The sequence below is a fragment of the Cyclobacterium xiamenense genome (genome assembly GCF_009467825.1).
Taxonomy (GTDB): domain Bacteria; phylum Bacteroidota; class Bacteroidia; order Cytophagales; family Cyclobacteriaceae; genus Cyclobacterium; species Cyclobacterium xiamenense.
This window is the reverse complement of the sequence record NZ_WIOK01000011.1, coordinates 115344-173014: the sequence shown is the minus strand read 5'-3', so window position 1 is coordinate 173014 and position 57671 is coordinate 115344. Positions and strand designations below refer to the sequence as shown.

At 49.4% G+C, this 57671-nt stretch carries 45 protein-coding genes (2 of these 45 cut by a window edge); 28 read left to right on the top strand and 17 right to left on the bottom strand.

Going from position 1 to position 57671, the window contains the following annotated elements; genetic code table 11:
• The 7 genes from GCU44_RS10795 to GCU44_RS10765 all read left to right on the top strand — a co-directional run.
• Positions 1-4011, top strand: the 3' portion of a protein-coding gene (locus GCU44_RS10795) for a hypothetical protein (protein ID WP_154856406.1). 1389 nt of this gene lie to the left of the window's left edge; the window shows 4011 of its 5400 coding nt (coding positions 1390-5400); its start codon lies beyond the left edge, outside the window; the stop codon is at positions 4009-4011.
• A 12-nt stretch (positions 4012-4023) separates the two neighbouring features.
• Entirely contained in the window at positions 4024-8334 is a 4311-nt protein-coding gene (locus GCU44_RS10790; protein ID WP_154856405.1) for a hypothetical protein, read from the top strand.
• Between the two features lie 236 nt (positions 8335-8570).
• Positions 8571-9056, top strand: coding sequence for a hypothetical protein (locus GCU44_RS10785; RefSeq protein WP_154856404.1), 486 nt, complete (start codon positions 8571-8573; stop codon positions 9054-9056).
• Positions 9057-9481: 425 nt separating this feature from the next.
• Positions 9482-10951 (top strand): efflux transporter outer membrane subunit, encoded by a 1470-nt coding sequence (locus GCU44_RS10780; protein ID WP_154856403.1) that lies wholly within the window; start codon positions 9482-9484, stop codon positions 10949-10951.
• Positions 10948-12111: an efflux RND transporter periplasmic adaptor subunit gene (locus GCU44_RS10775; RefSeq protein ID WP_154856402.1), complete on the top strand. Its 1164-nt coding sequence runs from the start codon at positions 10948-10950 to the stop codon at positions 12109-12111. The genes GCU44_RS10780 and GCU44_RS10775 overlap by 4 nt, the downstream gene beginning before the upstream one ends.
• Before the next feature lie 11 nt (positions 12112-12122).
• Positions 12123-15242: an efflux RND transporter permease subunit gene (locus GCU44_RS10770; RefSeq protein ID WP_154856401.1), complete on the top strand. Its 3120-nt coding sequence runs from the start codon at positions 12123-12125 to the stop codon at positions 15240-15242.
• Positions 15243-15385: 143 nt separating this feature from the next.
• The gene (locus GCU44_RS10765; protein ID WP_161993921.1) at positions 15386-15814 is read left to right on the top strand and encodes a DsrE family protein; all 429 of its coding nucleotides are present in this window, start codon (positions 15386-15388) and stop codon (positions 15812-15814) included.
• Positions 15815-15819: 5 nt separating this feature from the next.
• On the opposite strand, the gene GCU44_RS10760 is transcribed toward GCU44_RS10765, so the two are convergent.
• A complete protein-coding gene (locus GCU44_RS10760) occupies positions 15820-16275 on the bottom strand; it encodes a hypothetical protein (protein WP_154856399.1) in 456 nt (151 codons plus the stop codon).
• A gap of 86 nt (positions 16276-16361) precedes the next feature.
• Between GCU44_RS10760 and GCU44_RS10755 the strand changes: the two genes are divergently transcribed.
• A complete protein-coding gene (locus GCU44_RS10755; protein ID WP_154856398.1) occupies positions 16362-17552 on the top strand; it encodes an alpha/beta hydrolase in 1191 nt (396 codons plus the stop codon).
• Positions 17553-17564: 12 nt separating this feature from the next.
• Positions 17565-18704, top strand: a complete 1140-nt coding sequence (locus GCU44_RS10750) for an endo-1,4-beta-xylanase (RefSeq protein ID WP_154856397.1) — start codon at positions 17565-17567, stop codon at positions 18702-18704.
• 166 nt (positions 18705-18870) lie between these two features.
• On the opposite strand, the gene GCU44_RS10745 is transcribed toward GCU44_RS10750, so the two are convergent.
• On the bottom strand, positions 18871-20841 hold the full coding sequence (locus GCU44_RS10745; RefSeq protein WP_154856396.1) for a right-handed parallel beta-helix repeat-containing protein: 1971 nt from the start codon (positions 20839-20841) through the stop codon (positions 18871-18873).
• Positions 20842-21075: 234 nt separating this feature from the next.
• On the opposite strand from GCU44_RS10745, the gene GCU44_RS10740 reads away from it, so the two are divergent.
• The 3 genes from GCU44_RS10740 (at position 21076) to GCU44_RS10730 (ending at position 22891) form a co-directional block, all read left to right on the top strand.
• On the top strand, positions 21076-21681 hold the full coding sequence (locus GCU44_RS10740; protein ID WP_154856395.1) for an SOUL family heme-binding protein: 606 nt from the start codon (positions 21076-21078) through the stop codon (positions 21679-21681).
• A 194-nt stretch (positions 21682-21875) separates the two neighbouring features.
• Complete coding sequence (locus GCU44_RS10735) at positions 21876-22226, top strand: LolA family protein (RefSeq protein WP_154856394.1); 351 nt, start codon at positions 21876-21878, stop codon at positions 22224-22226.
• Positions 22227-22579: 353 nt separating this feature from the next.
• Entirely contained in the window at positions 22580-22891 is a 312-nt protein-coding gene (locus tag GCU44_RS10730; protein WP_241684906.1) for an endonuclease domain-containing protein, read from the top strand.
• 70 nt (positions 22892-22961) lie between these two features.
• On the opposite strand, the gene GCU44_RS10725 is transcribed toward GCU44_RS10730, so the two are convergent.
• Positions 22962-23513 (bottom strand): DUF2911 domain-containing protein, encoded by a 552-nt coding sequence (locus tag GCU44_RS10725; RefSeq protein ID WP_154856393.1) that lies wholly within the window; start codon positions 23511-23513, stop codon positions 22962-22964.
• A 359-nt stretch (positions 23514-23872) separates the two neighbouring features.
• Here GCU44_RS10725 and GCU44_RS10720 point away from each other — a divergent pair, with 359 nt between their 5' ends.
• The 14 genes from GCU44_RS10720 to GCU44_RS10650 all read left to right on the top strand — a co-directional run bounded on the left by GCU44_RS10720 (position 23873) and on the right by GCU44_RS10650 (position 38569).
• A complete protein-coding gene (locus GCU44_RS10720; protein ID WP_154856392.1) occupies positions 23873-24781 on the top strand; it encodes a ceramidase domain-containing protein in 909 nt (302 codons plus the stop codon).
• A 300-nt stretch (positions 24782-25081) separates the two neighbouring features.
• Positions 25082-25657: a Crp/Fnr family transcriptional regulator gene (locus tag GCU44_RS10715; RefSeq protein ID WP_154856391.1), complete on the top strand. Its 576-nt coding sequence runs from the start codon at positions 25082-25084 to the stop codon at positions 25655-25657.
• A gap of 71 nt (positions 25658-25728) precedes the next feature.
• On the top strand, positions 25729-27030 hold the full coding sequence (locus GCU44_RS10710) for a parallel beta-helix domain-containing protein (protein ID WP_154856390.1): 1302 nt from the start codon (positions 25729-25731) through the stop codon (positions 27028-27030).
• A gap of 3 nt (positions 27031-27033) precedes the next feature.
• Positions 27034-28176 carry an SO2930 family diheme c-type cytochrome gene (locus GCU44_RS10705; RefSeq protein WP_154856389.1) on the top strand — a complete coding sequence of 381 codons (1143 nt, stop codon included), beginning with the start codon at positions 27034-27036 and terminating at the stop codon, positions 28174-28176.
• A gap of 191 nt (positions 28177-28367) precedes the next feature.
• On the top strand, positions 28368-29339 hold the full coding sequence (locus tag GCU44_RS10700) for a phosphotransferase (protein ID WP_154856388.1): 972 nt from the start codon (positions 28368-28370) through the stop codon (positions 29337-29339).
• The gene (locus tag GCU44_RS10695) at positions 29340-30212 is read left to right on the top strand and encodes a 3'(2'),5'-bisphosphate nucleotidase CysQ family protein (RefSeq protein ID WP_154856387.1); all 873 of its coding nucleotides are present in this window, start codon (positions 29340-29342) and stop codon (positions 30210-30212) included.
• Positions 30213-30268: 56 nt separating this feature from the next.
• Positions 30269-31504 carry an alpha/beta hydrolase family protein gene (locus GCU44_RS10690; RefSeq protein ID WP_154856386.1) on the top strand — a complete coding sequence of 412 codons (1236 nt, stop codon included), beginning with the start codon at positions 30269-30271 and terminating at the stop codon, positions 31502-31504.
• A gap of 73 nt (positions 31505-31577) precedes the next feature.
• Positions 31578-32123 carry an antitoxin Xre/MbcA/ParS toxin-binding domain-containing protein gene (locus GCU44_RS10685; RefSeq protein ID WP_154856385.1) on the top strand — a complete coding sequence of 182 codons (546 nt, stop codon included), beginning with the start codon at positions 31578-31580 and terminating at the stop codon, positions 32121-32123.
• Positions 32124-32146: 23 nt separating this feature from the next.
• Positions 32147-32593 carry an RES family NAD+ phosphorylase gene (locus tag GCU44_RS10680; RefSeq protein WP_154856384.1) on the top strand — a complete coding sequence of 149 codons (447 nt, stop codon included), beginning with the start codon at positions 32147-32149 and terminating at the stop codon, positions 32591-32593.
• 422 nt (positions 32594-33015) lie between these two features.
• Complete coding sequence (locus tag GCU44_RS10670) at positions 33016-33288, top strand: hypothetical protein (protein WP_154856383.1); 273 nt, start codon at positions 33016-33018, stop codon at positions 33286-33288.
• A gap of 302 nt (positions 33289-33590) precedes the next feature.
• Positions 33591-34916: a purple acid phosphatase family protein gene (locus GCU44_RS10665; RefSeq protein WP_154856382.1), complete on the top strand. Its 1326-nt coding sequence runs from the start codon at positions 33591-33593 to the stop codon at positions 34914-34916.
• A 433-nt stretch (positions 34917-35349) separates the two neighbouring features.
• Entirely contained in the window at positions 35350-36756 is a 1407-nt protein-coding gene (locus GCU44_RS10660; protein WP_154856381.1) for a sensor histidine kinase, read from the top strand.
• A gap of 6 nt (positions 36757-36762) precedes the next feature.
• The gene (locus GCU44_RS10655) at positions 36763-37908 is read left to right on the top strand and encodes a 6-bladed beta-propeller (protein ID WP_154856380.1); all 1146 of its coding nucleotides are present in this window, start codon (positions 36763-36765) and stop codon (positions 37906-37908) included.
• A gap of 1 nt (position 37909) precedes the next feature.
• Positions 37910-38569, top strand: coding sequence for a LytR/AlgR family response regulator transcription factor (locus tag GCU44_RS10650; RefSeq protein ID WP_154856379.1), 660 nt, complete (start codon positions 37910-37912; stop codon positions 38567-38569).
• 175 nt (positions 38570-38744) lie between these two features.
• Here GCU44_RS10650 and GCU44_RS10645 read toward each other — a convergent pair whose 3' ends face one another.
• Positions 38745-41966 carry a PVC-type heme-binding CxxCH protein gene (locus GCU44_RS10645; protein ID WP_154856378.1) on the bottom strand — a complete coding sequence of 1074 codons (3222 nt, stop codon included), beginning with the start codon at positions 41964-41966 and terminating at the stop codon, positions 38745-38747.
• 228 nt (positions 41967-42194) lie between these two features.
• Between GCU44_RS10645 and GCU44_RS10640 the strand changes: the two genes are divergently transcribed.
• Complete coding sequence (locus GCU44_RS10640; protein WP_154856377.1) at positions 42195-43655, top strand: SLC13 family permease; 1461 nt, start codon at positions 42195-42197, stop codon at positions 43653-43655.
• A 247-nt stretch (positions 43656-43902) separates the two neighbouring features.
• On the opposite strand, the gene GCU44_RS10635 is transcribed toward GCU44_RS10640, so the two are convergent.
• The 7 genes from GCU44_RS10635 to GCU44_RS10605 all read right to left on the bottom strand — a co-directional run bounded on the left by GCU44_RS10635 (position 43903) and on the right by GCU44_RS10605 (position 52595).
• Positions 43903-45114 carry a tetratricopeptide repeat protein gene (locus GCU44_RS10635; RefSeq protein ID WP_154856376.1) on the bottom strand — a complete coding sequence of 404 codons (1212 nt, stop codon included), beginning with the start codon at positions 45112-45114 and terminating at the stop codon, positions 43903-43905.
• Between the two features lie 31 nt (positions 45115-45145).
• Entirely contained in the window at positions 45146-47662 is a 2517-nt protein-coding gene (gyrA, locus tag GCU44_RS10630; protein ID WP_154856375.1) for a DNA gyrase subunit A, read from the bottom strand.
• A 176-nt stretch (positions 47663-47838) separates the two neighbouring features.
• Positions 47839-48828, bottom strand: coding sequence for a hypothetical protein (locus GCU44_RS10625; RefSeq protein WP_241684905.1), 990 nt, complete (start codon positions 48826-48828; stop codon positions 47839-47841).
• Between the two features lie 95 nt (positions 48829-48923).
• Entirely contained in the window at positions 48924-49439 is a 516-nt protein-coding gene (locus tag GCU44_RS10620) for a hypothetical protein (RefSeq protein ID WP_154856374.1), read from the bottom strand.
• Positions 49440-49559: 120 nt separating this feature from the next.
• Positions 49560-50213, bottom strand: a complete 654-nt coding sequence (gene rpe / locus GCU44_RS10615; RefSeq protein WP_154856373.1) for a ribulose-phosphate 3-epimerase — start codon at positions 50211-50213, stop codon at positions 49560-49562.
• Between the two features lie 80 nt (positions 50214-50293).
• Positions 50294-51919 (bottom strand): S8 family peptidase, encoded by a 1626-nt coding sequence (locus GCU44_RS10610; protein ID WP_154856372.1) that lies wholly within the window; start codon positions 51917-51919, stop codon positions 50294-50296.
• A complete protein-coding gene (locus GCU44_RS10605; protein ID WP_154856371.1) occupies positions 51906-52595 on the bottom strand; it encodes a hypothetical protein in 690 nt (229 codons plus the stop codon). Before GCU44_RS10605 ends, GCU44_RS10610 begins: the two co-directional genes overlap by 14 nt.
• A gap of 51 nt (positions 52596-52646) precedes the next feature.
• Here GCU44_RS10605 and trpF point away from each other — a divergent pair, with 51 nt between their 5' ends.
• Positions 52647-53276: a phosphoribosylanthranilate isomerase gene (gene trpF, locus GCU44_RS10600; protein ID WP_092169604.1), complete on the top strand. Its 630-nt coding sequence runs from the start codon at positions 52647-52649 to the stop codon at positions 53274-53276.
• Here trpF and trmB read toward each other — a convergent pair.
• The 6 genes in view from trmB to GCU44_RS10570 are tightly spaced (at most 9 nt apart) and all read right to left on the bottom strand, a layout consistent with a single transcriptional unit that may run on beyond the window.
• A complete protein-coding gene (gene trmB / locus GCU44_RS10595) occupies positions 53273-53938 on the bottom strand; it encodes a tRNA (guanosine(46)-N7)-methyltransferase TrmB (protein ID WP_154856370.1) in 666 nt (221 codons plus the stop codon). The genes trpF and trmB overlap by 4 nt on opposite strands.
• A gap of 4 nt (positions 53939-53942) precedes the next feature.
• Entirely contained in the window at positions 53943-55244 is a 1302-nt protein-coding gene (locus GCU44_RS10590) for a bifunctional folylpolyglutamate synthase/dihydrofolate synthase (protein WP_154856369.1), read from the bottom strand.
• Positions 55245-55253: 9 nt separating this feature from the next.
• On the bottom strand, positions 55254-56213 hold the full coding sequence (locus GCU44_RS10585) for an energy transducer TonB (protein ID WP_092169612.1): 960 nt from the start codon (positions 56211-56213) through the stop codon (positions 55254-55256).
• 3 nt (positions 56214-56216) lie between these two features.
• Positions 56217-56609 (bottom strand): ExbD/TolR family protein, encoded by a 393-nt coding sequence (locus GCU44_RS10580; RefSeq protein WP_154856368.1) that lies wholly within the window; start codon positions 56607-56609, stop codon positions 56217-56219.
• A gap of 1 nt (position 56610) precedes the next feature.
• Positions 56611-57312 carry a MotA/TolQ/ExbB proton channel family protein gene (locus GCU44_RS10575; protein WP_092169617.1) on the bottom strand — a complete coding sequence of 234 codons (702 nt, stop codon included), beginning with the start codon at positions 57310-57312 and terminating at the stop codon, positions 56611-56613.
• Position 57313: 1 nt separating this feature from the next.
• Positions 57314-57671, bottom strand: partial view of an SPOR domain-containing protein gene (locus tag GCU44_RS10570; protein ID WP_154856367.1) — the 3' portion only. 332 nt of this gene lie beyond the right edge of the window; 358 of the gene's 690 nt are visible here — the last part of the coding sequence; its start codon lies beyond the right edge, outside the window; it ends in the stop codon at positions 57314-57316.

The following is a 57671-nucleotide window of genomic DNA, read 5'->3' as shown; positions in this document are numbered from 1 at the left end:
GTGGACCGCCCGGTAAAAGTAGACGGCAGTCCTCCATCGGTTCAATCCAAACATTCCCTGCTGATCCTGTCGGCTACTTCCGCTGACCGGCTCGCTTACCTATACGACGATAACCTGATTGCCGACACAGGGGAAATCACCAATCAGGACCCCTACCGGCCGGAACAAATGGCCCTGGCCATGAGCAACGCGCTGTTTAAGGTCACCCAACCCAATGGCTGCCTGTTATTTGGTAAGGTCACCGAAGACTTTTCCAAGGTCTACGAGGGATCCCTGTTTCTTTCCTTCGGCCTGTTGGCCTATATTCCCACCTTACCCGATCCCTATGCTGCCAATCTGGGCCTGATTCGAAATCAATTTCGTCCGGATAGTGCCGGCCTTCCCGGCGCGGCAGGGGCCTCCATGCAAGGCTGGCTCCTGGGGAAAACAAGCTGGTCCGCAGCAACGGAAGGCGATGAGGTAGAGGTGACGTTTCACTTTTCTCCGTTAGCACAACTTTTCGGAGGGATTTCCCTGGAGAGTACATCCGATTCCGCAACACCTGCACCGGACACAAGCAGCCCGGGGAATTTTTCGGGAACGGTCCTCAATGCCACTAATTCCTTTGCCATGCAGGCAGATTTGGAGAATCCTGCAAACCGGCTTTCCGCCATGAGCTTCTCCAATTCCCTGGATCAGGTGGAGCCACAGGCCATGGCCAAGTTCGCATCCGCTGCCACCCCGGCCGCAAGTCCCGTCAGGAAACCCTTACCGGACTACGGGAACCGATGGGAAAAAGAGACCAACCGGTACCGAAGAGATGTATTCGCCCTGCTGGATGTCAGCACCAATGCAGATCTTTTCGGCATCAGCTTTGATTTATTTGACCGCCGGCAGTTCCGTATAGACACCGAAAGGGATCCCATTACGGGTGAGATTTCCTACAGCTTTTTTTCGCTGCAGGTACAAGGATTGGATGTGGTGAGCAACGGAGAAAATGTGCGGGCCTTTACCGTGCCCCAGATATCCTGGGAGCCCGTGATCAACCTTTCTCCTCCGGCCCCTCCGCCAGATGGGCCCATTCCCGGCGATCCGGCCGGCGGCTTTAACTACTATCCCAACGACGGAGGCCCTACCCGTATCGCTAATAACAGCAAGGAAAAAGTCGTACTCGCGCCACTCCCGCTGACCGATTTTCTGTTAGAAAAGCGTTTAACGGACACTGCGTTTCAAGCTTTTTCCTTTTTTACCCTGCCTTTTGGCATGAAGGCTGCCGCCTTGCTTACCGAAAACTACCGGTTTAATAACGTGGATCGGGAAGGTGGCAACCTGCGGGAAACCAAAATTAATTTTGATAATGCCATGCAATCCGGCCTGCAGCTTCGCATTGATGCCGGAACACCCCTACGAGAGGGCGATAGTGACATGTTTATGGGCACCACGGTACAGCTGAACAACGTGCTGGACTTTTTGGGAAATGCCACCGGCAACAGTACCCTGGGAGGTAGTGTGACCGATATCTTTAACCGGGAATTTTTCTACGACAGCAATTATCCCTTTGAGCTATTCAAGCAACGCGGGGTGCCGGTCACGCGCATGGACCTAAGCGGGTACGGTGCCAGCATGTTTAGCAATTGGCTGAATACCAAAGCGGCGGTTGCGGAAACCAGTCAGGCAAAATTTGATGTGATGCTGGGGCGCTGCTCCCACGAGATCATTCAGGTCAAAAGCATTCTTTACCCCTGGGCCATCAAGGTGGTGCGAACAATCACCCTGTTCCGGGTTAGTTCGGGTTACGTTTACCGGTTTGACAGTGGCTGGCGTGCAGAAAGCGACGGAAAGTTTGATTTCAGGTATTATGTGTACGAAACAAATCCAGCTTTTCCGGGAGGCCCGCCAGAAAACCCCGAACCCCAGCTGATTGCCGTTGAAAAAATGGCGGAGTTTGCCATTCACCCTGGCCTTGTTAAGGGGCTATACAACGTCTCCAATATCGTTGAAACGGCGGAAGTCGCTCCCTTTGAAGAAAACGTGCTATTCGCAGAATCGGTAGACCAGCTGGGTATGGAGGTAAACACCCCCCAAAATTTTGATGTCAAGTTGCAGCCGGTGTATTTTGACGCCGACGTAGAGATCGAAGGCGCTACGGCTGGCATGCAAACCAAAACTACTGCGGAGGGGGAGAAGGAACTGGTGCCCTCCAGCCGCATCCTGGGCTTCGTGCAGCTGGGTCCCAAAGGTTTTCCGCTTAATAATGCCGCCTTGAGGCAACTGGTCCAACGGCAAGGAACAATTGGTGGAGCGATTGATTGCGAAGTTGAATTGGTCGGTAGTGCGCAGAAAATGCGTTTCAGCCACTTTGATTTCAACAATTCGTTTGCACAAAACGGCTCCGACCCGGTTTTTTGCCTGGCAGGCAGGGGCAATGTATTGCTCCCAAAAGACGGCAGCTGGTCGATGGTCCGACACGAACGTGCCAACGGCGAGGTGAGCCCGGTTCCTCCCAATTTTGGGATTCCGGTAATCCGGCCCGGAAAAATCATCAAAGACGGGGAATCGGTAAAAATCGATACGCCGGTCAATGCCGTACTTACCCGAATAGCCGAACCGCTGGAATTATTCCGGCAACCGATAAACGGTACCGTGAATTACGGATTTCTACAAAGTACGGATACGCAGAAGGCACTGCTGTTGACCCCCTCTTTTCAAAATGGGCTGAAAAAGCTGCTTAGCAAAACACCGCCGTTATTCGTGGATGCCTTTCGCATAGTCAATACCAAAGGCATCTTCCCCAATATCGGGGCCGGGGATGATTTCTCGCTGCAAACACTGGGAGAGGCCATTCTCATGAAGAAAAACGGTTCCATCCCCTTTGATTTGAATGCGCTTCAGGATTTGGGCCAGGATGTTTTCGAACTGATGGACGTGCAGGATACGCTCAATAATGTCAAGGAGCAGGGACTTCAGCTCCTGCACAATCCGGAGGAATTGTTTGACCTACCCACGGAGTTTGAATTGATCGATGTGGGTGAGGGCAATTTCCGGATTTACATCGAGTATGCAAAGAAGGATAAAAATGGCACCATAGAAGAACCCGGTTCGCTGGATTTTGACATCAACTCGGTCACCGAAAGCTGGAAAAGCAAAATGAACAATATCGGGCTGGTGATCGACCTGGCAGGCATCAAGCGGCTCATGACCATCCGCGGAAATTGGGATTCCGAAAAGGGAAAGGAAGCCACCTATCCCAAACCCGATTTGGAGTTTGCTCCGGAGTTGGATCCTCTGGTAGACCTACTGGAGATCCTGCAAAGCCTGCAGGAAGGCAATTACGGAGAAGCGGTGCAAAATGGGCTGCAGTTGGCCATGAGCAACAAAGCAGGCAGCTGGGAATACAAATTTGAGGCCTCCAAGGAAATTCCAGTCATTCGCTTCCCGGTACCCGATGCGGTTTACAACGATCCGAATACCCCCTTTAAACTAGAGGCCGGCCTAAAAATCGGAGCTTATTTCAATGCCGCCCTGAAAGTCACCACCAATGCCAACGAATTGCTGCCCTCGGCCGGTGGGGTGTTGGGATTCTATGGGCGGCTTTCCGTGATGTGTGTGTCCGTTTCTGCAGCGACCATCTACGCCATCGGACAGGCTGAGGTGGACATCGCTGCGGATACCCAACTGGGGCCTTCCCTTCGGATGAAATTTGGATTCGGCGCACAAATCGTGGTAGGGCTACCGGTTGCCGGAAATGTCAGCGTCCTGTTCGTCGTCGGAGCGGAAATCTTTATTGCCGAGGGAATTGTGGAAGTCTCCGCTTTTCTGCTTTTCGAGGGGCATGCGGAAATACTGGGCGGTATCGTGTCCATTACCATTCGCATTGAAGCCAAAGGTACGTATGCCAAAAAGGCACTGCCCGGGGGTGATTCCCGTACCGATATGCAATGCCAGGTCACCTTTGGCCTGGATATAAGCATCGCCTTTATCATCAATATCAATTTCACCGAATCCTGGCAGGAGCAACGCCGGATTGCCTAATTCATTTTTACCATGAATCCGAATCAACGACTCTCCATCATGACCTTTCCGCAGTATTTTGACGGAAACGAATTGCAGGTAAACATCGTGGTGCTCCCCCGGGACCATAACCCGCTCAGCCCGATCATCACCGGGCAGCAGCCGGCAATTCCCGATGCCACGGTCGCGTTTGCGGATGCGAATTTCTCCTTTGGAGCTCAGGTGATACAAGGATTTGGGGCCAACCCATTGCCGCAGCCCCAAGCCCTTACCGATGCCATTCCGGTAAGCACCCAATCTCCGGCAAACCCCAGGGAGATTTTCGAAGCCATGGCCAATCACCTTCAGATAGCGGACCAAAACATGGTTAATACCAATGCCAGCCTGGCAGCCATACCCCAGTCCCGGCAATTTCAGGCTCCCCGGCCCCGGAACGTATCTGTCTACAAGCACCTACCCAAGACGTTTCTAAAAGCAACCGGATTAAAGGCCATCAACAACAAAAATGCCTTTACCGACGATACCTACCACTGTGCCGTGAAGGGTGCCAAATTCCATCAGGGATTTCAGCAAAGCGGTCCATCCGTCAGCTGGGGAAAGGTATTCGCGCATATCCTGCGTCAGCCTCTGCTTGCGAGGGCGGCCGGCTTTATCTATTCCTTCAGCCTGCCTATTGCCGCCGATACGTTTCCGGACGGGGGCTTCCTGTACCTGGACCTGGCCGAAGGAAGCAGCTTTAGCCCTCCGTTTGCCGCAGAGGACGGTTTTATCAAACGGTATGCGGCCCGCATTCCTATCTTGCGGCCCGGTGAGCCACGCCAGGTTTTTGCACCGCAGCTGTACCCGGTGCTTTCCATTCACGATGGCAACTACGACAATTTGTTTATAGAAACGGCCATTTACGACGACGGCTTTGCCAAAACCGTGCATTGCCACCAGGCGCCACACCGCGATCCCCTGATCGAAGAACCGGATGGTTCATACCCCCTTACCGATGCGGGCATTCAACTCGGCTGGGACGATTTGCAGTTGCTCAACTGGTACCTTCGGCAACTTTCCGAAGACCCTAGCGTAAGCGGTCCGGTTAAACGGCTGGACGCGCCCATCGGGGTACATGGGTTCGTCATCGACGTTCGCCAACAAGCCGGGGAAGGAGGGACGCCGGGTTCTTGGGAATCGCTGAATCAGGTGAGCAACCGAAATGCCTTTGCCCTCAGCCGGGATCCGGATACCCCCAATGATGCCATTGTGCTGGGTGATTTTTCCGGAGAATTGCCCTACCAGGTTTACCCCATGCAGCTTGATGGAACCGAGCAGGTGCTGGGGCAGCCGCAGCCCTATTGGCTGCCCATGTATTTTGCAAACTGGACCGGACACAGCATGGTGCTACCCGATGCCGACGCCGCCGCGGTTTACCAGACGACCCACCCCAATGTGGACGCCGATCCGGACGGGCAGCCGGCAACCGACAAAGCCGGTAATCCAGTGACCACTGGAACCGGAGTAACCGGAGCTGCGCAAAACCGGCTCAATGAAATCTACCAGGCGGGAAACCTGACGGCGCAGTTGCGGTACGGCGAAGCTTACGAATTCCGGGTGCGCTTACAGGATATCAGCGGGGGTAGCCCGGCCATAGAGCGGCAACCCATCAACGAAACCCCCTCGGATATCGGATTTTGCCGATTCAAAAGGTACATAGCCCCAATCCAACCCCGAATTTTAGAAATTGAGTCCAACCCACAGGCGGCCCCAGGAGAGGTGCATCCGGTCACGGGGATAGACGGGCCCAACGACCTGGAAATACTGACCATCCGACGTCCCAAACTAAGCTATCCCGCCGTGGTCTATACCGGCAAATATGAAGACCCGATTGGGCGATTATCCGCGCAGTCCAATCTGGGACTGAGTACCGCGGCGGCCGATGCCGAGCACCGGGTGGGGCTGGGTATTGCCGATCCGGACGTGGACCGGGTGGAAATTGTCGTGGAGATCGCCAGCCTTAAACTTGATAAATTAGACAGTGTCTCGGACAAAGACGATTACGTGCACCTGTACACCACCTACCGCTATTTTCCTGCCATTGGGAACGACGAAACGCAGTACGAGGCCAGCCTACCCATTCCCATTGTATACCGGGATATACAGGGAACCGATAAGGTACTCGGCACCGGAGCTACCCAAAACCTGGTACAGGACCTGGGACTGACGGCAGATATCGACGACCTCACCGAATTGGTACTGCCCACCTCCAGAACGGCCCGGCTGACCATTCGGGCAGTTTGTGAGGACAAAGAAACCGAAGCACAGACGGAGGCCTACTACGGTGTTTTGGATGAGGCCAACCCCGAAATGGACGTGCGGTATGGCGCCTCTTTTACCGTACTGTTGTACCAGCCCTCTCAGGACGAGACCGGATTGCTGGTACAAACGGCCGGTATTCCCGCGTTGCAGGGCATCTACATGCGATCGGATGCGCGTACCGTATTTGATGGAACCTGGAACAGTCTGTTGCTCGGCAAATCGCGCGACGAACGGACCAGTAATATTCAGCACCTGGCAGACCGTTTGCAACTGCAGAGCAACGGCCTGACCCTTCATGCCCCCAAAGGAAAGCGAGTAGTTTTTGGTTGCAGTAGCCGTATCCGCCATAGCCTGGCACCGGACGGCTCTTCCATCACCTTTGCGTCAAAGGGCGATTTATTCAACCATTGGTTGGTTTGTATGAATTACGAACTGGACCGGGATTGGATGTGGGATGCCCTGGAAACCGAGGCATTCCAGCTGAGACGGTCCAAGAGATTTACCCACGATACCGAAGAGGGGGAGGTCGATGCACTTGCCGGAACGCTCAAACTGATACGTACGGCTTCCTTCGAGTCCCTGGATGGCCCGCAGCGTACCAGTACACGACTGGTATTTTTTGATGCGGTGGAACCCAAACGCGATGAACCCGGCACTTTTCCGGATACCATCAGCCTGAGCTACCGACTGGAGCCGCGGTTCAAACCAGACCATGGCACGGTAAACGATCCCCTGGAACCGGTGGAAATGATCCTGCCGATTACGAGCCCGCCCGCACAGGTACCCAAAATTGTTTCGGCCGGCTATGCGCTTTCCCCCTACGTACGGGATGAGAAATACGAAAATAGCGAATCCCGAAAGCGCTTTTTGTGGATTGAATTTGACAAACCCGTCGAAGATCCCCAGGATTGCTATTTTGCGCGGGTATTGGCGCAAGCTCCGGACCAGTTGCTTAGCAACAATCATCCTTCCTTATTACAAGCTCCCGAGGAGCCCCGTTTGCCCCTGGACCCGGAACCGATCCGCATCGTCTCGCCGGATTCCTCCAAAGACCTTGCCGGCTTGAATGCCATGCAGCCCATGCTGAAAAGCAAAGACAGCGATGTTCATTACATCCTGCCGCTGCCTCCCGGTATGCACGCCAATAGCGATGAGATGTTTGGCTTTTTTACCTATGAGTTTCGAGTCGGGCACTTTGAGCGGACGGGACCCACGGATGCAGATCCACCGGAAAAGGTTTGGACCACCGCACAGGGTCGGTTTGGTCGGCGTTTGAAAATGCAGGGGATTCAGCATCCGGCCCCCATTTTATCCTGCATGCCAAACCGGGACAAAGACAAAATCTGGGTAACGGCACCCTATGCGGTGGCTGTTCACAAAGGTAAAAATGTAACCGCAGACCCGCCCCGCACCGAGCTTTGGGCGCTATTGTATGCGCAGGTGAAGCGGGTAGATAATCGGGATTACCGAAACATTTTATTGGATGACCGTCCGTTGGATTGGCGGGTACAAGTAACGAACGAGCTGCCAGAAAGTCTCCTGGAAAACTACAGCAAGCAAGAAATGCAATTGCTACAACAGATCGCCTGGAAAACCGTCAAAGGGCAGGGAGTGACGGGAAATGCAGGCAAGTTCTTAAAACTAAAAGCGCTGACTTCCAGGAATAAACATGCCACCAAATACGGCACCACCATTTGGACGAATGCCGAAGTACACCAATTGCTCCGATTGTACGGGTTGCCAGTGACGGCCTCCTTGAGCGTGGTAGTCGTGGAAGTATTGCCCCGGATTACCAACGTTTTTGACCATGTTTCCGGATTGGAGGATGCACTGGTGGCCCAATCAACAGCGAATTTCATGAACTCGAGTCAGCAGGAGTCCTTTACCCAAAGCTACCAACAGCGCTACGCAGCGAATGCCTCCGGTTCAGCTGCTCCCGTACAAACGAACAGCCCGGTAAACGAGGAACTGGGGCATCACCGTATCTTGCGAAGCTCACGATTAACCAAAGTACCGGATATTTGTTGTACAGATTGCGACTAGCATACTTATTTAAAGTAAAATGCGTATAAAAACACTTAAATAATTTTCTATCAACTATTTATAACTATAATGTAATCATAAAGCGAGGTACTTTGACCTACCGGCGGTAAGGGGGTATGCGGGCTTGCCTGTTATTTGACGGTTCCAATAATAGATAGGCATGTCGCTTCGTATTTTTAGAAAAGAATGTACTTTTACGAGCTAAGCTATGTTCACCAAATTAGGGAAACCATACCATGCAATTACCCAGTTTAAGCAGTTTAAAGAAAGAGCTTCAACAAAAGGAACCGAAGGAACTGGTCGAATTGATACTGCAGCTAAGCAAACTCAGCCGGGACAATAAGACCTTTCTCTATTTCAAGCTGTTTGATAGCGAGGATGCCACCCTTTTTGTGGCTACGGTAAAAGAAGACCTGGAAACCGCCTTTTTCTCCGCAAACACCCGGAACTATTATGCTGCCAAAAAATCCGCTCAAAGCGTGCGGCGCATCCTCAACAAAAACCTAAAACTGACCAAAGACCCCGTCGCAAAAATTGAACTGATTGCTTTCTTTTGCCAGAAAATCGAGGAATTGGGATACCTGGATTACCGCTATCCGGTCATCGACAACCTGTATGCCCTTCAGGTCGGGAAAATTGAAAAGCTGCTTGCCAATTTGCACGAAGATCTGCAATTTGACTACGAAGAACTTTTGGAGAAGCTAAAAGAACCCATCCGATAAACCAGCACCGCCGCTCCGAAGAAAGCGTTATAAAGCCAATACCATGATCTGTATGGAAGATTTACAGGTTAGCCCTGGCATCGGGAATCGCTTCATGAAGGTGGCTTTATGAGAAATCTGTTGAAACTACTGTGTCAAACAAAAGAATATAACGGAACCCAACCGATTTACCGATTGTATTATTCCCTGGAATTCAATCTATTACCTCTATTTTCGGAAGTTGCATTTAACGGAGTACTTCCGTTATTCAGATTTCCTTCAAATTGTTCCGCTACATTTCGATTTACCCCGGTGAGTACCTATCTGTAGTGGGAACGTGCCGTGCAGTTTTGGCGTCATTACGGCCAATACCCCTGCCGAAAGTGGATGAGCGGTTAGGAATTACCGGGATATCATGTGTAACTTCGATAAAAACCAACTGTCTTTTGCCCAATAACCCTAGCTTTTATACCCACTATGTTCCTTTGGTCCGGCATTTTCGGACGTTGGCTAGCCACCTTGTCTGGCCGATAGTTCTAATCGCTGTTGCCACGGGATGCGGAAATCGAGTAACCACCGCTGATATTCCGGTGACCGTCCCCGAAGACTTTTCCTTACCCACAGGAGAATCCGAAATGCAGGCAGACTGGTGGGTCAATTTTGGCGACGCAGAGCTGAATTTGTTGATTGACAGCGCACTCAGGCAAAACCTTGACCTGAAGAGTTCCTGGTTTCAGGTAGCCCAAAATGCAAGCGATGTGGCCATTATTGCTTCGGAACGGGTACCGCAGGTGTTCTTGGAACTGCAAGGTGGAGCCAGTAGACCTGTTCCGGATTTCGTGGGTGGTGAAAATACCCAGTTATCTCTTCGTAGCAGTTACGAGGTAGACCTTTGGGGAAGGGTTAAACAAAGCAAGTTGGCTGCGGAAGATCGCCTGAAAGCCAGTTTTTTGGACTATCAGACACTGGCCATTAGCGTGGCGGGAGAAGTAGCCTTGACCTGGTTTTCCTTGCAGGCCTTTCAGCAACAACTGGCCCTTATCCGAGAGCAAACCGAATACAACGAGCAGGTTTTGGCCTTAATTCGGGCGCGATTCGCCAGCGGTCAGGTGCGGGGGGTGGACATTCTTCGACAGCAACAATTGATACAAAATACCGAAGAAGAAGCGACTGCCATTGAAATGGAGGTTAGAACGCTCCGCAATCGACTGGCCGTTCTACTGGGAACCGCACCGGGAACTCTTTCCGGGGAGCAGACAGGAACGCTTCCCGAGTTGAGTCCTTTACCGGATGCGGGGTTACCCATGGAGTTGATCAATCGCCGACCGGACGTACAAAGCAGTTTTTACCGCATGATGGCTGCTGACCGGGAAGTGGCGGTGGCAATTAGCAACACCTATCCGCGACTGACATTCAATCTGACAGGAGCCCTTCGTTCCAATACGCTCACAAACCTGGTGGAATCCCAGGCTGCATCTCTGACAAGCAGTTTACTGATGCCGCTTTTCTATGGAGGGCGCCTGAACGCCGAAAAGGATCGGGCGGAAGCATTCCGGGAGCAGCAAGTTCAGGTCTACGGTCAGACGGTCTTGCAAGCCCTTCAAGAAGTAGAAGATGCGCTGGTGCGGGAAAGCCTGCAAAAAAAGCGGATCGGGTACCTGGAAAACCAATTGAATCTAGCTGAGCGTGCGTTTGGACAATTGCGTGTGGAATACCTAAACGGCTCCATTGCTTACCTGGACGTACTGGTCAGTCTGGACCAGATGCAGCAGCTGAAGCGGGATTTGGTAGGTGCTCGGCTGGATCAGCTACTGTTTCGGTTGGCGCTATACCGGGCGCTGGCTGGCGGATTTGAAACGCCCGCGGAAAACGATGGAGAAATTACTCGAAATGACAACCCAATCCCCTCAAAATGACGAAAAAGAAAACCGTATGGATTAGCCTGGGACTACTTGCCGGCAGCATGCTGGCGGCCATGATCTTTTTCTGGACCGCCCCTGAAGCAGAAATGGAGGGTGCCTCCAAAACCACCGCCATGTTGGTCGATGTGGTCGAGGCCGAACAGGGAGATTTTACGCCCACCGTGGTGGCCACGGGTATTGTCCAACCGGCAACGGATATTTCGCTCAGCAATCAGGTAGGAGGGGAGATCACCCAAATTGCTTCCCGGTTTGTTCCCGGGGCTTATGTGAAAAAGGGAGAGCTGCTGGTTCAGATTAATCCAGCCGATTTTGAGAATACACTCATGCTTCGGAAAAGCGATTTGGCGCTTGCCCAATCGGATTACGAGGTGGAGCTGGGTCGACAGGACGTGGCGCAAAAGGATTACGAGTTAATTGGCGACGAACTCTCTCCGGAGAACCGAAACCTGGTATTGCGCAAACCCCAGCTGGAGGCGGCCAGGGCAAATGTGGCGGCGGCCGAAGCTGCCGTCAACCAGGCATCGTTGGATTTGGAACGCGCCAGTATACGGGCTCCATTCGACGCGCACATTCTTTCCCGAAACGTCAACCTGGGCTCGCAAATCGCTCCCGGATCAGATCTGGGAAGACTGGTTGGCATCGACGAGTACTGGGTGATGGCCAACGTACCCCTTTCCAAAGTTAACTGGCTGGATATCGACGAAAATACGGCCGGAAGTGGTGCCCCCGTAAAAATCGTGCATCCCGCTGCCTGGGAGCCCGGACAGTACAGAGAAGGCCGGGTGTCGCGCCTCGTAGGCTCGCTGGACGGCCAAACCCGGCTGGCAAGGGTGATCATCCGGGTGGACGACCCCCTGATGCGGCGAACACCGGATCCAAGCAAACCGCCCCTGATCATCGGGACTTTTGTAGAAGTACAGATACAGGCACGGCAACTGAAGAATGTAACGCGCCTGGAACGGCAATACATCCGTCCAGGCAATACCGTTTGGGTGATGCAGAAAGGGGAACTCGCTATTAAGAACGTAAACATCCGTTTTGAGGATCAGGAGTTTGCCTACATCGACAGCGGTCTGGAAGCAAATGCCCGGGTAGTGGCGACCGATTTGGCCACCGTGGTGAATGGATCACCGCTTCGTCTGGACGAAGATTAACAAGCAAACGCATGAAGGAACACGAAAACCTTGAAACCGAAAAAGGCCCCATTGCCTTTATGGCCAGGCGGCCCATCATCACTAACTTGCTGATGATCATCTTTTTGGCCGGTGGCATCTATACGATGTATTCCATCCAAAAGGAGGTTTTTCCCCAATTTCAATTGGATATCGTGGAAGTCTCGGTGGTCTATCCGGGAGCGGCGCCAGAGGAGGTGGAACAAGGCATTGTACTTCCGGTGGAAGAAAAGGTGAGGGAAGTACAGGGCATCAAAGAGATCATTTCTACTGCTAACGAAGGCTCTGGTACGGTAGAAATTTGGCTGATTCCGGGAACGGACCGGATGAAGGCCTTGCAGGATATCAACCAGGCAGTAAGTCGGGTCCAAACGTTTCCCGATGACATCGAGCGTCCCCAGATCATCCTGCAAAACCAACAAATGGACGTCATGCAGGTAGGGATTTACGGAGATGTAGACGTGTGGACCCTGCGGATTCTGGCAGAAAGGCTGCGCACACGTTTGCTCAGCAACGATCAAATCACGCAGGTAGAGATCGGCAATGTCCCCGACTTTGTCACCCATGTGGAGATCCCCCGAAACACCCTGCTCAAATACAACCTTACACTGGGGCAGGTAGCCGACCTGATCGAAAACTCCAGCCGGGATATTCCGGCTGGTTCCATCGAGACCCTTTCCGGAGAAATTTTGCTCCGCATGGAGGAGCGAAAACTGGTAGCAGAAGAATTTGCCAAAATCGACATTATCTCCTCCGAATCCGGGTCTACCGTTACCCTGGGAGACATCGCCAGTATCCGGGATGGCTTCGAGGAGGTAGGATTTCACGGGCAATTTGAGCAACAAAATACCGTGGACCTGGAGGTCTTTCGCATTGGAAAGCAATCCCCGCTGGAAATCGAGGCCACAGTCAAGGCCATCCTGAAAGAGTTTGAATCCAGTCTGCCACCGGGAGTTCAGGTTCGGATCGAAAGCAACCGGGCGGAAGATTTCCGCGAACGCCTGTCCCTGCTTACAGAAAACGGCCTGATGGCGATTTTGATCGTTCTGGTAATTCTGGGGTTGTTTTTGGAATACCGGCTTGCGTTCTGGGTAATGATGGGGATGACCATCTCCTTTGTCGGGGCCATGTTGTTCTTTCCCGCAGTAGGAATCAGCATTAACATGATTTCCATGTTTGGTTTTCTGATCGTGCTGGGAATCGTCGTGGATGACGCCATTGTGGTAGGTGAGAACATCTACGAATACCGCCAAAAGGGCTATTCCTACATGGATGCTGCCATACTCGGAGCCAGGGATGTCTCCAAACCGGTGATTATTAGCATCCTGACTACGGTCATTGCATTTGTTCCGCTGCTGTTTATTCCGGGTGAAACCGGGAAATACTGGTGGCCACTCCCCGTCGTGGTCATCGTCGTGCTTTTTGTATCCCTCTTCGAAGCGTTGTTTATACTTCCTTCCCACGTGACCCAGGCGCCCAAAACAAGAAAACACCGCTGGATTTTAACGCTGGAGACCTGGCAGGGTACCATTGCTGCTGGTTTTAATCGCTTCGTCAACCGTACCTACAAACCATTTCTCAACCTTTGTCTACGGAACCGCTACCTGACCTTTTCGGCGGCTATTTCCTTGCTGATCCTGGTCGGCGGTTTTGGCTACAGCGACCACATGGGCATGGTATTGATGCCGGAAGTAGCTGCCGATGAGATTGAAGCCGCCGTTCGCCTTCCGGTGGGCACCACCAACGATCAGGCGGCGAAAATTGCAGAGGAAATCACCACCAATACCCGAAAGATGTTTGAAACGCACAACCTGTACGAGGTGGCCTATGGGGTAAAAACAAATGTCCGGGGAAAGGATTTTATTGACGTGGAAATCGTCATGAAACCACCGGACGAACGGGAGATGGGCCCGAAAGAACTGATCGAACTCTGGCGAGACAATATTGGGGATATCAAAGGCGTGGACCAAATCAACTTTGAAGCCGAGCGGGGTCCGGGAGGAGCCAGGCAGGATATCAGCGTGGATTTAAGCCATCCCGATATCAACGTACTGGAGCGGGCCAGTGCAGAATTTTTGCAACGGGTGCAGGACTTTTCCGAGACCCGGGATGTCAGCGACAACTATAATAAGGGAAAGCTGCAACTGGGATTCGAATTGCTACCGGAAGGCCGGAATCTGGGACTTACCCCGAATATCGTGGGCCAACAAATCCGGGATGCCTTTTTCGGGGCATTGGCCATGCGGCAGCTGCGAGGGATCAACGAATTTGAAGTACGGGTAAAACTGCCATTGGAAGAACGAAAAGACATGGATTACCTGGAAGACTTTATTATTCAGGCGCCCAATGGCGTGGCTGTTCCGTTGCTTGATGTGGTGCGTATCAAAGAAGGAGAGACCTTTACCAATATCAATCGCCGGGATGGCAAGCGCGTAGTAAATGTGGGAATGGACGTGGAACCACCCGCTGCTCAAACCCGTGTGCTAAAGGCTCTCAATGAGCGGGTATTGCCTCAATTGCGCGCCGACTTCCCCGGTGTTTCCTGGACCTACGAAGGTAGTCAGGCTGAGATGCGGGAGTCTACAGCCGCCCTTTGGTCCGGTTTTGTCATTGCCATGCTGCTTATTTTCTGTTTACTGGCTGTTGCATTGGGCAGCTATACCCAGCCCATTGTGATCATGCTTGCCATTCCTTTCGGTATTGTAGGCGCGGTCATTGGGCACATACTCCTGGGATACGACCTGTCGTTGGTCAGCCTGATGGGGGTCATTGCACTGTCTGGTGTAGTGGTCAACGACTCGTTGATCATGATCGACTATGCCAACAAGAACCGAGACAAGGCGACTTCGGCCTACGAGGCGATCCATGAGGCCGGGGTACGCCGTTTCCGCCCCATCGTCCTGACCACCCTGACCACTTTCGGTGGCCTGACCCCGATTATTTTGGAGACTTCCAGTCAGGCCATGCAACTGATCCCCATGGCCATCTCTCTGGGCTTTGGAATTATTTTCGCTACGGCTATCATTTTGGTGATCGTACCCTGTTTGTACCTGATTTTCGACGACCTGGTGCAGGCATCCACGCCGAAAAAGGAGCAGGAACTGAACGCATAATAATTAAAAAATAACCGTATATTCGGGCAAATTAGGTAAGCATCACGGAATCTCGCATGACGCTGGGCACCTGGCGTGATACCGACAAGCCTTACGCGATTCCCAGTCTGCCATTTTGCAGGCGTCAAAAAAATCATCATTCTATGAAACCAATCCTTCGCTTTGTAGCACTCGTACTGTTCCTGACAAGTCCAGTACTCTTGTCCGCTCAGGTTGTGGACCAGGAAAAACACCGGGTTATCTTTCAGGTGACCAAAGGAGAAAATTCCGATCAACAGCAGGTTATCGGCCAACTAAACAATATCCTCCGTGCACTGCCCAATGCAGAAATCGAAGTTATTTGCCATGGAACCGCCCTGCCGCTGGTGCTGCATGCGGAAAGTCAGGTAGCAGCGGGTGTGACCGATTTGCTTGGACGCGGGGTGGTATTTGCCGCCTGCGAAAATACCATGCGCCGTGCCAAAGCATCCAAGGAGGACTTGATTTCCGGGGTGATTACGGTACCTTCGGCGTTGGCAGAAATCATCCTCAAACAGGAACAGGGTTGGGCCTACATCAAGGCCGGGAACTAATTGGCTCAGCGTTTTCGGGGAAGGAGTTGTTTGCCGATCAGCGCCCAGATCGGGTTGCCGTTTTCGGAGGCCCGTGCACCGATATCGATAAGCAAACGCTTGGTAGTCGCCTCATCGGCACCGATCAGGTGTTGATGCGTCTCCAACTCCCGCCAATCGTGCGCACCATCGTTTAGAAGTTTCAGCAGCAGGTCTTTGCGTGCGCACTCCTTCTCTGCCGCTGTAGGTAATGGGAGAGCGGGGTGCCGGCTAGCATGGCCAACGAACCGATAATCGCTCCGGAAAAGCCGATAAATGCGACCCAAATGTTTTCGGACCAATTCGGTCAAGTTGATGAAATAGGAATAAATGTAGCCATTCTCGCGAAAAATTCCATTTACTGTAGACGAGCGGTGATCGTCCAACCCGGTGAATGTCTCCATTTCAGTGGAGAAGGGCGACAGAACTAATTCCAGTATCAAATAGGGAAAGATTCCGAATGAACTACCCGAACCGATTAGTTTATTAGGTTATCCCCCCGTTTATACCGGGGCTATTTTTACAATCTATGACAAAACTCGATTCCGATACGACTGGTAAGGAAGGGAATCAAACCTTTCAGGTAACGCTGGTTCCGCCTGAAAAGGGCAGCTATACCCTCCACCCGCAACTTCCCGCAGATGGCAGGGTATCGGCCGGTACCGAACTAACCATCGCCGCCTGTCCCGAAGCCGGGTACAGCCTGGATGCAATTTATTGCACCGTAAAGGGCGGCATGTGGGGAACGACAAGTAGGGAGTATTTTATCCCCGAGGTGACCATTTCCGTAGATGATGACCTACTGCTGGGCGCAACCTTTATCGAGGCGTCCCTGGTTGCACATCTTCATGTAAAACAGGACGTTATCTATGCAAGACCGGGAAAAAAGCCGTTGAAATACGATGTGTATTCCCCCATTGGTGCCCGAGAGCTCCCCGCTATAATTATCGTCCACGGCGGGGGTTGGTCTTCCAATAACGAAGACATCATGCGCGGTTTGGCACGGGAACTGACCAAAGGGGGCAACTACGTGGTTTTTAGCATCGACTACCGATGGATTAACAACTTGGATGGGGACGAAACGCCTAATTCCATGCACCAGCTGATCGAGGACGTATTTGGTGCGATTGCCCATATACAAGCCCATGCTGTAGCGTATGGTGCGGATCCCGGGAGAATTGCCTTAACGGGTGACAGTGCCGGCGGACATCTTTCAGAAGCCGCGGCCGTATTCAGCCCATCCATTGGTACTGCTGGCTTCGGAGAAAAAGAGGGAATCTACGAATTCAAGCCCGTGTACGTACCGCCTGGCAAATCGCTGGAGCAGGTGAAACAGGAAATTACGGCAGCAATAAAAGCGGTTGCACCCAGCTATGGACCATCCGATGCGGCGGATTTCAAGAACTTCCTACGCCAAACGGATGCCGCCTACTGGGATGCCGTGTCTCCGATCCGGCACGTACCCAAGGCCGAAATACGAAAACTACCCCATTTCATTGTTCGGGGAGCAAACGACTCCCTTATCACTGAGCGGATGGTTCAGCAATACGTGGTGGAGTTGCAGGCAAAAGGGCAAGAGGTTAGCTACCTGGAGGTGCCGGGAGCAGGGCATGCGTTTTTCGATTGGAAGCCGGATGCTCAGACCAGGGACACGTTTAAACGGTATGGGGTACCCTATGCGGCAAAAATGAAGGCATTTTTCGATGCCATTTTCTACTAAACTACCGAATTGATGAAAGCAGCATTACTTGTAGTCGTTTTTTTTACCATGTTTGGGAGCCAGGCGCAAACCGAACCCGATGGGTCTTCTTTAGCAGGTGCCGACCTGCAGCTAAAAGAACTATTTGCCGATACATTTTATGTGGGTGCAGCCATGAATCGGCGGCAAATTACCGGAGAAGATGGGCCGGCAATCGATTTATTGCAGCGCCACTTTAATTCCATCACTCCGGAGAATGTGATGAAAAGTGAACGCATCCAGCCCCGGGAAGGGGAGTTTGCCTTTGACCTCGCCGACGCATTTGTCGCATTTGGAGAGAAGAACGACATGCACATCGTTGGCCATACACTGATCTGGCACTCCCAGGCACCGGATTGGTTTTTTACCGACAAACAGGGAAATGAAGTTTCTGCGGAGCAGTTGAAACAGCGGATGGAAACCCATATAAAGACCGTGGTGGGGAGGTATAAAGGCAGAATCCATGGCTGGGATGTGGTCAATGAGGCGATCCTGGACGACGGCTCCTACCGTGAAAGTAAATTTTATCAGATCCTGGGCGAGGAATTTATCCACCTGGCTTTTCAATTTGCCCATGAAGCGGACCCACAGGCGGCCTTGTATTACAACGATTATTCCATGGCGAATGCGGGCAAAAGGGCAGGAGTAGTGAAAATGGTACGAACCTTACAAGAAAAAGGATTGCGAATAGACGGCATTGGCATGCAGGGGCATGTAGGCATGAACTACCCCTCCCTGGATGAATTTGAAAAAAGCATTGTCGCCTTTTCCGATCTGGGCGTAACTGTGATGATTACGGAACTGGACCTGACGGTGCTGCCTTCGCCCGGGAATCGATCGGGTGCGGAAATTTCTGACACAAAGGCTTATCAGGAAACGTTGAATCCCTATACCCAAGGTTTGCCGGAAGAGGTGTCAGCCGCCTTTACCCAACGGTATCTGGACTTTTTCCAGTTGTTTCTGAAACATGCCGATAACATTAGTCGAGTCACCACCTGGGGTATTACCGACAGGCACTCCTGGAAAAACAACTGGCCCGTTCGGGGTAGAACAGATTATCCACTGCTATTTGACCGGGACTACCTACCAAAACCGATTGTAAAGGCCCTGGTGGAATACCTGACCGATAACTGATCACCCCGAAACCAAAAGCATGGTGCGTTTCTGCTCGCTTTGCACCGCCTAGTAAAAGCGTGAGTGGACCGAGCCTCGTGCAATCCCGAAAAGAACAGGTAAACCGGCAACGATGCGGTAGTTCTACAGATACCTCCTCTGTTTCTCGATGCCCAAAATACACCGATTATCGGTACCAATTTCGATCCTTCAAGCTCCTCGGGCCATAGATGGGAGGCGGATCACCAGCTTCCAGGGCCCCCAAATCGGGAGCCTTTCCCGAGTACTGATCGTTAATATTGGGAATCACGGTGCCTTTATCCACAGCTTTTCCGGATGGATGCAGGGTGAAGTTCAAATCTTCGGCATGGTAAATACCGTGGGGGTTTTCGGGGTCGGGAGCAGTCATTTCGTTGAATACCTCGTAGTCTACCAGTACGCCATTGGCCTCCAAACCGCTGGCGGCATGTAAGGCTTCCAGCGAGGAAAAGCGGTGTAGGTCCTCATTGCTTAACTCGTAATCGTACGTCTTATCCTTCCCTGGTCCCAGGTAAAGAAAATGGTTTTCGGTATCGGGGTTGGGCCGGTACCCGTTGTAATCGGAAGTCGAATAAGCCGTCGCAAAGGGAAAGGCATTTACCGGCCTGCCGGGAACCTCGGTACCCATAAACAGGTTGTTCCGAAAATGGGCGTTTGAAAAAGTCTGGGTATTCCGATTTTCTGCAATGATGGTGTTGTGGTAAACGATCAGCCCGGCAGGTTTGGCCATGAATTTAAATGCAAATCCGTTGGGTATGTGGTAGACAACATTCCGAATAAAATAGGCCGGGCCGCCAAAAACCGGCTGGGCACTCAATGCACATTGTCCCGAATTAACCCCGCGATTTCGCATGATCCGGATATTATGTACGCCCCCGTCTGCTTCGATGAAGTCATCGACCATCAGGTGCAGGTCGTTATTGTATATATCGATGGAGACAGCCTTTAAATCCTGTGATTCCTCTGGCGTTCCGTAGGTGGAAACGTTGATACCGTCGTGAAAAAAAGCGACGGCATTGTGACAAATAACGTGGCCTGAACCGTAAACTTTAATTCCCATATAACTCTTCAACGGACTGGGGGGATAGGGGGCCGGATTGGCCCAGCCTACCAGATGATTGCGCGGATCCCTTCCCAAAATCACGTTATCGGCGATGTAGAAATCCCTGGATCCCGCGAATTCCGAAATCAGTCCCAAGCCCACTTCTTCCATCCGGCAATTGCGGATCGTTAGGTTGCTGGCTCCGACTACTCCTTTCGTGCCGGCTGCAAACACGATGTCCGTGTTCCGGAAAGTAAGATTCTCAAAAATATGATGTTGGGTACCCATCACATCAAATAACCGGTGGGCACCGTTGCCGTCAAAAATAGCGGCCCCATCTCCCGCGCCACGAATGACAATGGGCTTTTCTTCCGTGGCTTTGACATTCAAAACATACGTCCCGTCAAATGGAATCCCGTGGGGGTCCACATAGTCCAATAAATCGGCTTTGTAGGTGCCGGCATGCACCAGAATAATGTCTCCAGGCTGTACCGTTCTCTCGCTTACCACCGACCAGTCTCCCAGCCCGGATCCATAATACGCCTGTTTAAGCCCCTCGAAGGCGGGTTGCATCTTTTCTCCGTTAAATCCAGGAGGATACACATGCAGCGTTCGTCCTTGTTCGTAGGCTTTTGGAACCGTTCGCGTCGTGACGTTTACTTCCTTAAGGGTAGTTCCTGACACACCATCCGGATCTGAAAGTTCAAAACGACAGGTGTAGGTGATTCCGGGTTCTAGGTCGAGAATGCTACCCGCAAACTGGTGAGGCACGGTATATGCTAACTGTTCTGCTTCGCGGAAAATCTTCTCGCCTCCGATCCGAAGTAGGGGCATGCCTTTCAGCCATTGCGAACTGCCTTCCTTGCGGTAGCTGACCGCTACTTTTGCATTGCGGTTTGCGTCACCGGAAATTTTCCATTCGAATCCCAGGTTTAGGAGGGTAGGAGGTTCGACTACAAACTCACCGGAAATAACCCCGTCTTGTGCGTTTAGGGCAGAAACAGAGGAGAAAAAAAGAAAAAATAAGCAAAGGTTTGCGTATAGGATGCCTTCAAGGCTACTGTTGTTGGGTTTCATGGCTTACTTTATTTAAACCACAAGATACTTATTTCCTGGGAGATGTGCGTCTTAAATACCGTTTGGGCGAGCTTGTCTTTGGGGAACAAATAGCGGGGGAGACAGTGTTTAACTGGTACAAAGGAGAAAAAGAGTGGTTGATCAGCCACCGTGCAAACAAATTCGGTAGTAAAGTACTTAGGTATACAAGCGGTGACGCGTTAGGAAAACCGGATCAGCAGCCAATACCTTACTATGAAAACAATCGTTGTCTTACTCGGAATCATCTTATTTATCGGTATCGCGATACAGCTTTATGCCATGACGCAACAAAAAAATACGGAAACCTACCCCTACAAAGTTCTCAAAACCTACACGGATTTCGAACTTCGCTCCTATGAGGCAAGGCTGTTTACTACTGTCAAACTCGCTTCCGATAGCTACAAAGCCGCTTCCAACCGCGGGTTTTCCATCCTGGCTGGATATATTTTTGGAGGAAATGAACAAAAGCAAAAGATTGCCATGACCACGCCCGTGGCCATGTCGCTGGAAGACTCGATGACGATGATGTTTATGGTTCCCAAGGAGTATACCCAAGAGACCCTTCCGCAGCCAGACCGATCCGAGATCAAATTTAGTGAGGAACCTGCCAAAACGGTTGCGGCAATTCGATTTGGCGGTTGGGCATCGGACGAACGAATTGCGGAGTACAAGGAGAAGTTACTGGTAGCTTTAGCCGCTGAAGGGATTGAACACACGAATAAATTTTATTTTTTGGGATACAATGCTCCCTTTGAAGCGATCAATCGCCGAAATGAAGTGATTGTAGAATTGGACCCCGAACAAATCGCCAAGGAATAGGTATTCAGAAGGATGTGCGAATCGTAGGTGTAGGCCACTTTTACGATTTCTTCTGGTTACTGACTCGTTCCTTTGGGTTATGGAAAGGCGGATTTCCCGAACGGCCGTTAACCAATCAACGCCAGCTACCTTAAGTCAGCAGGGATTCGCTGCTTTCCTCCATCAAATGCTGAGAATCTCCTTCTTTTGAAAAATTGCAACTTTTAGCAAATGATGCCGATGAAGATGGTGGACCATCGCTGCCATTTTCTATGATCTTTGATTCAAATTGGAAGCCCGAATACCTGGGAAATGAACCTCTTGCTGGTACGATTTACGAAAAGGTTTCCCTTTCTTCCGGCAATACCGACCTGGGTTTTCATCGAATCAATATTTGGATCAATGCATCTACTCATTTTCCGGAAAAGATCGTCACGTTAGACCGGAGGCAAACCGAGATCCCCTACGAATTTACAAATCTATCAGTCGATCAGAATCTTCCCGAAAGTACTTTTGTATTTCATTCGAGCAGTTTTCAGGAGATAATTTGGGATGAATGGGAATGACTGAACCTCCCCCCGGCTCCTCCTGGTTCCAGGAGGGGGAGAGCAGCGGTGAATAATTGCGTAATTCTATACGCTACTCACGAGGCAAAATTGACCGACAGTTAGCCGGGTAGAAAAGGTATCCTATATTCAATGCTGTAAAGCTATTCCATTTGACCTCCCCCCGGCCCCCTCCTGGTTTCAGGAGGGGGAGGATAGGATTGTAGAAACCATAGATAATTTGACATAACTAGCTAATAGTTTGTAACTTGAAGTTATTTACTATAAAATCACGTTAACATACTTTGTAAACAATTTCGGCAAAAATGGGACAGCTGCACAATAAAAAATTCCTCTAAGAAACTAGAAAGGCCTTGCGCAACAGTCCCAACCAGCCCGAATTTGAGCTTTGGCAATGCTTAAAAGGCCGGCAACTAATGGGTAAAAAGTTTAGGCGGCAGCACAGTTTCGGAGATTTTATCTTGGGCTTTTACTGTCCGGAAGCAAGACTGGCGATCGAGCTGGACGGTGCGTCCCATTATATCGAAGAACGACGGTTGGCCGACCGGGAAAGGGATGCAATTCTCGAATCGTATGGAATTACAGTGCTGCGCTTTTCGAATAGTAAGGTAGAGGAGGAACTGTTAAACGTTTTGAAACTAATTGAATCATACTTGGAAAAGTAACGTCAAGCTGATTCTTACCAAATCCCCCTCTTGGTTTCAGGAGGGGGAGAGCAGCGGTGGCGAATATTTATTATTGGAGGGTTACCGGTACAGTAAACAGGACATCATCCCAGCTAAAGGCTACGATGGCTCCATTATCCGAGGAGCGGATGTCGATAGTAAAGGTCTCCACCACGGAATCGATTTTCTGGACCGGAGCCTGAACGGTCAGTACATCCAACGCATAATCCGGTTCCGCTACACCAAAGAATACGCCGGTTTCACTATTGAGTCGCACCTCAAATGCGTCCGCTCCCGGCACTGCATACATGCGGTAGGTTCCAGCGTCTACTGGTTTCCCGCCGAAGGTTACGTCCTGATTAAAAGTGATCTCCGTGGCGGCATTGGCACCAAGGCGCCAGTATTTCCCGTAGGGCTGTAAGGCACCGGCAGGTTCTTCCCCAAAGATAAGCCGCCCTTTTTTGGAGGGCTGGCTGTAGTCGATGCTTATTTCCAAGCCGCCCTGACTGTAGGAAGCCGTGGCCGGAGGACTTGCCGGCGTGGCAAAAAACAAACCGTACACTACCCAGATTATAAAAATCAATACAAGGACTCCGGCACCAATAAGGATATTTTTTTTCATCGTTTTGTGTGTTTTTTCCGAATGAAGGTACGAAATAAATGGGAAATGCGGACGAGGAATCCCGCGGGTCTCCAGCTAATTTTGGCGATTCTTAGAATCAATCGGTCAGTGATACGACCAAAATGTTCTTAAACAGCGTATTCCATCGGACGATACCTTTCCTTTACCAGTCCGATTCGTCCGTTGCTGACTTTACTCGCAATAAACTATCAAAAATAGCATTGAGTAAAACTCATTTTCGTTACATTGGAAAATTGTTGAATTATCCGATCTTGTTTTGCAATAAGCCCAACCATTCCAGTACAACCCTGGTAATCATAAATGGTCGTATCCGTCAATATTCCCAAAGCACATAAACCATGTCCCAGGAACAGGTTTCCGTAGAAAAGCGTTTACACGTCGGTATGGCTGAACGATTAAAGCTCAATCGGCTTCCCCTTTGGGTGCATGGGATTGGCCTGGGGGGTACCGGTCTGGTTTTCCTGCTGGCTGTGCTTGCCTTCGCTGCATTCAAAGATGTGCCGGTATGGGTCGACTGGGTGCCGGCAAGCGAATTCACCGCTCCAAAATACGCAGAGCGCATCTATCCGGATAGTATTTTCCGAACACGGATGAATACCTGGTCCAACCTTGTATACATTTGTTTTGGCTTCTATGCGGTTGCGCTGGCGATATACGACTGGAAACGAAAACTTCCCCTACAGCGGGGGTATCTGACCTTTGCTCCTGTACAGACGTTTCTCTTTGGCCTTGCCGGCATTTACCTCGGCCTGGGAAGCGGCTTCTTTCATGCCTCGCTGACCCGGTACGGGCAGCAATGTGACGTAGGGGGGATGTATGCGACGATGATTTGCCTCGCTGCGTTTGCGATCGGAAGTTGGCTGCCAAGGATGCGGGTACCCCGAACCCGCCGGCCAATGCCCAGCTGGCCAGTGCTTGCGGTAATGGTCGTTTACGGGTCTGCTTATTTTTCGTATTACAAATGGGACTATTCCTTTTCCGAAATATCCGGTTACCTCACCGGTATTTTAGTGCTTTTTGCAGGCGTTAGCCTGATTCAGCCGGGTAGATACGTGCAGTTCCGCTGGTTTGTGGCAGCGGTGGTCGCCATAACGCTGGGTTCAAGGATTCGGGACCTGGATATTGCTGGTAAATTCTCCGGTCCGGATGCCATCTTTCAGGGCCATGCGCTTTGGCACCTGGTTTCTTGTCTATTTTATGTGTTTCTGTTTGCCTATTTTCGCTCGGAGGAACGGGAAGACAAGTAACGGATACGGCAGCGGGGAAAATTTTTGGAGGAAGCAAGGGTAGTCGGTACAATTCCGATCCACATCGCCGGCGTTTTTATAGCTTTTAAAACAACCCACCGGTTTTCCAAATCTAACTATATAGTTGATTACGGGGTCAGAAAGGGGGATAGCGTTCTTTTTACGGAGAACGGTGTTTAAGGTTTCATGCAACAATTTGTGCAAATGGGAAGGGGGGGTACCCCATTATTCCGGTAATTTCGATATATTCGGAGATAATTGTTCCTGGAAGCCCCCCGAAAATACGAAGCCCCAAAAATCATGCGAACGGATCACAATTTGCTGTTGAAAACCTTCAACCAATTCAGCGGGTTGAAAGGCCGTTCCATCGGTGCCTTTTTGGACATATCCGTTGTAAAGAGATTTACTAAGGGCGAGTTGCTACTTAGAGAAGGGGATATTTGCGACAAACTGTTTTTTATTGAACAAGGAATGGTACGGAGTTTCTACCACAGAGAAGTAAAGGATGTTACCATTAGTTTTAGCCTTGCCGGAGAATTTATCACTTCCATGTCTGGCTTTATCACCCAACAGCCCACCTATGAAAACATCGAGGCTTTGGAAGATTCCGTTGTGCTGGAATTTGGTAAAGAACAACTCAACGAGCTATTTGATCGAGAGCCGACATGGGCAACCATTTACCGAACGGTATTGGAGGCGTATTACGTGAAACTGGAAGAGCATTTGATTTTCTCCAAGTTTAAAACGGCCAGGGAACGATATGCCGAATTGTTACACGAAAAGCCGGAGATCATTCGAAAAGCCTCCATTGGACAAATAGCTTCTTTTTTGGGGATTAATATTGAAACGCTGAGCCGAATCCGGTCGGAACGGTGATTTTTTGATATTTGTCAAGCGAAAAATTAATCGGTTTAACCTATTTTTGAAATAACCAACCATTTTCACTCGTGCAAAAAATCAAGGCTTTGCGTATTCCTGTGGGATTAGTGCTTTCGGCCACTATCTTGCTGAGTTGTCAACGCAGCAGCTCCGAGCAGTCTTTCGATTCGAGCAAGGTTCCTCGGGCAAGCCCGGAAGAAATTGACCGATTGATTGAGGCATTTATCTTTGCGGAGGACGGGGACACGATAGCGATTCCGGCCGGGTTTTATAACGTAAAGACCCAACTGATCCTTGACAACAAAAAAAACGTCACGATAAAAGGAGCCGGCATGGCAGAGACCGTACTCTCTTTCAAAGAATTGACATCGGGGGGTGAAGGCGTGAAGCTCGTCGGGCAAAACATAACCATAGAGGACCTCAGTGTGGAAGACGCGCCCGGAGACGGGATCAAAAGCCAACATTGCGATGGCATCACGTTTAGAAAAGTGAATGTCACCTGGACCAATGGCGACAAGTCCAAAAATGGAACGTATGCCATCTACCCGGTACAATGCAAAAATGTACTGATCGATGCCTGTATCGCCTCTCATTCGAAGGACGCCGGAATCTACGTAGGCCAATCGGAAAACATTGTTGTAAAAAATTCCCTGGCCTTTGGAAACGTGGCGGGGATCGAAATCGAAAATTCCGACAACGCCGAAGTGTTTGGCAACACGGCCAGGGACAATACCGGCGGTATCCTGGTTTTCAACCTCCCCGGATTACCGAAGGCAGAAGGCAGGGGGACTAAAATCTACGACAATGACATCCTTTCCAATAATCACGTGAATTTCGCGACTGCGTTAAACGAGCAGCCCAATGGCAACACGGTGACCCAAATCCCTCCCGGTTCGGGGCTGATTTTGATGGCGGCGAAAGGGGTGGAGATCTTCAATAACCGCATCCATTACAATAAAACGGTAGGTATTGCCATCTCAAACTATCAAATCACGGGGTTTCCTACCGATGCTCCCAATTGGTCGCCCTTTACCTCCGATATTTATATCCACGGTAACGAGTATAAACGATCGGCACAACTCCCGGACGTAACCAAGGAATTCGGCCAATTAATCGCTGTTTACAATGCCCATGGAAAAGGAAAAACACAGGACATCATCTATGATGGTTTTTGGGACAAGCGCCTCAGTCCGGATATCAAAACCAACCCTATGAATGTGTGTATTCGCGAAGCCGATATGTCCCAACTCCGCTTCACCCTCTTTGATCTTTGGGAAGGTGAAGAAAACATCAAATCCTCCAGTGATTACGCGCCCTTTGATTGTCAAACGGAGGTGCATACACAGGTCCGCGCCCTCTCAACCAGGTAGTCCATGAATACCAATCTGATATACAGCGTTCTGGCCTTTTTTGTCTTGTGCGCCTGCAGTGCGCCCACTAAAAATGAAACAACAGATCAACCGATGGTCTATGGGGAATGGGAAGCACCTGATGTGGACATCAATACGGTAAATTTCGATCAGATGCCTTTCAGTAAACTTTCCGATTACGGATTTTTCAAAGGTAAAATCAGGGAATTTAATCCGGGAAAAGGTGTTGTTTTGTATGAACCTGCCTCGTCTCTCTTTACCGATTATGCATTCAAAACCCGATACATTTGGATGCCTGAAGGAGCAAGTGCCACTATTCAGGACGATTCTGAGGGGACCATCGATTTCCCGGAAAATACGGTGCTGATTAAAAATTTTTATTATCCGGCGGACTTCAGATACCCTTTGGAAAAGATCCGGGTCATCGAGACCCGGATTATGGTCAAGAAAAACGGGGCATGGGAAGCTTTTCCCTACCTTTGGAACGAGGAGCAGACGGACGCCATTTACAAAGCCGTCGGGGCGGAAGTGTCCGTAGACTGGGTAGATCAACAGGGGCAGGCACAGTTCGTCAAATACATCGTTCCCAATCAGGCCCAATGCAAAAGCTGCCACAATAGCAATGAGGTAATGGTGCCTCTGGGTGTGAAGGCAAAGCAGCTAAACCATGCGTTGCCTGGAAAAGGAAACCAATTGATCGCCTGGGAAGAAGCCGGGTACCTGGAGGAGTTGAAACCACTGCAGGCGTACCCCGCCATGGTCGATTATAGCGACATTTCATCGGATTTGAACCTAAGGGCAAAGGCCTATTTGGACAGCAACTGCGCACATTGCCACCGCGCCGAAGGTCCGGCAAGTACCTCTGGCTTATTCTTGAATTACGAAGAAACGGATCCCGCAAAACTGGGGGTGTTCAAAACGCCGGTGGCAGCAGGCTTTGGTGCCGGGTCTTTTACCTATGCCATTTGGCCGGGGAAAAGCAACGAATCCATCTTGACCTATCGGATGGGTACCAATCAAGTGGGAGCGGCCATGCCGGAAATTGGTCGGGGTTTGGTGCACCGGGAAGGACTGGAACTGATAAAAGCCTGGATTGATGCCATGCCCGAGGAATCGTTTCACCACCTAAGTGCCGGTAAGCGATAAAATGGTATGGGCTCGAAAAAATCCCCCTTTTTCCCCCTTAGCAAGGGGGATTTATGTACGTTCGGGTTTACGGAATTTAGAAGCCTCAGTAAGATCGAAAATTTCCCTAATTTTAGGATCGGTTAGTCCGGTTAACTGGTTGTCTTTGCCTTTTCATTCATCAAAAACACACCGATTGAACTATACGAAGCATGTCTACCATAGCCTCCCAAATTCTTCATTGTACCGGCGCCACCGCCATCCGGGAAGTCGCCCATGTTCAAACCTTATGGAGCGGGTACGGCTCGATCAAACGCTACGTTTTAGAAGGAGGGAGGTATCCGTCGGTTATTGTCAAGCATATACAATTACCTGAATCTGGTAAACACCCCCGGGGTTGGAATACCGATTTGTCCCATCAACGTAAAATCAAATCCTATGCCGTGGAAAGCTACTGGTACGAGCAGTATGCCCGGTTAACGGGAGCAGCGTGTAAAGTGCCTCAATTATTGCATGCCGAAGCAAAAGGCAGCATGCGGCTCTTGATTATGGAAGACCTCAATACCTTAGGCTTTCCCAAACGTCTGACGCCCGATACGGTTTCGTTGGCAGCTGCTAAAAACTGCCTGACATGGCTGGCCCGTTTCCATGCCAAATTTATGCGGGTGCCGCCCATAGGCCTCTGGGAAGTCGGCACCTATTGGCACCTGGAAACCCGCCCCGATGAGTGGGCGAAAATGAAAAATGCTCCTCTGAAGCAGGCCGCCTCGGCGATCGATCAACGGCTCCATGAAGCTACCTTTCAGACCCTGGTGCACGGCGATGCCAAGCTGGCCAATTTCTGTTTTAGCCCGGAAGAACAGGTGGCGGCCGTGGATTTTCAATATGTTGGAAAGGGCTGTGGCATAAAAGATGTTGCCTATTTTATCAGTAGCTGTTTTGCAGAAGAAGCCTGCGAAAACTATGAGGATGAATTACTTTCACATTATTTTGATGTACTTGAAAGGGCGCTTGATAAGTCTATTGATTTTCAATTGGTTAAAAAAGAGTGGACGAAGTTATACGCCTTCGCCTGGGCCGATCTGTATCGTTTTCTGGATGGCTGGAGTACCGGTCATTGGAAGATGCATGGGTACAGCGAACGGCTGACACGGTCCGTATTGGAAGAATTAACTTACGTTTAGATGCTGAACAAAGACATCCTTATTGCCCTTGGCCAAAGCGTCATTTCAGCCAGTACAGAAGCAGGCAAAATGATTCAGTCGCAGGTCAATCAGCCATATAAACATAAAGAAAAGGAGGGATCGCATTCCCGGGCTTCGCAGGTGGTGACAGAAGTTGATTTTAAGGCTCAGGAACTCATTTTAAACCATTTACGACCCGGTATTGCGCAATACGATCTGGGCTTACTGACGGAAGAAGCAGCCGACGATCAAACCCGATTACACAAGGACTATTTCTGGTGCATTGACCCCCTGGACGGTACCTTGCCCTTTACGGAGCAGCGGCCGGGGTATGCCGTTTCCATTGCCCTTGTTTCCCAATCCGGAGATCCGCTGATCGGCGTAGTCTATATACCGGATGAGGATCTTTGTTACAGTGCGGTCAAGGGAGAAGGGGTGGTCCTGAATGGCCAGCCATTTAACCTGGGAAAGGTAGATGAAGACAAGAAATTACACATCTATATGGATCGCAGCATGCAGTCGGCCGATTATTTTAACGCATTTACCGAACAGATGAAGCAATGGGCAATAGCACAAAATTACCGGGAGGTGGTGTACCATAGTGGTTTTGGCGCGGTCCGGAATGCGTTGGCTGTCTTATCCCACGCAAATGCCTGCTACGTAAAATTTCCCCGATCGCAACAGGGAGGCGGCAGCATCTGGGATTTTGCTGCCACCCGCCTGATTTATGAAGAATTGGGCGTACCAGTATCCAATAGCAAGGGCGAAAAACTACGCCTCAATGCGCCGGAAACGACCTTTATGCATCGGCAAGGGGTGGTGTATGCGACAACGGAGCGCATTTCGGAGATGGTTTTGGAGATAGAAATATAAGTTTCTATTTTACAATAGATTATGTATGAACGATTTACCGATAGATCAGAAGTCGCATGAAAAACACGATTTTAGTCGGCTTAGCGCTGCTTTTTTTGCGGGGACTGGTGGTTGCCCAAACCGGACTTGCTCTCCCTCCGGATCTGGAAGGGCGAATTCCCTGGGATCTAACGACCTTGGCAACCGCCCCCGATTTTGAATGGGTAAATCGGACCGACTCGGTCTGGTCGCTGATCTATACCGGTGAGGAATATGAAGGGAAAGTAACGGAAGTATTTGCGTACTACGCCAGCCCGGCTACATTGGGTGAAAAAAAACCGGGAAGCGGGGAGTTTCCCGGAATCGTGCTGGTTCACGGTGGGGGAGGGACGGCCTTTCGGATATGGGCGCAGGAATGGGCCGAAAGAGGGTACGCCGCCATTGCCATGGACCTGAGTGGTAATCAGCCTTTACCCACGGAGCAGCAGGACAACCCCTGGGGTTCAAAAAGCACTCGGCTCGCAGCCGGAGGCCCCCGGCAGGACGACGTGCACAAGTTTTTCCGGCTGGACGAAGCCATTACCTCCCAATGGCAATTCCATTCCGTGTCCAATATCATCCGGGCGCACTCCCTGATTCGGTCCTTTCCAGAGATAAACCCGGATAAGACAGCGATAACAGGTATCAGCTGGGGCGGGTACCTTACCAATCTGGTAGCAGGAGTAGACCAGCGGTTCAATGCGGCCGTACCTGTGTATGGGGCTGGCTACCTTCACGAAGGAAGTGCCTGGGACAATCAGTTTGATTCCTTGGGAGCAGATGCCACCCAGCGCTGGGTGGAACTTTGGGATCCTTCCCGTTATGTGGCCCATGCAAGGGTGCCCATGCTGTTTATCAACGGCACCAATGATTTTGCCTATTTCGTTGAAAACTGGCAGAAAACAGCTAATCTGGCCCATAATGCGCAGTATGCCATGATACCCGAACTGAAACACAGCCATTTGCACGGAGCAGAACCCGGGGAAATTTACCGCTTTATCAGTACCATACTAGAAGATAAAAACGATTTCAATAGTTCAATTAAATTGAAACAAAAGGGGAGTCAGGTCAGGTATTCGATTGCTCCTGTGCCCAAAGAAGTTTACCTGGCATACACAGCAGATGACAAACGGAGTCCGGAAAGGGATTGGCAACTGATCCCTCTCGATAAAGCCAAAGGTAAAGTCACTATTCCTTCAGATGCCAGGCTTTGGTACATTTACTGGGTGGATGAGTCGGAGAATAGAAGGAGTGGGGAGGTGTTAAGTAATTGAAAAACAATACACAAAGTAAAATATAGTAAAAAGATTGTATTAATCCTTCAAATGATATACGATGGTATGTCAAATGAAAAAAAGTAAAAAATACAAAGCCTTTAAGTCGGAAGACCTATCCTATATTGGTGATTATGAAAAGCCTTATGGCATTTCTGAAACTTTTGTGGTCAATAAGGGAGACCAGCAAGTCAGTTATGTGGTTAAGAACGGATATGGTTATTTCTTAAAGGATTTTAAAGGTGCCAGGAGTTTGGCAGAGGTGGCTAGAAAGCTTGAGAATAAATTGACCTATGCTGAGATTTCCCCGATAATTGATTTTTTGGATCTTAAAATGGTTGATTTGGCCAAGGCGGCCGCAGTTTCCCAAAGCACTGTTTCCAGGTGGTCTGCTGACAGTAAAATCGGCATACCTGGTTCTTACCAGTTTTTTAAAATAGACGAAGTGATCAAAAAGGGAATGGAGATTTTTGGTCGGGAATCCAGCTTAAAATCCTGGCTGAATACACCAAATATGGCTTTGGGTCAAGTCAAACCCAGCGACCTATTGGTATCCATGACGGGGATAGACCTGGCGCATGAAGCCATAGATGCCCTTCACTTCGGAAATGTCATGTAGGCGTGTTGACCTATTACCGCAGGATGTCGGAAAAATACCACCGGGAACCTTTTAGTAGTTCTTTGTCAGGGGGAAGGTGGAATCCCAAAGCTTATCCTATGATTTATGCCGGTAGTTCGGCAGCTCTGGCGGCTTTGGAATACCTGTGTATCAAGGGTACTTCTACTGCTCTTGATACCTGGTATGTGGTTATTTATGAAATCCTTGACAGTGAACTGATTGGTACCCTTGACAAAGAAAGTCTGCCACAGAACTGGGACATGCTGCCACCTAACAAAGCAACACAAGATTTTGGCAAACTGTGGCTGGTAGAAAATAGTTTTCCATTTTTAAGGGTTCCATCCGCCAGGTTGCACTTATCTTTTTATCCGGAAGAACACAATCTATTGGTTAATCCCAGGTTCCCGGGTATCCAGGATTTGCTCAAGGTGGTGGATTTTAGAAAGTTTGATTATAGACTTGGTAACTAACGGGTGGAATTTGGATTCAACTTCTAGGTGGACTATCTAAATGATACTTTGTGATTTGCTTTAACATAAGATCTGCCGTTATAAGACTACCTATTATAACTGATCTTATGTTAATCATCCGCTACCGCTTCTGAACGCAAATCTCTCCAATTGTTATATAATTTATATTATGTTAAATACTGATGATCCCACGCCATCCCTTACTAATGAAACCTGCATTGAATACTGGTACACTTCCGGTCCCTCCTTTTTGTTCCGGATACCGCATTAACCAATCGGTATTCTCTATTGATACGCCTGGACCTATAACCTCTACAATTAACACCTCCCCAGGGTGTGTATAAAGTCTTTTTACACTAAAATTCCTTTATCGCTTGTCTGACTGTACCGGGTTGTTTAAATTACCAAAACAATCAAAGAAAATGAAAAAGTACGTTAAGAATGTCTGGATGTATCACTTGATTGCCGACGGACCTGCGTTGATTTTTATTTGGTTTTGGGTAGAAGCCGGTACACCGGGATCGATTTCTTTTTTACTATTTGCCTTTATCTATCCCTTCTTATACCGACCTGTGGTGGATTATTATCGTTTACTGGCCCTGGAGGCCATTGAGAAGAAAGACTTTCCGAAAATGTGGAAATGGGCTGGCTTCTACCGGTTCAAATGGTATAGCAAGCTGATGTTTGGCGTATAAGCCCCTCGCACCACCTTTATTGGTGGAAATCCGTCTAGCCCCTTTTCCTTGTGTACCGCTTATCTGTTTACCGGTAGCTCCACCAACAGCCCCAGCTCCCCTATCCTATTGCATTTCAACTAACAAGTACATTGGTTAAGCAATAACGAAATAGATTACAGTACTAAACGTATAAAAACAAAGAGATGAATACACTAGAAATCCGAAATGAACCCGGGTAAAAGAATTTACCCCGTTGGGAATAGGCACTTTTTTCCGTTTCCGGTATATTTACCAATAAATCTAATAAATTCGTTAAACCCATGCCATCCCGTTTTACCCCCAGCCTTTGGTTACGCTTTTTTACCGGTCAACTGTTGTTCCTTTGCCTGTGTGCCGCTGCGCTGGCGCAAACCGAACCTGCTGCCATCCTGCTTACCTGGCAGCATGACCCTACTACGACCATTAGCATCGACTGGCATACGCTTCCGGAGAGCGAAGCACTGGAAACGCTTACCTATCGCTCTAAAGGCACAAGCGAATGGCAGACCGCAGGGGCTCAATCCTTTCCTTTCCCCCATTCGGATCGGCAGGTTCACCGCATCGAACTGACCGACCTGAAACCCGATTCGAACTATGAATTTCGTGTAGGGGAGTTCCAGCGGGTCTACTCTTTTCGCACGCTGCCGGCCAGGAATGACCGTCCGCTACGCTTTGCTGCGGGTGGGGATACTTCCCATGGGGAGCTATTCCGCCAAATGAACCGCGCCGTGATGCATTACGATCCGGATTTTATCGTCTGGGGCGGAGACCTGGCCTATGCCAATGGAAACAAGGAGAACGTGGACCTCTGGTACCAATGGTTTGATGGGATCCGGGAGACCCTTATCTCCGAAGAAGGACGTGTCGTTCCGGTCATTGTAGGCCTGGGCAACCACGATGTCATCAATCACCATTACCCGGCCTCCGAGCGTGTGATCGATGCGGTTATGGGCATGCCGGCTTTTATCGCAACGGTAAAAGCGGGTAAAATGGCGGAACCCACCGATGCCATGCGGCTGGCCAAAGGACCATTTTTCTATCCGCTATTCGCTTTTCCTGGCCAGCCTGGCTACGGAGTACTGGATATCGGTAATTACCTCAGCCTGATCATCCTGGACAGCTCCCACAGCAATCTGATTAGTGGAAGCCAGACGGACTGGCTTAAGAAAACACTTCAGGACCGGCAGGATCGGCCGCACCTGATTCCGGTCTACCACAAACCAGCCTATCCCTCAGGCCGGGTGGAGCCTGGAGGAAAGCGAGTTCAATTCTGGTCAGAGGAAGTACTTGATAACTGGATTCCACTCTTCGAGGAGTATGATGTTCGGGTAGCCCTCGAAAATGACGACCATACCTATAAGCGCAGCTATCCGATAAGAAACAATTCCATCCATCCCAATGGCATTGTTTACCTGGGCGATGGCTCCTGGGGAGTGGAGAAAAAGACGCCTAAAACCCCTGAAGAAGTCTGGTACCTACGGAAATCCGCCGAGGAAAACTCGGCCATAATTATTACCCTTCAGGGGCCGCACCAGCATTTTTTAATGATTAATGAAAACGGTACCATCATCGACGAGTACCCGGAAACCTTAAAGGTGACTCCCTAAATTAGTTGCTGTTCAACCCCTCCCGGGGTTGGGAATTTTTAAGGACTTTGCCAGCCCTGGGCTAACACCCAGGGTCATTATTGTTCAGGCCCTTCAGGCCTGTTACCTACCATAAATAGTTAACCCCTTAAATTCCATCCCTGCTTTCCACCATTTCGTCACTTAAATTTGATTGAAATTTCCGCGTAGTTTATTCTTGTGTTAGGAACAATGCTTCCGGATACTTGCCAGAAAGAAATGACCAAATCCGATAACTTTACCAATTACCATGAGCAAAACTACCAAGAGAACCTATATTGCGCTAATCCTTGCCGGGTTGATATACAATATCTATTTGACCTGTGACGCATGTGGTGAGGCCAGGCAAATCATCCCAACTCACGCTGAGTTGAGGGTTTTTGGAATACATGTATATTTTTAAATGGAAAACGAAATGAAAAACAAACCGTTAGCATTTTCGGAAATAGAATGGTGGGCCGTTACCTTTGTTTTCCTGATCTTGGTATTGTTCAATCTTTTGAGTACCGGAAACATGCAGTACCAGGTTGCCCCCGGGGGGTACTTTGCCCGGTTTTTCATTCCGCTGATCCTGTTTTTTGTTTTTTACCTGATGCACCGGGTCCTGATTCCCCGGTACCTGCGCACAAAAAAAGAACGTCCCTTTATCGGGTATAGCCTGCTCACGCTCTGCCTTTCCTACGTCCTCGTTACCCTTTTTTCCATGGGGGCGGGAATTACCCAGACGCCATTTACCCCGTATTTCTTCACCGCCATGGCCTTGTATGGAGGCTACCTGGTTTGGGTACTGCTGCTAAAGGAAGTTTTTTTACCTCCAAAAATGAATGACTATCTGACGTATAACCTGCTCAGGTTGAGTAGCATATTCTTCTTTGTGGTTCTTTTTCTATTTAAATTCGACTTTCTGGTTTCTCGGGATATATCGGTGATCCTGGCGCTTTTTCTTCCAGCCTCCATTCTGGTCGTGTTATACAATTTCTTTTTGATCTACAGAATGCGCTTACAGGGAAAACACCGCGCCGCCCTTTGGTTCAATATTCTCCTGATGCTGATTTTCCCCGGCTTTATGCTTTTTGCAGGGCTCATGGGACGGGAAGCGGTTCTAGTTTTTCTTGGTTTGGGCACCGGATTGGTCATCCAGTTGGTCGTACTGCCCCTCTCCGACCTGGCTTTTGAAAAGTACTTTGGGATGAAAGGAAAAATAGCAACCCTTAGCCATCAGGTGGACCGCGGATCGGCCGACCTCCGTTTCCTCAAGTCCCAGATCAATCCCCATTTTTTGTTCAATGCTTTGAATACGCTTTATGGGGCGGCTTTGATGGAAAATGCCGAAAAGACCTCCGATGGCATCCAAAAACTGGGAGATATGATGCGCTTTATGCTGCATGAAAACCAACTGGACAAAATCCCCCTTCGGCGGGAAATCGAGTACCTGCGCAACTACCTGGACCTGCAGATGCTGCGCTTTAAAAAGGAGGATAATTTGGAAATTAGCATTAAATTGAACGAAGAACACTGTGAAGGAACCATTGCCCCCATGCTGCTAATCCCTTTCGTAGAAAATGCCTTCAAACACGGCATCAGCACAAAAAACAAATCCTGGATCAAGATTAACTTGCGCTGCCTGGCCGGATCGGTGCACCTGGACGTGGTCAATTCACTACATCCGCCCAAAGCCCTGAAAGACCCCTCCGATGAATCCGGTATCGGATTGGACAATGTCCGCAAGCGATTGCAGGTCCTGTATCCGGACAGGCATGACCTGGCAATAGTAGCGAACGATACGGAACATTTTGTCCATTTCTCTGTCCAAATAGACTAAGCCGAAATGATGCATCAACGCCAATTTCTCTACTTTTTCTGCTGGCTGATCGGCGGAGTTTCCTGTCAAAATCAAACGAATAGAGCCGACCTATCCCCTGTACAGACCTATTCATTCGAGGATGCGTTACCGTTAGACATAAAGGATTTCGTTGAGAATCAACGTTACGTTCTTTTGAGCATAGAAGAAGAGGCTTTGTTTAAGCGAGTGGATAAGTTAGTAGCGATCAATGATCAGTTTTACCTTTTTGATCATATCAATAACTCCGGAGTATTGGTCTTTGATGCACATGGAACCTTTCTCCGTAAAATTGGTGATTTTGGCGAGGGGCCGTATCAACTAACTGGCATTGAAGATTTCCAGGTAAGGAAAAACGGTGAAGTATTGATTTTAGATGCACTTGAAAATAGAATCCTTGTTTATTCTCCAGAAGGAAACTGGGTCGAGACTATTTCCATTTCTGTGAATGCAGGAGGTTTTATAGAAACCGAGACTGGCTGGCTATTCGCCATTAACAATGACAATCAAAATGATGCCATTGCGAATTATCCCAAAGTTGGTAGTTTTGATACTTCTTTTACGTTAGACAGTTTGTATTTTGGCTACAGCGCGATCGGAGGGAATACTAATGTATATTACCATGCAGGACTATTGTCAGAAACTTCTGGACACATCGCATACAATAGACCTCCGGACGATACCATCCGACTTTTTTCGGAGACGGGAAAACTAGAAAAACAAATTTTAATAGACTTTGGAGACGGTAAATTGCCTGAGCATGTTGTCAATGATATGACACGTGCGGATGAATTGAAAGAAAAAGGGCTAAATCACCAATACCTTCGATTACCCGTTAAGTTTACCAATAATCTGATTTTGGGCGTGATTGTTAGTACGAAAAATGATTTCTGGACATTTGCTATTCATTTAAAAACCGATAAATTACATGTTGATAAAATTGACTTTTCCGACGTTCATTTTCCTTCGTTGATCCTTCCCACAGCGATTACTCCCACCGGGGAAGTGGTCACATTGATCGAACCCATTTCATTCGGGTCAGATACTCAGCCAGAAAACTATCCGGAGGAAGTAATCAGTCATTTTGAAAATGAAGGTTCCGTGTTGGTACTGCACAAATTGAAATCCAACTGATATGCTCACAGCTATCGCAATAGACGACGAAAACATGGCACTGGAAGTCATTAAATCCCATGCGGAAAAAGTGCCCTTTCTGGAGCTAGAGGCAGTTTTCTCGGATGCGATCACGGGCTTTGACTACCACAAAACCCAGCCCGTTGACCTGATTTTTTTGGACATCAACATGCCGGATATTTCCGGAATCGACCTGGCGGGCATGTTGCAAGCCGAAACCATGGTGGTTTTTACCACGGCCTATTCGGAGTATGCAGTCAAGGGCTTCGAGCTCAATGCCCTGGACTACCTGCTCAAACCTTTTTCATTGAGCCGTTTCCTGCAAGCCTGTCAAAAAGCTCGCGACTGGAAGGAACTGCAGCCAGCAGCAGCAAACGGACATGTATTTATCAAAACCTCCGAGGGCCAAATCAAGCTCCATTTTGCAGACCTGCTGTTTTGTGAAGCCACCGGTAACTACGTGACCTTGTACCTGGAGGGGGAAAAGATCATCACCCGCATGACCTTTAAAGAGCTGGAAAAGTTACTTCCCTTCCATTTTGTCCGCACCCATCGTTCCTTTATAGTCAATAAAAACCGGGTAGAAAAGATCGAAAAACACCAGGTGCAACTTGGGGAATACACCGTGCCGGTGAGCCTTTCCTACGGCGGACTTATGTAGTGTTTTTTTGTTCAACCTGTTCGCAATGGCAAAAAGTGATTAGAAAGCCAACCGTAACTAATTCCCCCTTTTTAAGGGGGAAAGGGGGATTTTTTCGAGCAGTTTGAATAAAACGGATAAAAAAAAGCAGGCAGCCCCAATCCCTGAGCAGCCTGCTTCTTTCTCGTTTGTGTTACTATTCTCCCGCTTCCATGGGATGTTCCTGCAGCAATTCGGCAGGTGAATAAAAACCCTGTTTTGCCTTGCTAGCTTCCCTAATTTCGGCAACCTTTTCCGGTTTGATAGGGGAAGATTCGTTACCGAAGCTATTTCGAACGTACGTGGCCACAGCGGCTACTTCCTTATCGTTTAGCATACCGGCATAAGGGGTCATGGGCACCTGACCGGGATATTCCTTACCCAGTACTTCAATGGGGCCCATCAAGCCGTTGAGGATGATTTTTACCAGGCGTTCCTCGCTGCCATTTACCCATTTGGTGCCCGCTAGCGGTGGAAACCCGGAAGCACTCAATCCTTTGCCGTCGGGTTGATGGCAGGTGATACAAAACCCTTCCCGGCTGTAAATGGCTTTACCCATTTGGAATAGCGTCAGGTCCTCTCCCTTCAGGCGGCTGTTGGAAGCTTTCTCTTCCTGAGCAGCTTCCTGAAAGACGATGCTGCCATCCGGATTTACGACCATGTTTTTCACCGACATATCGTTTAGGTGGGCCAAAGCCGTTTCAAACGGACGTTGCATCCATATATCCTTGGGATGCTCGTCTGCCACTTCCAGGATGGCCAATCCGTCTTCCTTGTCCAGCCAGGATGCCGCTACGATGGCTTCCAGTCGCACCCTTCCGTGGGGATCGGCCGCCGCCGTTTTCAGCATCTCTACCTGATCGGGTACCTGATGCCCGGTATAGCGAAGAATTCGTGCAACAGCGGCCCTTACCCTGTGGTCATCAGAAGCAAAAAGTGTTTTCATCAAATCCTGATCCACTTGATTCAAGCCCCAGCTTACCCACAGCGCTTCCAGCAGATGGTGTTCGTACCGGGGATCGTTCGCATCCAGCGCGCTAATCCATTGCTGCATTTTTTCCAGTACCTCTCCTTTGTCCCGGCCACGCAATTCGGCACGGGTGCGGTACCTGGCCCTGAATTCTGGCAATTTGAGGTTGTCCAGCAAGGTTTCAATCGGCGCATCGGCTATTTGCGGAGGCGTAACCAAGGGTCGGGAAGGATAGGTGATTCGGTAAATCCGTCCGTGCACGTGATCCCGCAGCGGGTCTCGGGCATTGTGTTGCATGTGACCGACCAATATGTTGTGCCAGTCCACGAAGTAGAGCGAACCATCTGGCGCAAATTCCATGTCCACGGGTCGGAAATTCCGATCGTCGCTTCGTATCAGGTCTACCCGGTGCTCGCTATCGTAGCCCGTACCGTCTTCCATCATTTTGTGCATTTTCATTCCCAGAAACCCGATGGTATTATTGATCAACAAGTCTCCCTGGACTTCCTCTGGAAAATGCCGGCTGGAGACAAACTCCAGACCCGAGGTAGGCCGTACGCGGTGCGCGTCTTCAATCAGGTTGGGACCTTTGTGGGTACCCTCACCGTAACGGGGCTTGATGGACCCTGGCATCATCCACCGTACGTCGGGTCCGGAGGTCTCTGCAAAGAAGTTTTGCCCCCAGTCGTCAAAAGCGATACCCCAGGGGTTGGGAATGGGCAGTTGAGCGGTTCTCTCCAGGCGCCTGCGGGCGGGATTGTATCGATAAAATCCACCATTGGTCGCTCGAACCGGTCCGTAAGGGGTTTCCACGTTGGTATGTAAAAACACGCCTTCACCCATGTAGATGGCCCCGGATGGATCAGCCACAAAGGCAGAAATATTGTGGTGGGTATCGTGGTCGTCAAAGCCACTGAGAAGGATTTCGCGCTCTTCGGCATAATCGTCTCCGTCCTTATCCCGGAGAATGATAAGGTTGGTACCCTGCGACAAATAGACCCCTTCCTCGGCGATTTCCATCCCGATGGGCAGGTGCAGGCTGTCTGCAAAGACAATTTGCTTGTCCGCTTTCCCGTCGTTATTGGTATCTTCCAGGATAAGGATCTTGTCGTTGGGCTTGGGGTCTCCGGGTTTGTAATGTGGGTAACTAGGCATCACGGCCACCCATAGCCTGCCTTTCGTATCAAAGGTCATTTGTACCGGATTGGCCAGGTCGGGAAACTCCGATTCGGAAGCGAATAGCTCGACCTTATAGCCCTCGGCCACCTCAAATTTTTCCAAAGCGTCTTCCCCGTACAGGTATTCCAAATCCCCGTTTTTCTCCGGGTTGTAGTTGGTTTCCACTGCAGGAAGCTCGATGGTATTCGCATCCGCAGCTGCCAGGTCAAACGATTCCCCCTGACTCACCTTCCAAATGGCCTGATCCCGGTTATCCGTCATTTGGCGGATTTTTTTCAGTTCGTAGGGATAATTATCCGGTCCGAAAGGATTGTACCTCCTGCCAAACACGTGTACCCCGTTCGGTATTTTGTAATCGTTGTGCCACATCCAGTTTTTTTCCAAAACCGCCCCACGGATGGCTTCCCGTCTGTCTTCGGCTACCGGCTTGTCGGTACCAAACAATTTATCGGTAAGGAATTTACTGAATTTTTTGTATCCGTCTTCGGTGAGTTGAAAGCCATCGATGGTCAGGTATTCCTCTGAATCGGCGTACCAGGAAGCAGAAGGATCAAATGCATTTACAAAGAGCACCTGATTGGCCGCAGCCACTTCCTGCATGGCTTCGGTGTATAGCTTCAGGTTGCGGTTTTCCGCTTCTCCATTGGGCAGGTCGTAGTCCGCGCTCAGGTTTTCAAAAGCGATCGGCGATACCAGCGCCAATTGAGGCGCCGCCTCTCCATTGTAAATAGTGTTCTTGGTATGGTTGATAAAGGCTTCGAGCTCCTGCTTGTACCGGTCCAAGCCCTCCTGTCCCTGAAAGGACTCGTTGTACCCAAAAAAGCCGACGATGATGTCCGCTTCGTGGCGTTTGATCCATTCGTCCGGGGATTCCAAATGCCCTTCGCTACCAGAAGGCGTGGCCAGTTCATCCTGAAACTCCTCTGCTCCGGGAAAAGCCCAAGGCGAAACCCGGCCGGAATGGGGTCGGAAACCTGGTGTATCGCCTGCATCACTCATGTTGCGGATATAGAGTAGGGAGTCGGGATACCGCACGTGCATTTCCGTCTCAAAGTACCCGTAATTCATCATGCGGGAACCCAGGTTGTTCCCCACAAGGATGATGTGGTCTCCCTTATTGAGGGCTAATTTCGGCCCCTCGGGTCCACATTGAAAAGCAAAAAAGGCAATTGCCAGCACCCATACGAGAGTGACTGTTCGTTTGAATCGATCTAAATTTCGTTTGATCATCAGTATCTGTTTAATTTGTAGTCGGGCTTTGTTTGAACCAATATTAACATAAATTTCCAATTTATCTTAAATAAAGTACACGAAATAGGAAATTCTATCCTGTACTGTCCTGTGGACTCCATAGATGGGCGTTGAGGCGGTGTGAAATTTAGGTTACCGGCAAAATCCTGCCACATTTCTTTTTGAATTTGGGCATTTTATACCTAATCTTAAGCTTTAATCCATGCTATGCAAACTAAGAAAATCGGCTTAATCCTCGGTCCTATCGCCTTTTTGGGTACCTATTTCTTTGCCTCTCCGGAAGGGCTGTCCGAATCAGGCACCTCCTTGCTGGCCATTACATTTTGGATTGCCATTTGGTGGATCACGGAAGCCATTCCCATCGCTGCCACGGCGCTACTACCCCTGGTTATTTTCCCCCTCACCGGCGTCATGGGCATCAAGGCTACCTCCATTCCGTATTCAGATCCCATGGTCCTGCTTTATATGGGGGGCTTTATGATCGCCGTGAGCATTGAGAAATGGAACCTACACAAGCGCATTGCCCTGCAGATCATTTCTTTTTTAGGCACGGACTTAAAAAAAATCATATTGGGATTTATGGTGGCCACAGCTTTTTTATCCATGTGGATTTCCAATACGGCCACCTCGCTGATGATGCTGCCCATTGCGATAGCTGTGGTGATGCAGGTCAGTCAGTCCAACGAAGCGGTTCAACAAACACTCGGACAATCGCTGATGCTTGGCATTGCTTACAGTGCCTCCATTGGGGGATTGGCCACCATCATCGGCACACCTACCAATGTGATTTTGGTGGGGGTGGTAAAAAGCACGTACGGCATAGAAATTAGTTTTGGGGAATGGATGCTCATCGGCTTTCCCATCGCATTGGGCCTGCTGCTAATTTGCTGGTACTACCTGGTAAATTGGGCTTTTCACTTTCCCAACACGCTGAAATTACGCGGAGGAAAAGAAGAAATCAAGCGACAATTGGCAGAACTTGGTCCCATCAGCAGGCAGGAGAAGCGCGTCCTTTGGGTGTTCATTGGGGTCAGTTTCTCCTGGATCAGCCGCAGCTTTTTGTTGCAGCAATTTGTACCTGCATTGACGGACACCATTATTGCCCTGACCGGTGTTTTGCTGCTATTTGTTATTCCGGCCGGTAACGAGAAAAAGGAACAATTGCTGGACTGGAAAGTGGCTGAAAAAATCCCCTGGGGTATTTTGATCCTCTTTGGAGGCGGTCTGGCCCTCGCCGAAGGCTTTCAGGAGACGGGCCTGGCCAACTGGATCGGCGAGCAGTTTATCCAGCTACAAAACTTCCCATTCTGGTTGTTTTTACTTTTGATCATTGCTGCGGTCAATTTCCTCACGGAAATCACCTCAAACGTGGCCACCGCATCCATGCTTTTACCCATTTTAGCGGCGGTGGCGCTGGCCATGGGCGTGCATCCCTATGGACTGATGATCGGTGCCACCATGGCTGCTTCCTGTGCCTTTATGCTGCCTGTGGCAACCCCTCCCAACGCCGTGGTATTTGGCTCAGGCTACCTGACCATCCCCGTTATGATGCGTACCGGCTTCTTTTTGAATTTGCTCTCCATCGCCTTCATCTTAATGCTAATATTGTTTTACCTTCCCTGGATTTGGAACTTCAGCATACTTGTGTTTCCGGAAGGCTGGAAATAGACCGTCACGTGCACTGATTTTACGAGGGAATCGACAGCAAGCAGTTCCCTTGTGAACTGAAAGCCCACCTGGCAATCAGGTAGGCATCAGAAACGACGCGTCAGGTGCTACCGCTGGAAAGCCTATTTGAGCGACCGACCGCAATCATACAGCCTACGTGAGAAACCTGCGAAAAATAAAAACGCACAAAAAAAGGCTTGTCCAACGGTACGTGGACAAGCCCTTTACAATTTAAAGCAATGAACGATTATCGTTCCAACCAATCGGCGCCGAGTTTGTCGGAAAGCTTCTGATTGTATTCCTCTGCTTTTGCTTCGTTTTTCAAACGCGTGTGCATCTGGAACAATATTTCCATGATGTCGGTATTGTCTGGTTGCAATTCAGAAGCTTTGGTAAAGTACGGCAACGCTTCCTCGTACAAGCTGTCTGCTTCGGCAAGCATGGTGTCTGATTTTTCTTCCCATTCATCATCCGAAAGGTTATTCACCTCGGTAATGATATTTCTGGCTTTATCCAGGTAAATAGCTCCTGCATAATAGTTTCCTTCAAAAAACTCGGCATCTGCCTCGACGGTGCGCTTGTACTCCTCAAGTGCACCTTCCATGTCGCCCGATTTTTCCTTCAAATACCCGTATCGCAAGCGGATGGCGGCATTGTCCGGATCGGTTTTTAGAGCCTCTTCAATGGAAGCCATGGCTTCGTCCATTTTGTCCAATTGAAGCAACAACTGAATCTCGAATTCTGCTAACCCCTTATCCTCTGGATACAGTTCCCTGGCTTCCTTGGCCAATCGGTAGGCCTCTTCCGGGTTGTTTTCTTCTGCACTGGCAATTTGGATAAGAAAATAATACGCATTCAATTTGTTGTATTCCTCAATATCAAGCAAATGCGTGAAATACCTTTTGGATCCCTCGGTATTTCCAATCATATTGGCCGTATAGCCCGCATTGAATACAATGGAGGTATCCTTGGGATCCAGGTCGGCTGCTAGCGAGAAGAATTCGTACGAGAGTTCCATGTCGTCCTCTTCGTACTTCTCAATAGCCTTGTTAAACGAGGCATTTTTCAAGCGATACACACCCTCTCCCTGGAAGTTAGCCGGCATATCCGGCACCACCTCTTTGAACAGGTCCTTACTCACGCTGCTCGTGGAATCCATATTTTCCATTTCAAAAGTTTTCATGAAACTGGACTCGGCCTCTCTACCCAATGCCACTGTTTCCTGGGTATTGGAAGAATCGGCTTCAAACATCTGGGTTTCGATTTTGCCTTTGATAAAATAGGTCTCGGATTCGCTCCCGGTTTCTTCGTCCGTGATGGCGGTTTTGATATCCGAATATGCGGCTTCTATTTCGCCTTTTCTCAGGTTCTTTTCGGCGGATTTAACCACCTTTTTCTGGCCAAAGGCAACTGTCGCAGCAATGCCCACCAAAGCTAAAGATAAAATTAACTTTTTCATGTTCGAAGTGTTGTTCTTTTTTTGGTTTTACTTATGATTCAGTGTCGGAATTCGTTTCGTTTGCTCTATCTGGATTTTCTCCCGTTTCTACGTCTTCATCCAGTATATTTTCTATCTTTTCTACGGAGGAGATTTTGTCGCTGTCGTTGAGTCGAATCAACCGTACGCCCTGGGTGGCTCTTCCCATCACCCGAACTCCCGAAGCAGGCGTTCGAATGGTAATGCCTGAACGATTGATAATCATCAAATCATCGGTATCAACCACTTCCTTGATGGCTACCAAACCGCCGGTCTTCTCGGTGATATTCATGGCCTTTACCCCTTTTCCCCCACGCTTGGTAATCCGGTATTCCGATAAAAAGGAACGCTTTCCAAATCCTTTTTCGGTGACAACCAAGAGCGTGGCATCCTCTCTGTGAACACAAACCATGCCAATTACATGGTTGTCTTCTTCACCCAAATTGATGGCCTTAACGCCGGTAGCAGTCCTCCCCATAGGCCGGACGTTCGATTCGTGAAAATGAACGGCCCTGCCCGAACTGGACGCAATGACAATGTGCGAATCCCCATTGGTCAATTCCACATTCAGTAGCTGGTCGTCCTCCCGGATATTCAAGGCAATGATCCCGTTGGTGCGGGGACGGGAATATTGCTCCAGGGTGGTTTTTTTGATGATCCCGTTTCGGGTCACCATCACGATGTTGTTGTTATGGATGTAATCGGCGTCGTTCAAATCCTTTACCTGTATGATGGACCGGATTTTATCTCCGGACTGTATATTCATCAGGTTTTGTATGGGCCTTCCCTTGGACGTTTTGCTACCTTCTGGGATGGCATAGGTCTTCAACCAGAATAGCTTGCCCTGATCGGTAAAAATCAGCAGGTAATTATGGGTGAGTGCCGTAAACAGGTATTCGGTATAATCGTCTTCCTTGGTACTTACTCCCCGCGACCCGACGCCTCCCCTACTCTGGGATTTGTATTCCGTCAACACGGTCCGTTTGATATATCCCTGATGGGAAACAGTAATCACCACTTCTTCATTCGGGATCATGTCCTCGTAATTGAAGTCCTCGGCGTTGTGCTCGATCGTCGTCCTTCGGTCATCCGAGTACCGGGTCTTCATTTCCAGGAGTTCGTCCTTGATGATCTGCATCCGCTTGTCCTCATTGGCAAGGATCTCCTTCAGTTCTTCGATAAGCTTCATCAGCTCGTCGTACTCCTGCTGGATCTTTTCGCGCTCCATTCCGGTAAGACGCTGCAAACGCATATCCAGGATGGCTCGGGCCTGAATTTCCGATAACTCGAACCGTTCCATCAAGCCATTCCTGGCAGTTTCCGGATCCCGGGAATCCCGAATCAGTTGAATCACCTCGTCCAGGTTGTCCAGGGCTATCAGGTACCCTTCCAGGATATGGGCGCGTTTCTCGGCTTCTTTGAGTTCAAACTGGGTTCTCCGAATCACCACTTCGTGCCGGTGATTGACGTAATGAACGATCAGGTCCTTTAAGTTCAGGGTATACGGTCGCCCTTTTACCAGGGCTACGTTGTTTACGCTAAATGAGGTTTGCAGCGGGGTGTGCTTGTACAGGTTATTTAGAATGACATTCGGTACGGCATCTTTTTTCAGTTCGTACACAATACGCATTCCCTGTCGATCGGATTCGTCCCGTATGGCCACAATTCCATCCAGTTTTTTCTCATTGATCAACTGAGCGGTTTTTTCAACCATGGAGGCTTTATTGACCTGATAGGGAATTTCGGTGATGACAATCATCTCCCTTCCATTCGCCTTGGTCTCAACGGATGCCTTTCCTCGCAGGATAATCCGACCACGGCCGGTCTCAAAAGCGGCTTTCACGCCGTTGTATCCATAAATAATTCCCCCGGTAGGAAAATCCGGAGCCGTAATGTGCTCCATCAGCTCCGGGATGGTAATGTCGTTGTTATCAATGTAGGCGTGAATCCCATCGATTACTTCCCCCAAATGATGGGGAGCCATGTTGGTAGCCATGCCCACGGCTATTCCCGATGCGCCGTTCAAAAGTAGGGCAGGGATTTTTGCGGGCAGTACGACGGGCTCCTTCAGCGTATCGTCAAAGTTCAATTGAAAATCAACCGTATCCTTGTTGATATCAATCAGCAGTTCTTCGGCGATTCGTCGCAGCCTTGCCTCCGTATACCTCATGGCTGCAGGATTGTCCCCATCCACAGATCCGAAGTTCCCCTGCGGATCCACCAATGGATACCGAAGCGACCAATGCTGGGCCATCCGTACCAGCGTCTCGTAAACAGCGGAGTCTCCGTGGGGGTGGTATTTACCCAGGACTTCTCCCACGATTCTTGCTGATTTCTTGTAAGGCTTGTTGTGGCTGACACCCAATTCCTGCATCCCATACAAGATTCTGCGGTGAACTGGCTTCAAACCATCCCTCACATCGGGTAACGCCCTGGAAACAATGACCGACATCGAATAATCGATGTAGGCACCGCGCATTTCTTCCTCAATATTGATCGGGATAATATTCTCGTTCTCTCCTTGAGCCATAATTAAAATTTCTCGCTAATAACCTGCAAGATAGCAAAAAGAACAGGTTTAGAAAAATATAATTTTTCTAACATTTATGGAATCAGGTATCCAATTTATTTTCATGGAGTTAATGAGCAATTTTTTTTCAGAAAATTTGGAAAAGTAGGGAGCAATGCCCCGTATTGGACAGTTTTCTACCATTGACCTACTTTTCTGTGCTGCCTGTGCCAAATGGAACTTCCCCGGTATTCGACCCCATTGTGCAGGTGCTTCATAACCACCCGGCATCCCCCTACTTTGCAGCGCTTGGTACCGGGGAGATTCAAGGCAACCCCTACCTGCAAGGCATAAACTTGTTGCCGCAGGCTTTGGGATTCCGGAATCGCTGGATTGGTGTAGGTAAACGGCCGGAATTCGACGGCGGGTCGTACAAATACCTTGGTGTACTCTGAAAAATCGTACTCCAAGCGGGCAGCGAGTCCGTAATAGGGATCCGGGGCAGTAAGGTTGGGATCGGGGGATCTTCGGAGAAACAAGGATCCGAATTCTCCTTCCAAGATAAACCGCCAGGGGTATATCTGACGCGCCCGCTGCTTTAATTCGGACTGCATGTAAATGTTATTTTCCGAATAGTTCCGGTACCGCCATCGCAAAAACGAACCGCGTTTTCCGGCATCCCAGAGTATTAACCCTACCGTCCCGAACAATTTATCGTAGGTGTAGGCCTGATCCTGAAATTCAAACGTGTATCCAGAGGCGGTTAACGGAGAAATGCGGCCGGTCTCCCGGCCGTAGCCGGCACCGAATGTCAAAAAATCAAACACATTGACCCGCACGCCTACTGCCAAAGGAAAGGAAAGGTTGCCAGCACTCCTGAAAGCGAGCGTGTCTCCGGCAGCAGGATCCAGTGCTCCTTCCGGATTACCGCTAATGGCATAGGCACCGGGCGTCTCACTAGCAAAGTCAAACAACTTTTGTTGGTACCCTGCCCCGGTGGTAAGTTCAAAGGAGAAATTGCTTACCATGTTTCGAAAAACGTTTCCCAGTTCGTTCTCGCTTTTTCTTCCTTTCAATTTACGTTCAATACCGAAAATATCTTCCTGCGCCACCGCAGGATGGAGAAAAAGAAGGCAGGTAAGCAGTCCACCCACAAAAAAAAGAAGTCGTTTCCACGAAGCGTTCATACCAGTTTTTTTCTACTAAACGTAAAAAACAAAAAAACCCTCACATAACGAGAGGGTTTTTTTGTTTTTTTATTTTTTTATTAAAAATCGCGATTCTATTCGCCGGCATCTGCTTCTCCTTCTGCAGATTCGGTACTTCGCTTCTCTTTCAATTCGGCAATCAAGGTATCTACTTTTTCCTTGATCTCCGGGTTTTCTTTGATGGCTTTGTTGACCTTGTTGTACGTAGCTACACCCAACACATCGTCGTTTTTAATGAGGCCTATTTTCAGGTCCCTTACTTCATTACTCAACGAACCCATAAATTCCATGATTGCTTCGTATGCCCCTTTTTCTTCGTCGGTGACCTCGATCTCAGCCATTTTTTCTTCGTCGTCCCAGGCATCTTTAATTTCATTGTACCGGGCGGCACCATCGATCACCTCGTTATCCTTAATCATGGATACCAGTTCCTCGTTTTTTTGCTCGTAAAACGCCATGACAGAATCTTCCATGGCAGCAAACTTTGCCAATTCTTCATCGGTAATTTCTTCTGCTGCTTCGTCCTGGGCTTGTGTGTGAAATCCGATCAGTCCAACCAATAAGAAAGCCAATACAAATACTTTTTTCATAATTTCTATTTCTGTTTATAAAACCCTTTATACATACGAATTAAATTAGAATCCACTTATTTCACAAGTTAATTGGCAAAAAATACGCCAATTTTTATGTGAACAGCTTGAATCTTACACTTAACCAATATTTTTTAGCTTTTTAATGGTTTCCTGTGGATTTTTTGAGGAAAAGACAAAGTTACCGGCGACCAAAATTGTTGCACCTGTATCAACTAGTTTCTTTGCATTCTCCATGCTTACTCCCCCATCGATTTCAATTTTCGCATGGGACCCCGTCTCAACGATCAGTTTCTTGAGCTTCTGAACTTTCGCATAGGTATTTTCTATAAACGATTGCCCGCCAAAACCGGGGTTAACCGACATCAGCAATACAATATCCACCTCCCGGATAATGTCTTCGAGTTGGGAAATGGGGCTATGAGGATTCACTGCCACACCTGCCCGGCAACCCAAATCTTTGATGGTCTGCACCGTTCGGTGCAAATGAGGACAGGCTTCCAAATGAACGGTGATGTGCGCCGCTCCGGCTTTTTTAAAATCACTAAGGTATCTTTCCGGATTCACAATCATCAAATGTACATCCAATGGTTTTTTCGCATGACGATTGATGGCTTCTACTACCGGTAAGCCCATGGATATATTGGGCACAAAGACCCCATCCATGATATCGACATGGATAAAATCCGACTCGGATTCGTTTATCATTTCTACCTCACGTTGCAAATTAGCAAAATCGGCAGCGAGCACGGAGGGGGCGATCAGAGGGTTCATGGGAGCAGGGAAGTTCGATTGAAAATTGAAAGTAACTGGTGTGAATCATTGCAAAAAAAAGAAAAATTATTTTCTTTTCCTTATTTCTTCCACAACTTCATGCGGGCAGCATCGGAATTGTCCTCTACCTCAAGCCAATAGATTCCCGGAATGAGGGTGCCCATGTCCACCCGATAAGGGTCTCGTAGAAATGGACGATCCAGGCGAAGCGAGCTGATCATTTTCCCTTGCAGGTCGTAAAGCGTCAGTTGGCAAGAATTTTCCTGCCCAAATTCCACAAAAAGTTCCTGGTCATCCAGCGGGTTGGGATAAACCCGGGAAGGTACATCGACCAACGTCCCCTCCTCCCCACCATACAAGGCCCTGAGGTAATTCGGAACCCCGTATCCCAATTCAAAATCCGGATTTTTCGCCTGCGACCCGCTTTGTATCAGGCGGTCTTTGAGTTCGGCACGTGTCCACTCCGGGTTGGCTTGCCAGAGCCCTGCTGCCAAAGCAGCTATCTGCGGTGCGGAGAAAGAGGTACCGCTGGAAAAACTGGTACCCTCAACCTGCCTCCAGAGGGTTACCCCAGATCCGTAAGCCACCAATTCCGGCTTGATACGGCCGTCACTGCTAGGGCCAATGGAGCTAAATCCAGCCTTAGTAAATCGGTTATTGATCGCACCCACGGCCAAAATTCCCCGGGCGTCGGCAGGTACAGTGATTGTCTGCCAGCTGATGTTTCCCTCGTTTCCAGAACTGCTGACGACCAGTATTCCCTTATTGGCTGCCATTCCGGCCCCAATCGAGATAATGGCCGTTTCGCCATCGAGGTCTTCCCGGCTGTAATTCATTTCCGGGTCGTCAAATAAATTGTACCCAAGCGAGCTATTGATCACCTGCACGCCCAGACTGTCGGCAAATTCAGCCGCCCGCACCCAATTGTATTCTTCTATTCGGTATTCTGAATCCACGTCTTCGGTGATGCACAGCACGTACGATGCCGCGTAGGCTCCTCCTATCAACCGACTGGGATCAAAGGAGGCCAACAAGGAAAGGGCGCCTGTTCCGTGGGTGTCGGTCCGGAATACGTCGCCGGATCCAGGCCGTACAAAGTCTCGAGTGGCCAGGATACGGTTTTCGTTAAACAGATGCTGCAGGCCACCGATGGCATCGGTATTTAAAAAACCGGCGTCAAAAACGGCTATTTTGATGCCTTCCCCATTGAATCCATCCGCATGCATTTCGGGGATACCCAGAATATGATTTTGAAAATCAAAAGTCGTTTCCGAGGGAGTTTCCGCAAAGATGGGGTCGTTGCCCGTGTAACTTAGTGTTCCGTTTTGTCCATGCTGCTTCCCCCCACGGCCAACATATACCACCTTGGAAACAAAGGGCAAAGAAGCAATTTTCTCCACTGCTGCGGAATCGGCGGCTACCAGAGAGGCATTCAGCCATTTGGAATGGTATAGGATTTCCTGTACGTCGCCCCTTATTGCGGCAATGTACTTTTCGGAAACCGGGATATCTGTGCTGTCCAACGCACTGTTTTCCTTCGCTCTCCGCTCCAGGGACGCCTCACTTACCAATTCCAGCGGCCGGTTGAGGCTGTATCGATCGGTGGGTTTATAGCTGTAATGAACGGCATATCGGTCCTGACCCACCAGCTGGGTTCCGCTGCAAAACAGCACAAATACACATGCAAACAAGCTACTCTTTCCCATGGCGGATTAGTTTTAAATGAGTAAAACGTCCCTCCTGAATGATTTGTTGTCCCAGGCAGTCGTTTCTGGAACAGTAGCGAAATACTTCGTAGTAGCTTTCTATCAGCCCAACTTCCCTGGCAAAAACCTCGTAGCGGTTGTCCCGAAGGGTAATGAGATCGTCTTCCTCGCTCTGCCGAATGGTCATCGTTTCCGGAAAATAGGTGTTTTCCACCAGTAGATCCCCCGCACTTTCGACGAAAAAGAATTTCGCAGGTAGCGAATTATAGGTGTTCCCATCCCAACTACTTTCCACATGGAGGGGGTAAACCAAAATGATTTCCAGGAGGTTATTGTCTTGGCGAATCACTCTTCCTCCCGAAAAAGTCAGCGTATACGCCTTTTCATTATCCCAGATATTCCGATCTGCGGATCGCTGTCTTCGCACCCAAAATACGAGCTCGTTTTCTGCATTGAGGGTTTGATCGGTTATTTGATCCCGGTAAAAAAACGTCTCGGATTCAAAATCATCTTCCCCAAAATACCGGGTATTTTCGACGCGGTATTCCCAGAAATTTCCAACAGCCAACGGTAAAAAAGTCGACGTAATCACCGAAGGATCTTCTCGCAACACCTCACAACCAATCGTAAAAATCAGGAATGGGAGAAAACAATACCTTTTATCCAAACCATTCATTCTCTATCTTTGAAATCCGTTAAAATTACACAAATAATACGCAAAACTGAAATGGCTTTAAAAACTTTTGTAAAGATAAGCAATGTAAATAATTTAAGCGATGCCAGGTATTGTTCCGGGATGTATGTAAACCTAATGGGGTTTTCGCTGGAGGAGCATTCCGAACACTATGTTTCGCCGGTTGAATTCAAAGAAATCACCAACTGGCTTTCGGGCCTGGAATACGTGGCGGAGTTTTCCCTGACACACCCTGACGAAATTTTGCAAACACTGACTGCCTACGAAGGCTTCAGCTGGATACAGGTGGAAGAAAAGCACCACCTGCAACTCCTGGATAATAGTAGTTACGGACTTATTTATCGTTATACCTTACCTGCCGAAGGCGACTGGGAGGAAATCTTATCCTTTTCCAAAAGTCTCGGAAAACAACAAATCGTACTCAATCTGGAGTCCGATTCAAACCGGGAACTTCAGGACGAGGATATCAAATCCATCCGCTCCCTGGCCCAAAATTGCGAGGTTTTGTTGGGCTTTGGCTTTGATGCTGAAAACATCGGCGAATTGTTGGAGGCTACCGGAATAAAGGGCATCAGCATGAAGGGAGGGCACGAAATCCGGCCTGGAATCAAGGATTTTGACGAGCTGGCAGACATATTAGAGGCCCTGGAACTGGAAGATTAATCCCGGACGAAGGAGAATTCCAGGTATTTGATGGTTTCTCCTTTGTCCATAAATAACTTTTCGTAGCGCGTTTGGATTCCATGGTGCGCATCCTTCCATTCGGACGAATAAAAATCCCTGGTCTGTCGCTCCACCCGAATATCGGAACGGCTGGAAAATAGTTCTTCGGTGTAGGAAAAAAGCCCTGTGTTGTCCGTTTTGAAATGGATGTGTCCACCGGGATGCATGATTTGCTTGTAAAGCTGCAAAAAACGAGGGGAAGTAAGTCGCTTTTTTTCGTCTCTATCCTTTGGCCGGGGGTCGGGAAAGGTTATCCACAACTCGTCTACTTCTCCCGGAGCAAAGGATTCTTCCAATCGTTCAATCTGTGTTCGCAAAAAGGCTACGTTTTCCAGCCCTTCTTCCGAGGCCTGAGAACTTCCTTTCCAAATACGGGAGCCTTTGATGTCCACACCAACGAAGTTCTTGTCCGGGTACCGTCTGCCCAAACCGACGGTAAACTCTCCCCTGCCGCAGGCCAGTTCCACTACCAGGGGATGCTCGTTTTTAAATTGCTGCCGCTTCCAGTTCCCCTTAATCGTTTCAAAGATTTCCTTTCCCGGTTGCACCACATTTGGATTGACTTCGTTTTGCGCAAAACGTTCCAGTTTTTTTCTACCCATTTTTTTAAAGTCCGTTGATTTCTGCGACGACAAATGTACTGCCTCCGACGAAGATCAGGTCATCTGCCACGGCATTTTTTTTAGCAAATTCAAGGGCTTCGTTTACATCCGAAATAACCCACCCGCTAAGTCCGTATGCCAGCGCTTTTTGCTGTAGCACATCGGCAGGCAGCGACCTTGGTTGATCCGCCTGACAAAAAATATAGGCTGCATCCTTCGGGAGCAATGCCAGAATCTCATCCACATCTTTGTCCCGAACCATCCCGAGAACCAGCGTCAACTGGCGGTAAGAAAGGTTCAAAAGCTGATCCAGGATTACCCGAAACCCATCGATATTGTGGCCCGTATCACAGATGATCGTCGGATTTTTTCCTAAAATTTGCCATCGGCCCTTTAAGCCAGTACTTGCCTGTGTGTTGGCCAAACCGTCTCGGATGGCTTCCTCCCGGATGCGTAGGCCCATGCTTTTCAGACTGTCGAGGGCCAGCAGGATTGCCGGAAGGTTTCGGGCCTGGTAATCGCCCAACAAATCCATAGGGAGATCCCAGGTTTTCCCACCGACTGGTCGAATCTCAAAAACCGCCCGAAGAGGTAGCTGGCCGGCAACGATGCCTTTCGGAACCACCTCCATGTGCTGATCGGCGAATACTATGGAGGCGTTTTTTTGAGCGGCTGTTTGCCGGAAAACCGCAACCGTCTCTGACTGGGTTTGCCCAATGACGACCGGTACGCCTTGTTTGATAATACCGGCTTTTTCACCGGCAATTTTTTCCAGGCTGTCTCCCAGAAATTGCATGTGGTCCATCCCGATGTTGGTAATGACACTGAGCAAAGGAGTCACCACATTGGTGCTATCAAACCTCCCTCCCATGCCCGTCTCAATGACGGCATAATCTACCGCTTCCCGGACGAAGTAATCCAAAGCCATGGCAACCGTCATTTCAAAAAAGCTGGGCTTCAACTCCTCCAAAAAGGCACGATGGGCTTCCACAAAGCGACATACTTCCGCCTCGGGTATTTCCTGTCCGTTGATTTTTATTCGTTCCCGAAAGGATTTCAAATGGGGCGAGGTGTACAGTCCGGTCTTATAACCGGCGGTCTGGAGTACCGAGGCCAGTGCATGGGATGTACTGCCTTTTCCGTTGGTCCCGGCGATATGAATGCTCCGAAGCGCTTGCTGGGGATTTCCCAACCGATCGCAAAGCATAAGCGTATTGCTGAGGTCTTTCTTAAAGGCCGGCGCCCCTACCCGTTGAAACATGGGCAAGGCCTGATACAAAAAGTCAAGGGATTCCTGGTACGTCATGGAGAGGGATTAATCTACCCGGATGATAAAGGTAATTCGACCGGTGGAATAATCGGCGGTGGGATTGTCGCTCTGCCGTTTAAAGGAAAGCCCGGTGACTACGGTACGGTAGTAATTCAACACCTCGTTACTAACGTTGTATTCAAGCGGGATAGCCTGAACGATGCGCCCATTGTCGTTCACCGTTATCCGAAAAACAATTCTCCCATTTCGGTTGGATAGTCTGTCTTGAATCTGCGGCCTGGAAGCGAAATCCCAACCTGCCAAATCCAGGTTATAGCCCGCTCCGTCTCCGGTGTTTCCGCTTCCGGATTGCAAAATGGATCGACCATCCACGGTCCCCTGAGGGTTGCCTTCGTTGCCCGGCTGACCGGAGCTTCCCTGGTTATCACCCGAGGAGGGCCGATTCGAAGAGCCGGTATTGCCTCCTGCGCCAAATATCGCCCGCTGGTCCACGGTCGGTTTCTTTTCTTCCACCTTCTCCGGCGCAGGTTCTGCTTCGGCAGGGGTTTCCGTCACGGGGGTTTCTGCGGGCCTTTCGGGGGTTTCCCTGGGCTGCTCGGCAGCGGGCTGAGGCTGTGTATCGGCCTTTACAGGACTGGGTACATTGGATTGAATTTCCTGCCTGGGTTGGCTCGGACTGGGTTGTGCCGGAGAGGGGGTGGATTCGGGAGGGCTGACGGGTACGATGTTTTCAGAAGGCTGAGAAGAAGGGTCACCCGGTGCGGGTGCCTCTTCTGACACTTCGGAGGCACTCGTGGCGGTGGTAGCTGCTTGTTCGTTATCCATGCCCGTATCGGAAAAGCCCAGATTCAATTCCAGACCAAACTGCGACATGGGCGGCACCGGTTGCTTCCACACCACGATAAAGTAAAATCCGAGCAGTATCAGCACGTTTAAAATAAACGTAATCAGGACTGCCTTTTTTTTGTTGTCCAGGGTTTCTTTTCGGTCTTCCCAAACTTCCATGGATTACTGAAACGGTTTTGTTGCGATGGTGACATTGGCTTCCAGCGAGGCCGCTATCCCACCTACCTCTACCAAATGTTCTACAGGCACCTCTTTGTCGATATGCAATACCACGTACCCTTGCTTGTCTTTTAGTAACGCTGTCAATTCGTTTTTAATTTCATTTCTGCTCACCTGTCGGTCGTTGACGGCATATTTCAGATCTTTGGTAATGCTTACGGTTACCTCCTGCATCACGATATCCGAGGTTTCACTGGAGGGTAAGTTGACCGGCAATCCAGAGGGTGTAATAAAGGAAGAGGTAAGCATAAAAAAGATCAACAGCAAGAAAATAATATCGGTCATGGACGACATGCTGAATGCTGCTTCGATTTTGTTTTTTGACTGAAGGCCCATGCTATTTCTTGTCCTGAAGTAAATCGATAAATTCGATGGTGGTGTACTCCATGTTATGTATCAACTTGGAAACCTGGGTTACCAGGTAATTGTACCCCAAATAGGCAACGATACCCACCACGAGTCCGGTGGCCGTAGTAATCATCGCCTCGTAAATCCCGGTGGAAAGGAGTTTTGGGGAAACCATCCCCTCTTCCTGGGCTACGCCAATAAAGGCCCGAATCATACCGGCCACGGTACCCAAAAACCCGATCATGGGGGCGGCACCAGAAACGGTAGCGAGCAATCCCAGGTTTTTCTCCAGTTTATAGATCTCAATCTTTCCGACATTTTCGATGGCCACTTCGATGTTTTTTAAGGGGCTACCGATTCGCTCCAATCCCTTGGCGATCATGTGTGCGACCGGCGTTTCTTCGCCCTGGCAAATCAGTTTTGCTTGCTCAATATTCCCGCTCTGCACCATCATTTTGACCTGATCAATCATACCCTTGGGTGTTTTTGAGGCTTTTTTCAATGTAATCACCCGCTCGATAAATATAAAGATGGCCAGTATAAAGAGCAGATACAGCGGAATCATCATGTAGCCCCCCTTTACCAATAATTCCAAAAGGCCAATGTCCGCAGAACCGGATCCCTCTAACAGGGCAAGTGAATCAACGGCCTGTTGGCCGTCACTGGTAGACAACGTTTGTGCTAGGATCATATTAATATTTCAAAACCCATAAGTTTTCATTATACGCTTCTTGAGAAGCCTCCCTCGCCTCAAGGGCCAGGTCTACATTCTCGTACTGCCCAACTGCCAGGCGGTAAAAATGAATGTCTCCATACGGATGAATCAAAAACGTCTGCAGTCCATCTTTATTGAGTTTTGCTGAATAATCTCTTGCCAGGTCGTCGTCAATAAAACTTCCCACGACCAAAAAATAACGGGCCGAGGTCCCACGTCCATCGATCTCCGTGAGCACGGGTTCGGTCACCGGGTCTTCTGCAACCGGTACTTCCTCCTCCGGCTCTACAGGGGCTGGCGGAGCGGGGTTATCCAGCACCGGTTCCTCAACTGCA

What these genes read in the sequence shown, in the direction of transcription:
- GCU44_RS10770 (WP_154856401.1), top strand. Translation starts at nt 12,123, where the DNA reads ATGAAGGAACACGAAAACCTTGAAACCGAAAAAGGCCCCATTGCCTTT.
- GCU44_RS10765 (WP_161993921.1), top strand. Translation starts at nt 15,386, where the DNA reads ATGAAACCAATCCTTCGCTTTGTAGCACTCGTACTGTTCCTGACAAGT.
- GCU44_RS10785 (WP_154856404.1), top strand. Translation starts at nt 8,571, where the DNA reads ATGCAATTACCCAGTTTAAGCAGTTTAAAGAAAGAGCTTCAACAAAAG.
- GCU44_RS10775 (WP_154856402.1), top strand. Translation starts at nt 10,948, where the DNA reads ATGACGAAAAAGAAAACCGTATGGATTAGCCTGGGACTACTTGCCGGC.
- GCU44_RS10715 (WP_154856391.1), top strand. Translation starts at nt 25,082, where the DNA reads ATGCGAACGGATCACAATTTGCTGTTGAAAACCTTCAACCAATTCAGC.
- trmB (WP_154856370.1), bottom strand. Translation starts at nt 53,938, where the DNA reads ATGGGTAGAAAAAAACTGGAACGTTTTGCGCAAAACGAAGTCAATCCA.
- GCU44_RS10590 (WP_154856369.1), bottom strand. Translation starts at nt 55,244, where the DNA reads ATGACGTACCAGGAATCCCTTGACTTTTTGTATCAGGCCTTGCCCATG.
- GCU44_RS10745 (WP_154856396.1), bottom strand. Translation starts at nt 20,841, where the DNA reads ATGAAACCCAACAACAGTAGCCTTGAAGGCATCCTATACGCAAACCTT.
- GCU44_RS10740 (WP_154856395.1), top strand. Translation starts at nt 21,076, where the DNA reads ATGAAAACAATCGTTGTCTTACTCGGAATCATCTTATTTATCGGTATC.
- GCU44_RS10605 (WP_154856371.1), bottom strand. Translation starts at nt 52,595, where the DNA reads ATGAATGGTTTGGATAAAAGGTATTGTTTTCTCCCATTCCTGATTTTT.
- GCU44_RS10650 (WP_154856379.1), top strand. Translation starts at nt 37,910, where the DNA reads ATGCTCACAGCTATCGCAATAGACGACGAAAACATGGCACTGGAAGTC.
- GCU44_RS10750 (WP_154856397.1), top strand. Translation starts at nt 17,565, where the DNA reads ATGAAAGCAGCATTACTTGTAGTCGTTTTTTTTACCATGTTTGGGAGC.
- GCU44_RS10655 (WP_154856380.1), top strand. Translation starts at nt 36,763, where the DNA reads ATGATGCATCAACGCCAATTTCTCTACTTTTTCTGCTGGCTGATCGGC.
- GCU44_RS10665 (WP_154856382.1), top strand. Translation starts at nt 33,591, where the DNA reads ATGCCATCCCGTTTTACCCCCAGCCTTTGGTTACGCTTTTTTACCGGT.
- rpe (WP_154856373.1), bottom strand. Translation starts at nt 50,213, where the DNA reads ATGAACCCTCTGATCGCCCCCTCCGTGCTCGCTGCCGATTTTGCTAAT.
- GCU44_RS10695 (WP_154856387.1), top strand. Translation starts at nt 29,340, where the DNA reads ATGCTGAACAAAGACATCCTTATTGCCCTTGGCCAAAGCGTCATTTCA.
- gyrA (WP_154856375.1), bottom strand. Translation starts at nt 47,662, where the DNA reads ATGGCTCAAGGAGAGAACGAGAATATTATCCCGATCAATATTGAGGAA.
- GCU44_RS10645 (WP_154856378.1), bottom strand. Translation starts at nt 41,966, where the DNA reads ATGATCAAACGAAATTTAGATCGATTCAAACGAACAGTCACTCTCGTA.
- GCU44_RS10685 (WP_154856385.1), top strand. Translation starts at nt 31,578, where the DNA reads ATGAAAAAAAGTAAAAAATACAAAGCCTTTAAGTCGGAAGACCTATCC.
- GCU44_RS10755 (WP_154856398.1), top strand. Translation starts at nt 16,362, where the DNA reads ATGACAAAACTCGATTCCGATACGACTGGTAAGGAAGGGAATCAAACC.
- GCU44_RS10625 (WP_241684905.1), bottom strand. Translation starts at nt 48,828, where the DNA reads ATGAACGCTTCGTGGAAACGACTTCTTTTTTTTGTGGGTGGACTGCTT.
- GCU44_RS10790 (WP_154856405.1), top strand. Translation starts at nt 4,024, where the DNA reads ATGAATCCGAATCAACGACTCTCCATCATGACCTTTCCGCAGTATTTT.
- GCU44_RS10690 (WP_154856386.1), top strand. Translation starts at nt 30,269, where the DNA reads ATGAAAAACACGATTTTAGTCGGCTTAGCGCTGCTTTTTTTGCGGGGA.
- trpF (WP_092169604.1), top strand. Translation starts at nt 52,647, where the DNA reads ATGGCTTTAAAAACTTTTGTAAAGATAAGCAATGTAAATAATTTAAGC.
- GCU44_RS10640 (WP_154856377.1), top strand. Translation starts at nt 42,195, where the DNA reads ATGCAAACTAAGAAAATCGGCTTAATCCTCGGTCCTATCGCCTTTTTG.
- GCU44_RS10575 (WP_092169617.1), bottom strand. Translation starts at nt 57,312, where the DNA reads ATGATCCTAGCACAAACGTTGTCTACCAGTGACGGCCAACAGGCCGTT.
- GCU44_RS10680 (WP_154856384.1), top strand. Translation starts at nt 32,147, where the DNA reads ATGTCGGAAAAATACCACCGGGAACCTTTTAGTAGTTCTTTGTCAGGG.
- GCU44_RS10660 (WP_154856381.1), top strand. Translation starts at nt 35,350, where the DNA reads ATGAAAAACAAACCGTTAGCATTTTCGGAAATAGAATGGTGGGCCGTT.
- GCU44_RS10585 (WP_092169612.1), bottom strand. Translation starts at nt 56,213, where the DNA reads ATGGAAGTTTGGGAAGACCGAAAAGAAACCCTGGACAACAAAAAAAAG.
- GCU44_RS10635 (WP_154856376.1), bottom strand. Translation starts at nt 45,114, where the DNA reads ATGAAAAAGTTAATTTTATCTTTAGCTTTGGTGGGCATTGCTGCGACA.
- GCU44_RS10620 (WP_154856374.1), bottom strand. Translation starts at nt 49,439, where the DNA reads ATGAAAAAAGTATTTGTATTGGCTTTCTTATTGGTTGGACTGATCGGA.
- GCU44_RS10705 (WP_154856389.1), top strand. Translation starts at nt 27,034, where the DNA reads ATGAATACCAATCTGATATACAGCGTTCTGGCCTTTTTTGTCTTGTGC.
- GCU44_RS10700 (WP_154856388.1), top strand. Translation starts at nt 28,368, where the DNA reads ATGTCTACCATAGCCTCCCAAATTCTTCATTGTACCGGCGCCACCGCC.
- GCU44_RS10580 (WP_154856368.1), bottom strand. Translation starts at nt 56,609, where the DNA reads ATGGGCCTTCAGTCAAAAAACAAAATCGAAGCAGCATTCAGCATGTCG.
- GCU44_RS10670 (WP_154856383.1), top strand. Translation starts at nt 33,016, where the DNA reads ATGAAAAAGTACGTTAAGAATGTCTGGATGTATCACTTGATTGCCGAC.
- GCU44_RS10725 (WP_154856393.1), bottom strand. Translation starts at nt 23,513, where the DNA reads ATGAAAAAAAATATCCTTATTGGTGCCGGAGTCCTTGTATTGATTTTT.
- GCU44_RS10720 (WP_154856392.1), top strand. Translation starts at nt 23,873, where the DNA reads ATGTCCCAGGAACAGGTTTCCGTAGAAAAGCGTTTACACGTCGGTATG.
- GCU44_RS10610 (WP_154856372.1), bottom strand. Translation starts at nt 51,919, where the DNA reads ATGGGAAAGAGTAGCTTGTTTGCATGTGTATTTGTGCTGTTTTGCAGC.